This window comes from Bacillus sp. CCNWLW194 (genome assembly GCF_037120585.1).
GTDB classification, from domain to species: Bacteria; Bacillota; Bacilli; order Bacillales; family Bacillaceae_G; genus Bacillus_A; species Bacillus_A basilensis.
Genome location: NZ_JBBBBL010000003.1, coordinates 65,204 through 122,874 on the forward strand (window position 1 = coordinate 65,204; position 57,671 = coordinate 122,874).

Here is a 57,671-nt window from a genome sequence, read left to right on the forward strand (position 1 = left end):
ACTATGTTCCCTACATTTTCTTTCTTTACTTGCGGTGACACTATGTTCCCTACATTTTCTTTCTTTACTTGCGGTGATACTATGTTCCCTACATTTTCTTTCTTTACTTGCGGTGACACTATGTTCCCTACATTTTCTTTCTTTACTTGCGGTGACACGATATTATCTTTTTTCGTTTGAGGAGAAATGATGTTATTAGGTTTCATTTTAGTAATTTGAGGAGCAATTAACTCGCTTCCTTTTTTAATGACGTCTGAAATTTTATATTCTTTTTTCGCTTTTATTGGTGGCTGCGGTGGCTGTGGTAACACATTCACCGAAAACTTCGTATTGTCTTTCTCTGCTGGTTTTTGTTTTTCTATAACAGGTGGTTTTTGAATAACAGACGGTTTTTCAACTGGTTTTTCTATTTGAATTGGTTTTTCTATTTGAATTGGCTTTTCTTTTTGCACTTCTTTTTGAGGCTTTACCTGTACTTCTTTTTGCGGTGTCACTTGCATTTCCTTCTGTGGTTTTACCTGTACTTCTTTTTGTGGTTTCACTTGCATTTCCTTCTGCGGTTTTACTTGCACTTCTTTTTGTGTTTGTTGCATAGCAGGCTGCTGTGTAATTGGAGCTGATTGATACGTAACTTCTTCTTCATCTTCTATTCCAAGCGGCGTTGGCGTTGCTGCAAATTCTTTTTGTTGCACTTCTTTTACGTATTGTTTTGGCGGTGCTGAGCCTGCACCAGCATGTTGTTTCACGTGAACGCCGTTTGATGGCACTTTAATTTTCATACCTGGCATGATTAAATCTGGATTACTAAGTTGTGTATTTGTTTGTTTCAGCGTATCAAAATCCACTCCGTACTTTTTCGCAATTTTCCAAAGGGTATCCCCTTTTTGCACGATATGAATTTTCAAATTTTCCCCCTCCTGTATAACTTATCTATAAGTAACAAATCTCATGAAGTAACTCTTTCTACATAACGTTAACTTCTTTTCACTTTCATCACTTCTTCAATTTTCAATATCATTTGAAGTGGAATAAGCATAAAAAAATCGCAATGATTTCTTCACAACAATGTATGCCCATTTCGTTCTCGTTATGATTATGTGTATGAAAAAAAGCAACGGGAATCCCGCTGCTTCATACACGCTCTAACATACGATTTAATGCAAGAACCGCTTCTTCAGTCACTTGTTTATCTACGCTAATAACGTTAATTTCTTCTCCTCTTTCTATCGTTTCAAGCGCCCATAATAAGTGCGGCAGATCAATTCGGTTCATCGTTAAACATGGACACATAAAGGGGTTAAGTGAAACAATCTCTTTATCTGGATGTTGTTGAATAATTCGGTTCACTAAATTCATTTCTGTACCAATCGCCCATTTACTTCCAGATGGAGCCGATTCAATCATATCAATAATATATTTCGTTGACCCTGCGTAATCCGAAGCTGCTACAACTTCGTAGCAACATTCCGGATGTACAATAATATTCATATCCGGATGATTCTTCCGTACATTTTCAATATTTTTCACTGTAAAGTTTTGATGAACCGAACAATGACCTTTCCATAAAATCACTTGAATTTCTTCTATATCTCCATCGTACTCTAATGAATCTGTATACGGGTCCCATACTGCCATTTTATCTAACGGGATGCCTAAATCGTAAGCTGTATTTCTCCCTAAATGTTGATCCGGTAAAAAGACAAGCCGTTCTTTTTGTGTAAACGCCCAAGATACCATTTGTTTTGCATTAGAAGAAGTTACTGTCGCTCCTCCATTGCGACCACAAAATGCTTTAATGGCAGCTGTAGAGTTGACATATGTTAATGGAATCATCGTATCTCCAAATAATTTCGTGAGCTCTTTCCACGCTCTTTCTGTTTGTTCGATATCTGCCATATCTGCCATCGAACAACCTGCGCGCATATCTGGCAAAATAACGATTTGATCAGCTGTCGTTAACATATCAGCTGTTTCTGCCATAAAGTGTACACCACAAAACACAATATATTTTGCTTCTTTATTGCTCGCTGCAACTTGCGCAAGCTGAAGTGAATCTCCTGCCGCATCAGAAAATTGTACCACTTCATCCTTTTGGTAATGATGTCCTGGAATAAATAATGCTCTTCCCATTTTTTCTTTAATTTCACGAACCCGCTTTTCCATAACTTCTGTTGACATCGTGTGATAACGCTCCGGTAACATCGTTTCAATCGGTTGCACTTTTTCTAAAATACTCATATTTCTTTCTCCCCCTCTAAGCCACTTTCCTTACGCCTCAATATTGAAACTAATATCAAGTGCTTTCACTGAATGTGTTAACGCTCCAAGTGAAATATAATCTACCCCTGTTTTTCCGTATTTCGATAAATCTTTAATTGTAATGCCTCCCGATGCTTCCGTAACGACGGCACTCGGTACAATCTTTGAAAACTCCCGAATCTCATCTGGCGTACGGTTATCAAACATAATAATATCCGCACCAGCAGCTACAGCCTCTCTCACTTGCTCCTCTGTTTCTGTTTCCACTTCCACTTTCACCATATGCCCTAATTTTTCTTTCACCGATGTAACAGCTTTCGTAATAGAACCAGCAAAAGCAATATGATTGTCTTTGATCATGACACCATCATATAAACCGAAACGGTGATTAAATCCGCCTCCGCATACGACTGCATACTTATCAAACATACGTAGCCCTGGCATCGTTTTTCGCGTATCACAAATTCGTGTATGGCTGCTATCTAAAGCAAGAACAGCTTTATGTGTCATTGTCGCTATCCCACTCATGCGCTGGATAACGTTTAATATAACGCGCTCTGCCGTTAATAACGATGCGATTGGGCCTTGGACAGTTGCGATTATTTCGCCTTTTTCTACAAGATCTCCATCTTTTTTATGAAGCTCCACTTCAATTCTCTCATCAATTAATTTAAACCCTTCTTCAATTACTAACCGTCCCGCAAAGACCCCTGTATCCTTCGCAAGAAACGTTCCTTTTGAAAGTAAATTATCTGGAAAAATAAGCTGAGATGTTACATCTCTTTCTCCTATATCTTCTAGAAAAAATCGATTTAACGCTTCTTTAACCTTTATCGTATTCATAAAGCCCCTCTTCCCCTCATTACACAAGTTGTAGTTTTCTTTTCACTCGAACGATCTCTTTTTTTACGCTATTTCTATCTGGATAATCACTTCGATAATGGCCACCAATGCTTTCTTCTCTTTGCAAAGCTGATACGACTATAAGCTCACAAACTGTTAACATATTAATAAGCGTTATCTCTTCATTTGTAAGAGCATCATGTTGTAATATCATATTTCGAACACCGTACTTACTAAGCCATCTCTTTGCATAAGATAAACTTTGCTCTGTTCGTACAATCCCAACATATTTCATCATGCATTCTTGTATTTCTTCTTTCGTCGGCAAATGATTCAGAACGATAAATTTCTTTTCCTTCTCAGCGAAGTTGTTCAATCTGTCTTTTGTCGCTTTAGTTAAAATATGTTGTCCTATCCTTTTTCCAAACACAAGACCTTCTAACAATGAATTACTTGCTAACCTATTTGCTCCATGAACACCATTACAAGCTACTTCACCGACTGCATATAAATTTGGAATGGACGTCTCTCCATCACAGTTCGTTTTCACACCGCCCATATGAAAATGAGCACCTGGTACGACTGGAATGCGTTTTTCATTTATATCAACACCATTCTTTTTACACAATGATGATACAGTCGGAAAACGTTCTTCGAAATTTTGGATAGACTCAATATTCAAATACACTTTTTCACCCGCCAACAGCTGTTCATGAATCGCTCTTGCCACTACATCACGCGGTGCGAGATCATAATCAGGGTGTATATCCATCATAAAACGCTGTCCTTTTCCATTTATAAGGACAGCTCCTTCACCGCGAACAGCTTCAGAAACGAGGCCACTGCATCGCTCGCTCGCATATAACATCGTCGGATGAAATTGTACAAACTCTAAATCTACGAGCTCCCCACCTGCGCGGTATACCATCGCAAGTCCATCACCCGTAATTGTCTTGTCATTAGAAGTAAAGGCATATAGACCGCCAATCCCTCCTGTTGCTAACACCGTATAATCTGCAACGTAACGCTTCAGCTTCCCTTCACTATTTCTTGTTAAAACTCCAACACATTTATCATTTTCTATAATAAAATCGAGCACCATTTCCTGTTCCACTACCGTAACGTGCGGCGCTACTTCTTGAATGAAATGCTCTAATAAATTCTTTCCTGTTGCATCGCCACCTGCATGTAAAATGCGACGCTTTCGATGTGCACCTTCTTTTCCAAGATGGGGACCTGTTTCATCTCCATCGAATTTCATTCCATTTTCAATGAGATTATTTATTTCTTTCGGCCCTTCCTCAACTAAATAACGGACCACGTCTTCATTGTTATAATGACATCCTGCTACTAACGTATCTTCCAAATGTTCATTTGGATTGTCATATGTAGCAACCGCTGCGGCAATTCCACCTTGCGCTAAATGTGTATTATTATTACGATTCGTTTCCTTTGTGATAATAATCACATTCTTTTCGTGACAAATCTCTTTCGCAACACGAAGTGCCGCAACACCACTTCCAATAATTAAGACATCTGCACTTGGCATAATTGTTGCCTCCTACTTTACACTTTTCAACTGTCTTGACACCTATATTTACATAGTTTTAAAATAATGACAAGAGTTTTTTTATAATTCTTATTTTCACTACCATTAAAAAAATAAAAGAAATGTAACTCTTACTAGAGAGAGGACCTTACATGATGATATATCTTGACTATGCAGCTACTACACCTATGAGTGAAGAAGCGTTACAAACATATATGAAAGCAGCATCGCAATACTTCGGAAATGAACAAAGTTTACATGATATTGGAGGAACAGCCTCTTCTTTATTACAAGTTTGCAGAAAAACATTTGCTGAAATGATTGGTGGAAAAGAACAAGGGGTATTCTTCACAAGCGGCGGCTCGGAATCCAACTACCTTGCGATTCAATCCCTTCTAAATGCCCGAAATAAGAAGCATATTATTACAACACCTATGGAACATGCATCCATTCGAAGTTATTTTCAATCTCTAAAATCACAAGGCTATACGATTACTGAAATTCCTGTTGATAAAAGTGGACTCATTCGTTTAGTAGATTTAGAAGCAGCTATTACAGAAGATACTGTTCTAGCAAGCATACAGCACGGAAACTCTGAAATTGGAACCGTTCAAAATATCACAGAGATTGGGAAACTCTTAAAAAAATATAACGTTTTATTCCATTCAGATTGTGTGCAAACATTTGGTAAACTTCCTATCCATGTTTTTGAGATGGGGATTGATAGTCTTTCTGTTTCAGCACATAAACTATACGGACCAAAAGGTGTTGGCGCTTGCTATATAAACCCGCAAGTTCGCTGGATACAAATTTTCCCAGGAACCTCTCACGAAAAAGGTTTTCGTCCAGGCACAGTAAACGTTCCTGGCATCGCATCTTTTTTAACGGCTGCTGAGAATATATTAAAAAATCAACAGGAAGAAAACTTACGTTTTAAGGCGTTACGATCCTACTTTTTAGAGCAATTACACACAATTCCGCTAGAAATTGAAGTAGAAGGTCATTCTACTTCTTGTTTACCACATATTATTGGGGTTACAATAAAAGGAATAGAAGGTCAGTATACAATGCTAGAATGTAATCGCCGCGGTATTGCCATTTCTACGGGAAGTGCTTGCCAAGTCGGTAAACAAGAACCTTCGAAAACAATGCTTGCAATTGGAAAAACGTATGAAGAGGCAAAACAATATGTTCGCTTCTCTTTCGGACAACAAACAACGAAAGATCAAATTGATACTACTATTCATGCACTACACACAATCGGAAATCAATTTTATAGAGGTGTTAAATCATAATGAAACAAAATGACCAAAAAAAGATTTTAGGTGAAGAAAGACGACAACTTATCCTTCAGTGGCTTCTTGCTGCAAATGAACCGTTATCGGGGAATGAACTATCTAAAAAGACGAACGTAAGTAGACAAGTTATTGTGCAAGATATTTCCTTGCTTAAAGCAAGAAACGAACCGATTATCGCGACTGCTCAAGGCTATTTATATTTAAAGCCACAAGAAAAGCAACAAGCTTTCGAACGCGTAATTGTATGCCAACATAAACCAGCAGAAGTACGTCAAGAACTTACAATGCTTGTTGACCACGGTGTTACGATTAAAGATGTAAAAGTTGAGCATCCTGTATACGGTGACTTAACAGCATCTATTATGGTAAGTAATCGCTTTGATGTAGAGCAATATTTACAAAAAATCGAAAACACAAATGCTTCCTATTTATCGCAATTAACAGATGGTATTCACTTACATACAATTGAAGCAGATTCAAAAGAAAAGTTAGATGCTGCTTGTGAGGCACTAGATAAAGCAGGGTTTCTCGTTTATTAATTAATGTAAAGCACAGGTTTTTTTATCATTCTCTGTGCTTTTTTAATGCTATAATACTGTAATCAATCGTAAAGGAGATCAACTATGGGAATTGAACTCGTTCACTTTAGCATTGGCAAACCGAAACAAATGAAATATAACGAAGATAAAGAAATGATTACTGGTATATGTAAAGAGCTTACAGAAGAAGCTTTCCTCTCAAAAGATGGCTTCATTGGTGATGATGTAGCAGATTTAAAACACCATGGGGGACCTGATCGCGCCGTTTGTGTGTACTCACACGAGCATTACGCACTATGGGAAGAGGAATTTCAAACTACGCTTCCAGCTTCCACATTCGGTGAAAACATTACTGTAACAAATATGTTAGAGCGTGATGTTTGCATCGGAGATACATATCAACTAGGTGAAGCAATCATTCAAGTGACACAAGCAAGAGTACCTTGCAGCACTATTTCAAAACGTCTCGGTATTCCTGGCATACTGCCTCGCATTGTAGCAACTGGATTTACTGGCTACCTATGCCGCGTTCTTCAGGAAGGTACTGTACGTAAAGATTCTAAAATTACATTACTAGATCGTCCATCAAACAATGTATCTGTTTTATTCTCTAACGAAATTTATTTTCATAATAGAAAAGATAAAGATGGCATTGAAAAGATTCTTGCTGTAAAAGAGCTAGCCGATATTTGGCGTGATCAGTTAGAGGATCGTCTTGCGAAGCTAAAATAAAGAATCCCACCATTATAGGTGGGATTTTATTTATCTATCAGACGGTCTAATAGCGACTGAAATTATATCGAATTAACTACTAATACTCCCCTTTACAACCAATAAGAAGAATAACTCCCCAGCACAGTAACAGAAAAGCCGAGTGCTTCGAGTTCCATCGTTACACCTGGCAACAATACATCATCGTACGCTTTATCAACATCGATTAAGAAAAAGTAATTTCCAAGACCTGTTTTCATCGGACGCGATTCGATTTTTGATAAGTTTAATTTTCTCCATGCGAAAGCTGATAACACTTGATATAGTGCCCCTGCATAATCAGCAGGTAACGTTATCATAAGCGTCGTTTTCTCTCCACGGTTTTCTCCGTTATTTGGGAGTACAGCTTTCTTTTTTTTATGCAGAACGAGGAAACGTGTATGATTGTTTTTATGCGTATGAATGCTACGTCTTACGATCGTTAATCCGTATTTTTCTGCAGCTGCTTCATTTGCAATGGCGGCAATTTTTTCTTCAGGATGTTCTTTCACATATTGCGCAGCGGCACTTGTTGACGTCATATCTCGGACGGTTACCCCTTTTAATTCTTCATTTAAAAACTTATGACATTGTGCAATAGCATGTGGATGCGAGTGCACTGCATATACTTCTTCCCACACTTCTGCATACTGCGGATGTACAAGTAAATGTTGCTGAATTGGTACTGTAATTTCTCCTACAATAGAAAGTGGTTGCTCATGCACAAGATAATCAACTGTTATATTCACTGAACCTTCTATGGCGTTTTCTAATGGTACCACCGCATAATCTACATTTCCATTTGCAGCTGCATCCATACAATCTGGAATCGTTCGATACGGTACATGCTCTGCTTCCGGAAAAAAACGACTCACCGCCATATTTGTAAATGTTGCTTCTGGTCCTAAATATCCTACTCGAATCATCGTCTTTTCCCCTCTTTTTCGTTTTCTTACTGTTATACCATACTTTTTTATATTCTTCTATGTAAATTTCGAATATTTAAAAAAGACTAGCATTCGCTAGTCTAAATGTTTTCTATATTCTCTTTGAGCAAAAAAGAAATAAATGATGCATGCAGCAATATAAAATAGAATAAACAAGCCTACTTTTCTTAATGAACCATCCATAAAGATTGTATTATGAAACGTATATAACGCAACTGCACTATGCATACTCCCTACTATAATTGGCGCAAAAAATAGCATACATAATTGCCAGCGAGAAATCTTCCATACTTCTTCCTTCGTCATTCCCAGTTTAGAGAGTGCCCCGTACTGCTTTCTATCCGTTGAAATATTATGAAACCATTTAAAATATACGATACTACATGATGTAAGGAAAAATAATATACTAATGAATGAGCCTATAAATCGCGTAATATCACCGAACGCTTTCATATTCACATAGAGTTCCATATTACTTCGAAATGCATTATTATCTTGTTTCATATGTTTCCGTAAATCTTCATTTAACTCTTTCGTATTTTCGATATTTAGTAATGTATAGCCTCTATATATCATTTTTTCAGAATCAGGAATCTGATTTGCTATACTGTCAAAGTCTTCATCATTCATGACGAAGAACAGACCATTAATATGCGAAGGATGATAGTTAAATTGTATCCCTTCCTTTTGACCATTAAATACGAACGAGTATGTTCGATTCATTACTTGGAATTGAATCTCTTTTTGATCATATATATTCGGATGATTGTATTTATTATAATAAACAAGTGTAACTGTTCCTTTTTTAGGATGATACGTTTTCTGTTTTTGTTTTCTTGCCTCTTGATTGTATTCACTTTCCTTTATAAGCGGCGTTACTTCTGTTTCCCCCTTATTGGACTGAAAAGATGCATACACTCCAACAAAACTCATATATTGAAAATCATCATACCCGTATTGGTGCAATAATTGTTCAACCGTACCTTCCGCAAAGACTTCATGAGAAGAAGTACCTTTTTCTATGTAAGAAAGTGAGTGCACTCCTTCGCCCCGCCACATATCTTGCATACCGGAAAAATATAAGAACACTGTACCTGTTGCCGTAACTACAAAAGTCGTTGCCATTGACATGAGAAAGAAAAAACGACCATTTTCTTTCATTCGATGTGACAATTGATTCACTATAAATAAATACGGATATGTATACATAATCTTTTTATTTCGTTTTATCATTTCTAATACTTGGGCAACTCCGTGTGTAAAAGAAAAGTATGTTCCGAAAAAGACAAGTATAGACACTGGAAAAAAGTATAACGCTATCGTCGTCGGCATCGCCGCTTGTAACGCTAACGTATATCCTACTCCTAAACAAATAAAGCCGAATATACAAAGCCACATTGATGTTTTCTTCTCTTTTTTATCTGTTCGAAATTCTTTCAATAACCGAATGATTTTTATATTCCATATACGTAAAGCACTTATAAAAGATAAGACAACAAATACGACCATATATGTAACAAGCGTTAATCCAATTGCTCTCACGTCAAAAATGACAGGGAGTTCTTTCGGAAGTTGAAGTAACATACTAAACACCATGAAGAAGAGCTTTAAGAAGATCATACCAAGCCCAATACCGAAAATATTAGCAAATATCCCGATCAACATTTGCTCGGTCATAATTACGCCAATTACGTTAGATTTCGTTGCTCCCATTAACATATATAATCCTAATTCTTTCTTACGTGCCTCTATGAAAATAGAAGTAGAGTACAAAATAAATATGACGAAAAAAGAAATGATAATAACATTACATATGATCAGTCCCCAGCGTACGTTTTGATACCACATCGTCTCCTGCATATACGGATGTACAATAACAGACATGTATGCAAAAGACGCAAATATTGCAAAACAACTACTTAAGAAAAATACTTTATAATTACGCCAATTTCCTTTTATATTTTGCTGCGCTAGTTGCCGAATGTTCATCTATCGTCCCCCTATAACTTACTACATAGGCAAAAAGCTAGAGGTTTCTCTAGCTTTGCACGTGTTTCAAATATCCTCTTTGTGCAATCATAAAGTAAATCGCAGAAGCTACAAAGTACGTTCCAATTACAATCGCACCTGATTTCCATAAATCAATATAAAGCATTTTCCCTAACGTATGAAGAGCAAATCCACTATGAATGGCACCGATTAAAATTGGGATAAAGAAGATAACACCCATTTGTCGAAGTGCAATTTTACGAATTTCTTTATCCGTCATACCAATTCTCTTTAACGATTTAAATTGAATACGATCTTGTTCTTTATCGTTAAACCATTTAAAGTACGTCATACTACAAGCAAAGAAGAAGAACAGTACAGCTACAAAAAAACCAATAAACATTGTAATTGCTCCTGATTCCCTTATATTTTTATAAGCGAACACCGAGTTATTTAATTCCTCTTGCTTATCTGGTGCAACTTCCTTTTTTAAATCTAACACAAGGTCTTCTGTACTTTTCCAGTCTTCTATATAATAACCGTAATATTTCGTCTTTTCTTCATCTGGTACGAGCTTTGCGTATTTCTCAAAATCTTGCTCATTTACAATGAGATATTCACTATCATTAAAAACAGAAAATGAAGTGGGCTCATTTAATTGAACAGACTGCGTTTGTCCGTTAATTTTAATTTCATACGGTTTCGTACGATCTATCTTCATCATATCGTTCGCCATATCCATTATGACCATCGTTGCACTACCTGGTGCATTATGAACTTCTCTAACTTGCTCTCTCTTTTGTTTACGTACTTCAGCGTTATATTCTTTTTCTGAAACAATCGCCATCGGCATCTCATGTTCACTGTTAAACATCGTGATTTTTTGAGTTCCAGGAAGTTTTACGTACGTTACTTCTCGCGCTTCTTCAAATCCGTGTTTTTTTATTAATTCTTTTGTTTTTCCTTCTTTGATGACATTATGCGTATGTATTCCCTTTTCCTCATACGAAATAGCATGCGGGGTACTAGTTACTGTCTTATAACTCATATCCTCAAAAAATACGTACAGTGTACCAACTGCTGAAGATACAACGGCCGTAATGATAGAAATTACAAATAGAAAACGAGCATTATCTTTCATTTTATAAATAAGGTTGCTAAGGACGAACATATTTGGGTATGTATAAAAAGATTTTTTTCGTTTTTGTAACGCCTTTAATACGACTGTACTACCTTGTGTAAACAGCAAATAAGTTCCGCCTATCGTCAGCCCTACAATCGGTAAAAACAGAATGATAAAATTCATAAATGTTACTTGGAAGCTAAGTACATATGCAACAATAATACATCCCATACCAACTACACATAACCATGTAAATGCAAAAGGTTCTACTTTTTGTTTTCTTGCTCCTCTTAATAAATCAATAATTTGCAAGCGTCCTACTGTCCAAACGCTAAACAATGATAAGATTAAAAATAGAATAAAGTATACACCTGCTGTAATCAAAACTGCTTTACTATTCCATACGAGTGGTAGTGTTTTATCTATTTTCAATATTACGCTTAATGCTTGGAAGAATAATTTTGAACAAAGCATGCCAAGCCCAATACCCACTACAATTGCAATACTGCCTAACATAAGTTGCTCTAATATAATCATTCGGCCAAGTTGAGATTTTGTTCCGCCTATTAATGTTAATAGACCAAACTCTTTTTTCCTTGCTCGCAAAAATGTTGAATTTGCATATAAAATAAAGAGTGCTGAGAAGATGACTACAATATAATTCATCGATTCTAACCCTTTTGAAATCATCTTCCTCATACTAATATTACCGCCTACAACATCTGGATGATAAATGAAGGAAGCATACATGAAAAATACGACTATCGATAAACAACTACTTATCAGAAACGCTTTATAATTACGCCAATTTCCTTTTACATTATTAAGCGCGAGCTGGCGAAAGTTCATGATATTCTCCTCCTAGCATCGCAAGTACGTCCAGAATTTCTTGGAAAAAGGCTTGTTTCGTTCTTCCTTTATGTATTTCTGAGAAAATCTCTCCATCACGTATGAAAAGAATACGTTCGCAATAACTCGCCGCTACTGGATCATGCGTAACCATTGCAATTGTCACTTTCTTTTGTTCATGTAAGTCTTGCAACGCACTCATTAATGATTTTGCCGACTTAGAATCTAAATTTCCTGTTGGCTCATCCGCTAAAATTAACGTTGGCTCATGAATGATTGCTCTCGCTGCCGCTGCACGTTGTTGTTGCCCGCCTGATACTTCGTATACTTTTTTATTTAATATTTCTTCGATGTTTAAAAACTTCGCAATTTCCATTACTTTCGCATCGATTTCATTTACAGATTTTTTCGCCATTACAAGTGGTAAAATAATATTTTCTTTAATCGATAACGTATCAAGTAAGTTAAAATCTTGGAAAATGAATCCTAAATGTGTACGGCGAAATTCCGCTAATTTTGCAGCACGCATTTGATTAATTTCTTCTCCATTTACAAGCACATGACCTGAGGTTTGTTTATCGATTGTTGCTAATAAATTTAAAAGCGTTGTTTTCCCGCTTCCTGAAGGACCCATAATTCCTACAAATTCGCCTTCTTCTATTTTAAAATTTATATCGTTTAAAGCAGTCGTCGCTACTGAACCTTTCGATTGATACACCTTCGTTAATCCCTTTACTTCAAGAACACTCATTTCTAATCCCCCTATGTGTTTTCTTCTTACATTTACTATAAGAAAAATAAGAAAAAGAAACGAGTGATTTCCCTTACAAAACGTTTTGTTATCTTACAGTTTTGTCATTTTTCTCATTAATGTATGATATTCTTCATCTTTTGCAAATTGGAACGTGAACGTTGTCCCTTCCCCTTCAGCCGATTGTACATAAATACCGTGATGTAAATTATCGCAAATTTCCTTCGTAATATATAAACCCATTCCAGTCGCTTCTCTCGTTTTACGGCCATTTATCCCCGTAAAGAATGGATCAAATATACGCTTTACATCTTGCTCTGGAATACCGATTCCATTGTCCTTAATATGTAATAATACCTTTTGATCTTTCTCTTCAATTTGAAATTGAATTTCCTTTTTCTCTGCTTCCGAAATTTTTGTATACTTAATCGCATTTATAACAATTTGCCCTATAGCAATACTTAGCCATTTTCTATCAGATGCAACCATACAAGTATCTTCTTCAAACATTACTTTTGGAAATACAGACGATTGAATGAAGGATTTTCGATTTTCATTAATAATACCTCGAATGATATCTATCACATTTACTACTTCTACTTTATAATCTTTCGCAAATTGCTCTAACCTTGCCATATGTAACGCTAAATCTAAACCATTAAGTATGCGGTTATTTTCTTCGCGGATACTTTCAACGGTTGCTCTTGCTTCACGATACTCTTTACCAAACTTCTGTAATAGTAATTCAATAACAGATACCGGTGTTTTCATTTGATGAATCCATTGATTCATAAATATCATTTGCTGTTGTTCTTTTGCATGTTGTTTATGAACTTCATTCATATATTGCTGTCTTAATAACGTAAACGATTCAACGACCATCTCTTGCTCTGCCGTATAAGAAGTATCAATAAGTAAGGAATCATGTAATGTATTTCCGCCAATAACATACTTTTCGATCCTCTTTAAAAACACACTCCGTTTTCGGTAATCGTAAATGAGATATACAGTAAAAACAACTGTCCCTAATAAAAGTCCGTATAACCATGTACTCCAATCAATAGATCGCTTTTCTAAAAGACTTTGCAACTGCAAAACGAGCCCAAATAAACAAAGGCTAACAATATAAGAAAGAATTAAAGAAAAACGATCCATGAGGTAATTTTTAACCTTCATGCCCTTCGCCCCACTCTGTAAGAAGCGCATAACCATATCCACGTTTCGTTACAATTGCATTTTTAATGCCTAACTCCTCTAGTTTCTTCCTTACACGTTTTACATTTACGGTTAATGTATTATCATCAACAAAAGCTACCTCATCCCAGAGGGCTTCTAACAATTCTTCGCGCGTTACATATTGATTTGCTTGTTTCATTAAACACTCTAATAAGTAAAATTCATTTTTTGTCAGTTCTGTTTGTTGCCCTTGCCACTCAACAACGTGCTGCGATGGGAATAACAACAATCCATTTACACCTAAACAATCACTTTCTGCTGCAGAAGCATACTCACCATATCCACGTCGAAGTGCACTTTTCACCTTAGCCATTACAATATCTAAATGGAATGGCTTCGTAATGTAATCATCTCCGCCATTCTCAATCGCCATTACTTGATCCATTTCCCCTGTTCTTGCAGAAACAAAAATAATTGGTGCATTCGATACAGTACGAATTTGACGACACCAATAAAATCCATCAAAATATGGTAAATTAATATCAAGTAACACGAGATGTGGATTTACTTTTACAAACTCATCCTTTATATGTCGTAAATCACTTGCTCTAAATGATTGATAGCCATACCTTTCTAAATGCTCTTCTAATATTCCTGCGATTTTTTCATCGTCTTCTACAATTAATATTTTATACATGTTCGTTTTCTCCCCATAAAAAATTCTTATAAAACCACTCCTTTTCTATTATAAATTGAAAATTTAATTAGTGGGTATTTTTTCCTGTACGAATCAGACTTTTACGATATAAAAAAAGACTGCCATATTTCGGCAGTCTTAATCGATAAATTCAAATTCATATTCAAGAATTTTTACAATATCTCCGTCTTTTGCACCACGTGCACGAAGCGCTTCATCAATACCCATTCCGCGCATTTGACGAGCGAAACGACGTATAGATTCATCACGTGAGAAGTCTGTCATTTTGAATGTCTTCTCAATATCGTAACCAGAAATAACAAACGTGCCATCACTTTCACGTGTAATTTCAAATTTAAGAGCTTCAGCATCAAATTTGTACATTACACTTGCTTCAGACTCATCAACAACATCGTACATCGGGAATTCTGGTGTTGTTTCTAATAAGTTCGCTACTTCAAACAGTAAATCACGAACACCTTGTTTCGTTACAGCTGAGATTGGGAAGATTTTTACTTCGTCTCCCACTTTCTCTTTAAAGCCTTGTAAGTTTTCTTCTGCATCTGGCATATCCATTTTGTTTGCTACAACAACTTGTGGACGCTCTGTTAAACGCATATTGTATTCTTTTAATTCATTATTAATCGTTACGTAATCTTCATATGGATCACGGCCTTCTAAACCAGACATATCAATAACATGCACGATTACACGTGTACGCTCGATATGGCGTAAGAATTGGTGTCCAAGTCCAACGCCAGCATGTGCGCCTTCAATTAGTCCAGGAAGGTCAGCCATAACGAAGCTACGGTTATCACCAGTTTCAACAACACCAAGATTCGGAACGATTGTTGTAAAGTGATACTCTGCAATTTTCGGACGTGCTGATGATACAACAGATAATAATGTAGATTTACCTACACTTGGGAATCCAACAAGTCCAACGTCTGCTAGTACTTTAAGTTCTAGAATGACATCACGCTCTTGACCTGGTTCCCCGTTCTCAGCGATTTCTGGCGCTGGGTTCGTAGCTGTTGCGAAACGTGAGTTACCACGGCCACCTCGGCCACCTCTTGCGATTACAGCTGTTTGTTCATGCGTTACTAAATCGGCAAGAATTTGACCTGTTTTTTCATCTTTTACTACTGTTCCTGGTGGAACTTTTACGATTAAATCTTCAGATTTACGTCCGTGCTGACCTTTACTCATTCCATGCTGACCGCGATCAGCTTTGAAATGACGTTGGTAGCGGAAGTCCATTAATGTACGTAACCCTTCCTCAACAACAAAAACAACATCTGCACCTTTACCACCGTCGCCACCTGCTGGGCCACCTTTAGGAACATACTTCTCACGACGATACGCAACCATTCCGTTACCACCGTCGCCGCCTTTTACATATATCTTGACCTGATCTACAAACATTATTTCACCACACTTTTTTCAATTGGTTGTAATATAACTGAGACTTCTTCGTCTCTTACTGTATAAGAAATGGAATACCATTTATTGTTTTGGTTCGCAAGCCAATTCTGTAGTTCTTCTACACTCGTTAGCTTACCACGAAAATCAAAAAAGAAACGAGCATTCTCCGCGTCACATTCAATTGTGATACAAACATAATTTTCAACATATACGTCTAAACTATGCTGAAGCATTGAGAAAAATTGATTCGTCCATGTACATACAGTCTCATCTAAGTGAGATAAGTTATGTAATTTCCCTAATACTTCGTACTCCAATAAGCACGGCTGCTGTTTCCAATTATATGTTAAAATCCACTCTGAAAATAAAGGCATAGATAGCCCTATCAGATTGGATTCTTGTCTCGCTTCTTGGACAAAACGATCGATGAGACTATGAATTTCTTCCACTTTTCCAAGGGAAAGGTTTCCTTTCACCATCTGCATACGATTGAGCCAATCATGTCTTGAATGACGCAATGCATCTATAATTGTCCATTTTTCATTCATTTAGATACCCCTTAATATAGAAAAACTCTAACCTGCACTCAGGTTAGAGTTTTCCGTGAGTTCTTATGCTTCTTGAGCAACAGGATATACGCTCACTTGTTTGCGGTCACGGCCAAGACGCTCAAAGCGTACTACGCCGTCAACTTTCGCGTATAAAGTGTCATCGCCACCACGACCAACGTTAACACCTGGATAAATTTTTGTACCGCGTTGACGGTAAAGAATTGAACCACCTGAAACCGTTTGACCATCTGCGCGTTTAGCACCAAGACGTTTTGACTGAGAGTCACGACCGTTCTTTGTACTACCTACACCTTTCTTAGATGCGAAAAACTGAAGATCTAATCTTAACATACGTTACACCTCCTGCACTTTTTCTATTAAACGGATATACTTTCCGTAATCAAGTTCGATCGTCTTAAGCGAAACAACCAATCCTTCTAAAAGCGTTTGTGCTTTTTCTGCTGCATGAACGTCTAAATCATTAGGCAATTCATACGTTAAGAATCCACCATCACTTCCGAGTTCAATAGTTGCCTGCACATTACAAAGTTCTTCCACTGCATTTATAGAACCAAACACAACCGCTGTAGTTCCAGCACAGACAAGGTCTTGTCCATGTGGCGCATAATCGGCATGTCCAGTCATTTTAAATGATTGGATACTTCCTAATTTCGTGCGACTTATCGTAATTTTAATCATGTTAACCTGGATTAAGCGTTGATAGCTTCAACAACTAGCTTAGTGTAAGGTTGACGATGACCTTGTTTCTTACGATTGTTCTTTTTCGCTTTGTATTTGAAAACGATGATTTTCTTAGCGCGACCTTGTTTTTCAACTTTCGCAGTAACTGTTGCACCTTCTACAACTGGGCTACCAACTTTAACGTTTTCGCCACCAACGAAAAGAACTTTGTCAAAAGTAACAGTTTCACCAGCTTCAACATCTAATTTTTCAATGTAGATTGCTTGACCAGCTTCAACTTTAATTTGTTTTCCACCTGTTTCGATAATTGCGTACATACTTGCACCTCCTCTTAATTACTAAGACTCGCCAAAAACGAGGTAGACATAAATGCCTTTAGGGAACCTGTCTTGTGCGGTTGTAGCATATAGCCGTTTAGGTGCTATAAACTATAACATAAAGATGTTATCATGAATCATAGACGGTTGTCAATAAATGTTCTGCTAACTATTTTTTCCGTTCTATAATTTCTTTTTTACTTCCAAAACGGATAATTGCATACTTTTCGATCATATCATCTTTGAAATAAATTTCAAATGGAATATTTTTTTGTAATTCTTTTTGTAAAAATTGTTTTTGCAGTTCTTTAGGTGCAGCAATTAATACCGCCTCATCTTCTATACTTCCATATGTAATTAGCTCTCTCTCTAGCTCATACGCAATTGTTTCATATGACATCACATACCCCGTCGCTTTGCACGGTACACACTCTTCTAGTAATACGTCACGTAAAGAATGTTTTTTACGTTTGCGTGTCATCTCTAAAATCCCTAACTCTGTAAACCCAAGCACTCTTGTATATGTACGATCATGTTGCATAGCAGCGATAAGACATTCTCTTATTTTTTCTTTATCTTCTCTTCTTTTCATATTAATAAAATCAATTAATATCATACCACCGATATCACGCAGTCTTAATTGACGTGCAACCTCTTCAGCTGCCACTTCATTTGTACGAAGGACTGTATCTTGTAAATTCTGCTTTCCAGTAAACTTACCCGTATTCACATCAATTACAGTCATCGTCTCCATTTGCTCCACAATTAAATAAGCACCATTTGGAAGCCACACAATTTTTTGAAGTGCTTTCTCAATTTCACGCTCTATTCCAAAATGGTTAAACATTGAAGACTTTTCATTATAAAAAGACACTTTTTCTTTTCCGACTTTTTCTTCTAACTCTTTTACTATACTTCTTGTATCTACAATTACTTTTTCAATCGTTTCAATTGGATTCTCTTGAAATACCCGATCTAAAAAAGTGGCCGGGCGATGAAGTAGTAACGGTGCCTTTCCCTGGTCCTCTTTTCTTTTTAACTCTTCATATAACTGCTGTAACCTTTGCATTTCAGCTTGTATTTCTTCAATTTCTCCTTTTTCAGAAGCAGAGCGGAAAATGTAACCTCCCGTCCCTTCCACTTCAATTTGGAGTAGTTGTTGCCTTCTTTTATTGTTTTTTATTTTCCGAGAAACCGCGCGCATTTCATCATATGGCATATAAACGACATATTTCCCGGTAAATTCTATGTTCGCTGTCAATTTTGGCCCTTTCATATCAATTGCCTCTTTCACAACTTGTACGAGCACCGCTTGTCCTTCATGTATACGATAAGAAGATGGTACATCATCGTATGAAAGATACGCATGTTTTTCTAAACCGATGTTTACAAAAGCTGCGTTCATTCCAGCTATTGTTCTTACAATACGTCCAACATAAATATGCCCAACAATCTCTTGTTCTTCATTTCGTTTCCATAAAAACTCAACAATTTTTTTCTTCTCTTCAATTGCAACGCGTTTTTCCGATCCAGCATAGTTCATATATAACGTTTTCAAAATTATTTCCTCACTTTATAATCTTCTTTGCTTTTACAATAATAAAAGGTTAGTGCTAACGTCAACACTAACCGATTAATTCTTCAACAGATGATGTTGTTCGTTTTTCAGTAAAATACGCATAGAGCAATTCATTTTCATCCAATGTGTAATGTTCTTTATATTTTCCATGAACGATAATAGAGTGCTTATACCCTCTACGAAATTTTGTGAAGATCGTATATAAACGATCTTCCGTTTTCACCTCAATAGGTGCAATCTTTTCAATTCCCCTTTTGTTCCCATAATAACGTTCTAATAAAAAACGCATAAAGGCATATCGTCTTTGTTTCCATTCTTGATATAACGATACCGCTAAAAATATGAGTAGTACCCACATCATAATATTGTTACTATTCCAAAGTAACTGCCACCCTAGTATGACACTAAAAAAAACACATGATAATTTCATCATCTTTTCATGTGCTTGTAAATAAGGAAAACGATATGATAATACGTTAAACAATACTTTCCCACCATCAAGCGGCCAAATAGGGAGTAAATTAAACGCTAAAATAATTATATTATTCCACATAAAGAAATAATATAAATCCGCATCAAGCCAACCAACTTCAAACAACATATAGCCTACCGCCATCATCCAAATATGTTGAATAGGTCCTGCAATTACGACAACAAGCTCCTCTTTCAATGACTTATTCCCATGTTCCTCAAGCTCAGCTACACCACCAAACGGTAAAAGTTGAATCTTTTTAATACGCCAATTATAGTGTGCCGCTGCAAAAGCATGCCCGAGTTCATGGATGAGAACGATACAAAATAACAGTAGTAACTCTTTAAAACGTGCCGTGAAAATACCAATGACAATAACAACCCAAAACAACGGATGCACTGAAATCTTCGTTAAAATATCTCTATATTTAATCAAATGAAATCACCTGAATCGGATCGATAAATTTTTCATTCTTTTTTATCGCGAAATAAAACTTACCATTTTTATTATTTGCATCATTGTTCACTGTTCCAATTTTTTGTTTCTTTGAAACGTAATCATATAATTTCACTGACATATCATTTAAATTTGCATACCATGACTCCGTTCCATCCGCATGCTGAATTTGAACTGTATTACCAAGTTCCTCTTTCTTGCCTGCAAAAACAACTAATCCTTCATTCACTGACTCAACAGTTGCATTTGTAGCTGTTTGAACAAATACACCTTGGCCATTTTTTTGAAACCCTTGCATCACCTTTCCGGAAGCAGGAATTGCATAATCTTTTTGCTGAATGGTTCCTTCTTTTTTCTCATTAGGCGAATAGAATACGAGAGGTTTTCCAAACTGCTTTTCGTACCATTTCGCTACAGTAGCAAACTGAAATTCTTCCTTCATCACTTTTTCTGTAACAGCTTTAGCACCGCCGAAAGAAGGAGGGGCATTCTTATATAAAATAGCGACAGAAAGAACTAATATTGCTGATAATAAAACTTTAAAGAAAAATACTTCTTTTCGAAACAAAGGATGAATTTCCTTTTCTCCATCTTCAATAAATACTGTTTCACTATCAAAATTACCTCCAGCAAAATACTGCTCTTCCTCCATCCTTTCTTGCTCTGCCTTCCTCTTCGCAATCCGTTTTTTAATTTCTTCTACACGTCTATTCTTCATACTGTCTCCTTTCTTTCGTTAAGCTAATTTAAATAGAAACAGTTGTATACAGTTTGTACATATGTATGAGCTAGGAAAGGAAGATATTCGTGTGAAGAAAAAAGAAAGCACTCCGCAAATATGCGAAGTGCTTTTAACGGATTCCAAAGAAGTTTTTCATCTTTGTAAATACCGATACCTTTTCTTGTTCAAATGCTTGTAATGGGACATTCTCACCCAACAAACGTCTTGCAATATTACGATAAGCTAACGCTGCTTTTCCGCTCGGTTGCAACGCTACAGGTTCACCTGTATTTGTAGCACGAATAACTTCATCATCATCTTCTACAACACCAAGAAGCTCGATTGACAATGTACGTACGATTTCATCAACATCTAACATATCCTGTTCATGAAGCATATGACTACGCACACGGTTAATAACAAGTTTCGGTGGTTCAATATCCTCTTTTTCTAAAAGCCCGATAATACGATCTGCATCGCGCATTGAGGATACTTCTGGCGTCGTAACAACGATTGCTTTATCCGCACCAGCTACCGCGTTTTTAAATCCCTGCTCAATCCCCGCAGGACAATCAATTAATATGTAATCATAATCTTGACGTAATACTTGTATTAATTCATCCATTTGTTCAGGTGTTACCGCTGATTTATCACTCGTTTGTGCTGCAGGTAATAAATAAAGATCATCAAAACGTTTATCTTTAATAAGAGCCTGAGGTAAACGGCAACGCCCTTCAACGACATCAACAAGATCAAATACAATACGATTTTCCAGCCCCATTACTACGTCTAAGTTTCGAAGACCGATATCTGTGTCAATTAAGCACACTTTCTTTCCAGATAACGCTAGGGCTGTACCAATGTTCGCAGACGTTGTAGTTTTACCTACTCCGCCTTTTCCAGATGTAATTACTATTGCCTCTCCCACAGCTATACAATTCCCCTTTCTAACTTTGTTAAATTAGGTCTAAGATGAGTGAGAAGTTGCAGTCGATCGACAACAATGTGATTGTTCTCATTAATATACGCACATTCTGCCGCCTCCGCTCCGTCTTCTTTCTCTTCCGGAGCCCGCATTGCCACATCACTAATTCGAAGTTGCATCGGGTTCATAACAGATGCAGCGATTACAGCATCCGAATCCCCATAATACCCAGCATGCGCAATTCCTCTTAATGATCCTACGACAAAAATATTCCCCCCAGCGATAACCGTTCCGCCTGGATTAACATCTCCAATTAACAATAAATTTCCTTTTACATGTAAAACTTGTCCAGAGCGAACAATTTTGGAAATAGGGACAATTTCTGTTTCTTCTTTCCAAGCTATTGCTTCTGCTTTCGTGATAACATCACTTTCAATCGAATCCACAACAAGATTCTTTTTATTACGAATTAACGTACGAATCTCTTCTTGTTGGACTTCTGTTAAATAACGATTTCCCACTTTCACATGCACTTCAATTAAAGAGCGCCCATCACCATCATAGTAATGTGTAGAAAGCTTTTCATCCAATTCCTCCAGTAATTCAGAGAATGAACAACAATCATCTAAATGAAGCGTTATTCCGTCTTTTGTCCCTTTTATTGTTACATTTTGTTGCTTTTTTTCTTCCACTAAAGTTCACCCCACCGATTCAATTCGACATAAAATTAGAAAATCCTTTTTTCTTTTTCTTCCATCGCTTTTGAAAGACGCACTAAATATCGTCTCAGTGGGAAACAAACTATTAATAAGAAAATTGCATTTAGCAATAAAGTAGAAAGGAGACGATCTGTGAAAAAGACATACGCCGACATATGAGTACGTCCTAACAAAGTTAAAAATCCATACACATAATACTCTAATGCTACAATGCTAGCTAGTACGATAGAAGCAACAATAAATAAATTCAATTGTAGTACCTTCATCACACTATAAACTAAATAAGCTAAAATCGGATACGCAAAAATATATATACCGACAAGTTCTGTGTATACGGTATCAAATAAGAAACCAAATAATAGTCCGTAATAAATCCCTTGGACCGGACTATAGTACACAGTAACAAAACATAACACAATGATAAAGAAATGAGGTGCTGCTATACTGTCTTTCCAAAAAACCTCTGTTGGAACAATAGTAGCAAACATATTTTCAAATAAAAAAACAAAAAGGAGCAAAAGAGGAAGAGCTGCTCTTTTTAAAATCTTCATCATCTCTTCTCCCCCTCCTATTCTAATGGCGCTGAAGGCGTTTCACGTTTAGCAACCATAATATGCTCTACGTCATTTAAATCAGCGGCTGGCTTTACATAAGCCGTTTTTGTTAAACCGTATGGATCCGGCTGCACATCAACGATTGTTCCAATTACAAGACCTCTTGGGAAAATATCACCAAGTCCAGATGTTACAACTAGTTGATCCTTATCTACCGGTGCATCAGAACCAATCTTTGTGAAAAGAAGTAAGTGCTTTTCTTTGTCGTAACCTTCAATCAATCCAAAGATTTTCTCATTTCCTTGTACGATAGCAGAAACGCGATTTGTTCGGCTCATAGAACTTAGCAACTCTACTGATGATGTAAACTGAGATACACTTTTCACTCGTCCAACTAAACCTTGTGAAGTTACTACAGCCATATCTTTTTTAATTCCTTGCTGTGCTCCTTTATCAATTCCAATTAAATCGTACCATTTATCTGGATTACGAGAAACAACAGTAGCAGGGATTTCAGTGTAATCACTATTTAACTTTGTTTTACCAGTTAACTCTTGCAATTTCCTTTTATCATCTTCTAATTGTTTTACTTGACTTGATAACTTTCCGTAATTATCTAATTTTGCTTTTAATTCTTTATTCTCTTCATACGTGCGCTTTACATCCTCTACATTTTCGAAGAATCCAGCTACGTATTTCGCTGGCTTTTGGAATACACGTTCTACAACACCGACAGTGTCTTTAACAAACTGCTCTGGCCATGTTAAACTGTTCCGTTCTTTCAATGAGATTCCAATCAATGCCACGAGAAGAATAATACTAACTAACAAAACAATTAATCTTTTGTTTAAGAAAAACTGTGGCACGTTCACACCCTCTTAATTTCATTGATTTTTATTTTGCAATATTATCGAGCAGCAGTTTTGAAAAGATCGATATTGTCTAATGCTTTACCCGTTCCAATTGCTACGCAATCTAATGGGTCTTCTGCAACAAGAACTGGCATATTTGTTTCTTCGCTAATAACTTTATCTAAGTTACGTAGTAATGCTCCGCCACCTGTTAATACGATACCACGGTCCATAATGTCTGCCGCTAATTCAGGTGGAGTTTTCTCTAACGTATTTTTAACAGATTCTACAATTGCATCTACTGTATCTTTTAATGCGTCTGCAATTTCTTCTGGCTGAATTAGTACTGTTTTTGGTAAACCACTTACTAAATCACGACCGCGAATTTCCATAGGCTCAATACCTTCTGGCTCGCCTGCAGAACCGATTTCTAATTTTAATGCTTCAGCTGTTCTTTCACCAATCATTAAGTTGTAGCTTTTCTTAATGTACTGAATGATTGAATCGTCCATATCATCACCAGCAACACGAACTGATTGACTTGTTACAATACCACCTAAAGAAATGATTGCAACTTCTGTTGTACCGCCACCGATATCAACAACCATGCTACCAGTTGGTTCCCAAACAGGTAAGTTCGCACCAATTGCCGCTGCAAATGGTTCTTCGATTGGATAAGCATCACGAGCACCCGCTTGACGAGTCGCATCGATTACTGCACGTCTTTCTACAGCTGTAATACCAGACGGTACACATACCATTACGTAAGGCTTACGTGAGAAGAATCCATTTGATTTTTGAGCTTGTTGAATGTAGTATTTCATCATTGTTGCTGTTGTTTCGTAATCAGCAATTACACCGTCTTTCATCGGGCGAAGTGCCACAACGTTTCCTGGTGTACGACCAATCATTTGTTTTGCATCGCTACCTACAGCAACGATTTGTTTCGTATCAGTTTGTAACGCTACTACTGAAGGTTCACGTAAAACTACACCTTTTCCTTTTACATATACAAGCGTGTTCGCAGTTCCTAAATCTATTCCAAGATCGCGAGTAAAGCCACCAAATCCAAACATATTATTTATCTTCCTTTCTTGTTTTCACGGACTCATTTTTTCTTACTTTATATTATAAAAACAGTACGTTTTTTATATCTTTATCCTTTTTGTAGATAAATTTCTACAAAAAACTCATAAATCACATTATAAAACAAAATAAGTAAAAAGCATAGTCTTAAATATGACCTTTTTCCTTTAAACTCACGAATTTATGGTCGCCTATTATAATATGATCAAGCACTTCAATTCCGATAATTCGGCCGCATTCTACTAACCGTTTTGTTACTTCAATATCTTCACGGCTCGGCGTGGGGTCTCCTGAGGGATGGTTATGAAGACATATGATAGAGGCTGCTGCACGGCGAAACGCTTCTTTAAAAACTTCCCTTGGATGTACGATTGATGTGTTTAAGCTTCCAATGAAAATTGTTTGCCTATGTATAACTTGATTTTTTGTGTTCAAATATAAACATACAAAATGCTCCTGCTGAAGGAAACGCATTTCTTCCATCATATATCTTGCACAATCTTCCGGACTTCGTATGCTATATCTATTTTGATATTCTAAACGGACCATTCTTCTACCTAGTTCAAAAGCAGCCATGAGCTGTGATGCCTTCGCAATCCCAACACCATGTATACTAACTAACTCTTCTAACGTTGCGTCTTTCAACATACGTAAACCATCAAAGTGATGCAAAATTTTATCTGATAACTTTAAAACTGTTTCTTCTTTAGAACCTGTTCTGAGTAACACTGCAAGAAGCTCTCGGTTTGATAAACTCCCAGCCCCTTCCAATAATAAACGCTCCCGTGGCTGTTCTTCCCTTACAACATCACGAATACCGTTCATCTCTCCACCCCTTTATTTGTTCTCTCAAAGAAAATCCCATGCACTTTTACGCATGGGCTATATCAGTATCAAATTGTTTTAACTCCCGAACAAGACGTGCAATTGGTAGGCCGACTACACTATAGTAATCCCCTTGAATATGTTGAACGAAAATAGACCCTTTTCCTTGAATCCCATAGCTTCCTGCTTTATCAAGAGGTTCCTTCGATGCAACGTATGCATCAATCTCTGCTTCTGTTAATTCCCAAAACGTAACTTCTGTACGCTCATAAAAAGTGACTGTTTTGTCTTTTGCTATAATTGCAACACCCGTATATACTTCATGTGTTTTCCCTGATAATAATTGCAACATTTCTTTCGCCTCAGCCTCATTAGATGGCTTTCCAAGAATACGTGACTCATATGTAACAATTGTGTCTGCACCTAACACAATGTAATTACTATTATTTTCTGCTACCGCGGATGCTTTTTGCAGAGCAAGGGACATCACAATATCCGCAGGTGATGAATACGCACCTATCGTTTCTTCTACTTCACTTACTACAATTTCAAATGGCACACCTGCTAATTCAAGTAATTCCTTCCTGCGAGGTGATCCTGAAGCTAAAATAATTTTTCTCATATTTTCTCCTCCCTTTCTCACATGAAGCAGAATAATTTACAACAATCGTATCAAAGAAATAGTTTGTCCACAAATGAAAGAAATATTATTTTCTCTAAACAAAATAATACTTCTTTACTAAAATACGATTATATTCCTGCCATAGAGAAAGCACTTTGCTCTAGATTCAAAAGAAAAGAAAGAAGTACCTATACTTCTTCCTTCGTCATTTCATTATCCTATTATTTTACCTTTTGTGAAACAATTTTTTCGTACGAGAGTATACCATCAATAATAACTTGATTTAATTTCACCAAGGATTCCTTATCACTTTTTCCGCCCTTCACTGTTTGCACAGCAACTGACGTATACATATACAATTTCTTTGCTTCTTCCTGCTTCATACTTTTCCCTTCTTTTTCAATCGCTTTCCACTCTTTTTCAATCGCATCTATATCTTTTGCATTATTTTTTCCACTGGCTTGTACGCTAGAAGCATATTTTGCTAAATGAGTATATAATGGCTGTACTTGTGTTAAAAACGCCCCAACTTCTTTATCGTCTTTTAGTAACGCTTTATCTGTTATATCCCAGCTCTTTTTCAATACGGAGACATTCTCATTTTTATACTGCGTCATTAATTGATTTATGCCTTGTTCATCGCTAGCAATACCAACAACTAACGCATACTTATCACCGCTCGGTTTTAAAGCTGCTACGCCTCCATTACCTTTCCACTCTTCAAGAGCAGCCTGTCCCTTTTCCTCGGAAGAATAAATTCCTCCTTGAACAAAAAATAATTTCATTGGATCTAATGCCGTTCCTGTCTGCGCTTTTTGTTTCTCCTCTTTTGGTGCTGGTTTTTGTTCTGCCGTTCCCCCGACCTTTGATTCTTCATTTCGCATCTGCTTCGAAGCTGTTACTTCGCTTCCCCCTGTTGCACCTTGCCCTTTAAGTAACTGTAGCATCCCCATCCCAAACGCCGTCCCAATAATAATCGCAGTTGCAACGATTGCAATTAACGTATTGTTCCACTTCTTTCGTTTTTTTTCCGTAGATACTAATTTCGCTTTTTGAAACGGAACAACGTTTTTCGGTCTTTCACTTTCTACTACCATCCATTCAAATTCATCTTTCTTCTTCTCCTCATACTTCGCTTCTGTTCCATTCACTTTCACTGAGATCGTTCGTGATTGCTTGTCCATACACTCACACCTCACCTCTTATCGTTGTCCGCATCATATCATATTCATTTCACAAAAAAACGAGATATTTGTCAGAGGAATTCGCCAAATAACCCTATATATTTATCTTATATGTATGCATTTGACTTCATTTGTAGAACAAAAAAACCAGATAGCAAAGACTATCTAGTTTTTCTCGCGAATATATTTTCGAACTTCCGAAATGAAATAAAGAGAACCTGTTATGATAAAAACATCATTTTCTCCAATCATTTCAACCTTCTTATCAATTGCCTCTTTCCAATTTTCAAAAACTAATTTTGACTCTTTCTTTGAATATGATGCAAGCTTGTCAGCAGAAATAGCACGCTCAAAGGCGAATGTTGTAAAAATAATTTCATCAGCAATGGTTTCTAATTGCCCTACCATATTAGGCAATTGCTTATCACCAAGGGCAGTAAATAAAACTATTACATTTTTATCTTTGTAATGTGAGTCTACCGTTTTCACAAGGCTTTCAATACCTTCCGGATTATGAGCACCATCTATAATAATATCTGGATTACTTTGCAATTGTTCAAAGCGCCCAATCCAATACGCTTCCTGTAATCCAGTTCTTATTTCTTCTTCCTCAATTAAAAATGATAAGTATGTTTTTACATACATGACTGCCATCAGTGCAAGTGCTGCGTTTCCTACTTGGTGAGCACCTTTCATTGAGATTCGCACATCTTCAAAAGAGGCGAAAGGACAAGTGAAATTGAACTGTTCTCCATCTTCACTTGACTGTTTATGTAACGCTGTAAAATGGTTGCCCATCTCGTATAGGTTTGCATGATTTTCCTTTGCAACCTTTTGAATGACTTGCAACGCTTCCTCATCTTGCACACCAGTAATAACCGGGACACCAGACTTAATAATCCCCGCCTTTTCATATGCAATTTCTCCTAGTGTATTGCCTAAAATGTGCATATGATCGTGGCCAATATTTGTAATAATCGTGAGAACAGGATGAATCACATTCGTAGAATCAAAGCGTCCTCCAAGCCCTGTTTCAAATAAAACAACATCACAGAAATTGACTTTACCGAAATAACAAATTGCCATAACAGTAATAATTTCAAACTCAGTTGCTTCCCCTAAATCCGTCTCATCTAGTTTTTCAACGACTGGCTTTACCATCTTTACAAGTTCAGTAATCTCTTCATCTGCAATTGGTGTGCCGTTCACACTAATACGTTCGTTAAATGTTTCAATATAAGGAGAGGTAAATGTCCCTACCTTATATTTTGCGTCTTCTAACATGTAGCGCATATATGTTAACGTTGAACCTTTTCCATTTGTACCAGCAAGATGGACACATTTTATATGACGCTCTGGATTTCCGAGCTCTTCTAGCATCCATCTTATTCTTTCTAATCCTGGTTTAATACCAAACTTCAACCGACTATGAATCCAACCTATCGCTTCTTCGTATGTATGTATCACGTATGCTTTCCCCTTTCAAAAGACAACCTTCATCATTCTATTATACGCAAAGAAAAGAGACTCACCAATATAGTGAGTCTCTAAAAACATTTTTATTTCTCAAGATCTGCTAGACGTTGGCGAACTGCTTCGCGTTTTTCTAGGTAATCTTGCTCTTTCGCACGCTCTCCTTCAATAACTGCTGCAGGAGCTTTCGCTACGAAACCTTGGTTTGAAAGTTTCTTCTGTACACGTTCTACCTCTTTATCGAACTTCTCAAGTTCTTTCTCAAGACGCGCTCTCTCTTCATCAAGATTGATAAGATCAGCTAACGGTAAGAATAACTCTGCACCTGTTACGATTGCAGTCATCGCTTTTTCTGGCGCTTGTAAATCCGTTTGAATTGTTAATTCGCTTGGGTTACAGAAACGCTCAATGTAAGAGCTATTTTTCGTAAGTTGAGCAAGTACAGCCTCATCTTTTGCTTTAATTTGCATTTGAACTTTTTTGCTCATTGGCGTATTAACTTCTGCACGGATGTTACGAACAGAGCGAATGATATCAACTAGAAGGTGCATTTCTGCTGCAGCTTCTGTATCTTGTAAATCTTCGCGAACTGTCGGCCACGCTGCTACTGTAATAGATTCGCCTTCATGCGGTAAATGTTGCCAAATCTTCTCTGTTACGAATGGCATGAATGGGTGTAATAGACGCATTGTTTGGTCTAATACGTAAGCTAAAATAGAACGAGTTGTTTTCTTAGCTGCTTCATCTTCACCGTATAGAGGAAGTTTCGCCATTTCAATGTACCAGTCACAGAAATCGTCCCAAATGAAGTTGTATAATGAACGACCAGCTTCACCAAACTCATATTTATCCATGTTACGTGTTACGCTTTCGATTGTTTCATTTAAGCGAGTTAAAATCCACTTATCCGCAACTGATTTTTCACCAGTTAAATCGATTTCTTCATACTTCATATCATCCATGTTCATTAATACGAAACGTGATGCATTCCAAATTTTATTAATGAAGTTCCAAGTAGATTCTACTTTTTCCATGCTGAAACGTAAATCTTGACCTGGTGCACTTCCTGTTGATAAGAAGAAACGCATTGCATCTGCACCATACTTCTCGATAACGTCCATTGGATCAATACCGTTACCAAGAGATTTACTCATTTTACGTCCTTGCTCATCACGAACTAAACCGTGAATTAATACATCTTTAAATGGACGCTCGCCTGTAAACTCTAAACCTTGGAAAATCATACGAGATACCCAGAAGAAGATGATGTCATAACCAGTTACTAGTGCATCTGTTGAATAGTAACGTTTGAAGTCTGCTGAATCTTCGTTTGGCCAACCAAGTGTTGAGAATGGCCATAACGCTGAACTGAACCATGTATCAAGTACGTCGTTATCTTGGTTCCAGTTTTCAATATCTGCTGGCGCTTCTGTACCTACGTATACTTCACCAGTTTCTTTATGATACCAAGCTGGAATGCGGTGTCCCCACCATAACTGACGAGAAATACACCAGTCATGAATGTTTTCCATCCAGCGTAAGTATGTGTTTTCGAAACGCTCTGGTACGAACGTTACTTTCTCTTCTTCTTTTTGTTGAAGCGCTACTGCTTTTTCAGCAAGTGGAGCCATTTTTACGAACCATTGTGTTGATAAGTACGGCTCAACAACTGCACCACTACGCTCACTATGACCTACAGAATGCATATGAGGCTCAATTTCTACTAATACGCCTGCTTCTTGTAAATCTTTCACTAACGCTTTACGACACTCAAAACGATCCATGCCGTTATACTTACCAGCTTTTTCATTCATCGATCCATCTTCGTTCATTACTAAAATACGTGGTAAATCATGACGGTTACCTACTTCAAAGTCATTCGGGTCATGAGCTGGTGTAATTTTTACAACGCCTGTTCCGAAATCTTTTTCTACGTATTCATCAGCAATAATCGGAATCTCACGGCCTACGATTGGAAGTGTAACTGTTTTTCCGATTAAATGTTTGTAACGATCGTCTTCTGGATGAACCGCTACTGCTGTATCACCAAGCATCGTTTCTGGACGAGTTGTTGCAAGACGAATGTGTCCAGAGCCATCTGTTAACGGATAGTTCATATGGTAGAATGCACCTTGAACTTCTTTATGAATTACTTCGATATCAGAAAGAGCTGTGCGTGTTGCTGGATCCCAGTTAATAATATATTCACCACGGTAAATTAAGCCTTTTTTGTATAATTGAACGAATACTTTATTAACCGCATCAGATAAACCTTTGTCTAATGTGAAGCGTTCACGAGAGTAGTCTAGTCCTAAACCAACTTTCCCCCATTGTTGACGAATATGAGAAGCGTATTCTTCTTTCCATTCCCAAGCTTTTTCAAGGAATTTCTCACGGCCAAGATCGTAACGTGAAATACCTTCTTCACGAAGTTTCCCTTCTACTTTCGCTTGTGTTGCGATTCCCGCATGATCCATTCCTGGAAGCCATAATACATCGTAACCTTGCATACGCTTCGTACGAGTTAAAATATCTTGAAGAGTTGTATCCCAAGCATGACCTAAGTGTAACTTACCAGTTACGTTTGGAGGTGGAATTACAATTGTATACGGTTGTTTCTTCTCATCTCCTGTTGCTTCAAAATATTTGCCTTCTAGCCACCACTGATAAAGGCCTTCTTCAACGGACATATGATCATATTTAGTTGGTAAATTCTTTTCCGTGTTTGACATTATTTTCCCTCCTTAAAATAAAAAATGCCCCTCATCCAAAAAGGACGAGGGACATCGCGGTACCACCTTTATTTACAAACAAATCCAAGAATTTGCTTATACTCTTAATTTGATAACGGACAAATCCGTCTTTTCCTAATGAGAACTATTCCGTTCAGAAAAGATGCTCCAGGGCTACCTTCTAACATAACTATCTAGAGAATCTCCCAGCTAATGATTCTCCTCTCTGAAGACGTTTCTTGTTATACTCTTCCCCTTCAAGGCATTTATATGATTGTTAATTATTATATACAATAGTGTAAAAAACGAAACCTTATTCGTCAAGATAAATTTAATACTACAGCTTTTCGGACCAAAAAAAGAAGATAAGTAGCACCTCTACTTATCTTCTTTACCCCGCTATTTGCGGGCAGTAAGACCTCCACCTCAAAATTCAGCTGAAGCAAAGAAGTTAGGTGGGAGATCAACTGCCCGTAAATGCCCGATTGGTTCAACTAATAATCGGCGGGGGATGAACCCCCCACTGATTAAAGTTTCACTTTATCCGTTCCCTTGCTGGGCAGCTTGTAATTGCGAAAGGAAATATTCTATATTACTAACGAGCCAATGCGATTGTTGCAAGCTCTTCACTCCGAGAAGTTCATTTTCCTCATTACGACTCTCTCTTCTTTTCTTATAAGACTGGATTTGCCGAATAAATTGCGATGGATACGTCATATACGCAAACATGAGTAGTTGCTCTTCTTTCGTAAAAGGGAAATTTTTTTGGTACATTTGATACCATTCAAACCGATCACTTCGCGCAATTGGATATGTGTTTAACGACCGAGAATAAAACCCTACAATATCTTGCACAGGTGTTGCAAACTTTGATTTTTCTAAACTAATAAAATAGCCATTCCGCTCATAGTCGAATAAAAAATGATTAAGTGATACGTTACCATGTACAAACGTAATGCGTGTTGTCTCTTTTTCTTTCATCGCATCGTTCCACTCATTTAATTGCTTCGTTGCAAACTCACGCGCTCTCATTACATGATGATAGTACGTACAATATTGCAGTTCAAATGGTGACATATACCACTTCGCTTCAGATTCTACAAGAAACTCTTCTAGAATCTCGCCATCATTCTCCCAGCGATCGGATATATTTGTATAATGTTTTTCTAGATCCTCTTCTGTATACGTTTCTTCTTTTACTGTTTTTTGATGCAACGTTCCGAGAGTCTGAAACATTTTATGGTATTGATCATTATCCTCGCCGCTTCCTTCCGCACGTTCTAACCAAGGCATTAAATAATAATTATACGTCCCGTCACTTAAAATATAATTTCCATCCGTCGCATGGTAGATAGGTACATAATTTGAAAAACCTTTCTCCTTCAAATATTGAATATGATGCAGAAAGTTATTCCGCTCTAACTTTCTACCTTCTATTTTCTTGAGCGCATATGGACCTTGATTCGTATAAATTTTCGTTACGCTTCCGTGCTCTTCCATATGCTGCATATCCAATCTATATTGCCTTACAATGGGTTCATAGCGATTTCGTAATTCCATATCCATACGAATAACCCTTTCTATTCAAAACGTAGACTCCAGGAAAAGAAGTGAGTGAAAACACTCACTCCCTTATTTCGCCTTTGCCCTTGAAACGGGAATATAAATAATTTGCCCCGTAGTTAAATATATATCTTCCGATTGATTTACACGATATAAGTTTTGTACAGACGTATCATAACGTTCTGCAACAGATTCAATTGTATCCCCTTCTTGCACGAAATACATTCTTAACTTCGTAAATTCTTCTTCCGGTTCTTTCGTAAATAATTGTGTTAAATAAAGCGCATTTTCATCTCGCTGTGAGTACGCTTCTTCTTGCTCTTCCTGCTTTTTCGCTTTTTCTTTCTTGAAATCTTTTCGTCCGAACAATTCAAATTGTGGCGTCGTTTCTTTCTCCTCTTCACGCTCCACAAATTCATGTTCTTCTATTTCCTCTTCTTCTAATTCCTGTTCTTTTCTTTCCTCTAATTGGAACGGTTCAAATGCGTAATCTTCCCATTCATCCGATTCCTTATAGACTGGTTCTTCTATGTGCGGCGTTGGTCTATTTTCATCCTCTTGTGCTGAATCAGCTTCTAACTCAGCATACGCCGTTTCTTCCTCTTCATCCTCTTCTTCCTCGATTCTTTCTTCATCACATAAACCTGTAATAGATATATCCGCTAGTAATTGTAAGCAACCATTTTCCTTTAATTCGTAATCAAATTCTTCGATGGATACATATAGTTCTTCAATTACTTTCACTCGATTTCTTGGAATTGATATTTCAAGCGGAAAGGAATGAACAAGTTCATTAACCCCATCTTCCCTTGTTTCGACATAATCAATTGACTTCGCTGGTGATAGATCTCTTAATGAATGGGCTGAATCATCTTGCCGTGCAACGTACTCTCCCGTTAAATCTAATTGCCCTCTCACGATAACTTCATGATCAAGCTCTTCTATCTCAACGTCTGGATCTAACGAAATTGACAAAAGTTCTTCGACTTCCTGTCCTTTTTGGAACCAAACAGATTCTTTTAATGAAAAACGTAATGAATGATCTGTTGCCACTTCTTTTCCCCCTCCCAAACTATATGTCATTACAGATTTATGTATGGAAAGCTGACTTTATGAATAAAAAAAATCGCTCCCCTTATGGAGAGCGATTTTCTTTCATCAATTAAGCCTTTAATTTTGACATTGCAATTTCAGCCGCTGCAATCGTCGCCTCAATATCTGCATCACTATGTGCTGTCGATAAGAATAAACCTTCGAATTGAGATGGCGGTAAGAATACACCTTGTTCCACCATTTCACGATAATAAGCTGCAAAGAATTCTAAGTTTGAAGATTTTGCTGCATCGTAATTAATAACTGGTTCATCTGTAAAGAAGATACCTATCATAGAACCCGCACGGTTAATATAATGCGGAATACCATGTTTTTCAGCTGCTTTACGTAAGCCAGCTTCTAACATTTCAGCTTTACGCTCGAATTCTACATATGATTCTGGTGTTAACTGCACTAACGTTTCATAACCGGCTGCCATTGCAAGTGGGTTACCTGATAAAGTACCCGCTTGGTAAATCGGTCCGCTCGGTGCAACTTGGCGCATAATTTCTGCTTTACCACCGTATGCTCCTACTGGTAATCCACCACCGATTACTTTACCTAAACAAGTTAAGTCAGGTGTTACACCGTAATAACCTTGTCCACAATTGTAAGCAACTCGGAATCCTGTCATTACTTCATCAAAAATAAGCAATGCACCATTTTGCTCTGTTACTTCACGAAGACCTTCTAAAAATCCTGGTTGCGGAGGAACAACACCCATATTTCCTGCCACTGGTTCTACAATTACACAAGCGATATCATCACCGAATTGTTCGAAAGCGTATTTCACACTTTCTAAATCGTTATACGCTACTGTAATCGTATTTTTCGCTACACCTTCTGGTACACCAGGGCTATCTGGTAAACCTAGTGTTGCCACACCAGAACCCGCTTTAATTAACAACGAATCACCATGGCCGTGGTAACAACCGATGAATTTCAAAATTTTATTACGGCCTGTATAACCACGAGCTAAACGTAGCGCACTCATTGTCGCTTCTGTTCCAGAGTTAACCATACGTACAATCTCAATTGATGGTACGCGCTCAATAACAAGTTTCGCTAATTTATTTTCAATTTCCGTTGGTGCACCGAAGCTTGTACCTCTTTCAGCAACAGCTTTTAAAGCTTCAACAACACGATCATTTGCATGGCCATGAATTAAAGGACCCCATGATAATACGTAATCGATGTATTCATTTCCATCGATATCATATACTTTAGAGCCTTTTCCACGCTCCATAAACAATGGATTCATACCGACAGACTTAAAGGCACGAACTGGGCTATTTACGCCACCAGGCATTAAATCTTGTGCTTCTTCAAACGCTGCAATCGACTTATCAAACTTTTTCATTATTTAGCGCCTCCTTCTTGTAACCATCTTGCTGCATCTTTTGCATGATACGTAATAATTAAATCTGCTCCTGCACGTTTCATGCTAATTAATTTTTCAAGTACAACTTCTTTTTCATTAATCCAACCATTTTGCGCTGCCGCTTTAATCATTGAATATTCACCGCTTACGTTATAAGCAACGACTGGTAAATTAAAGTTATTTTTCACATCACGAATGATATCTAAGTAAGAAAGAGCTGGCTTTACAATTAGGAAATCTGCCCCTTCCATTACATCTGATTCTGCTTCACGGAATGCTTCCATACGGTTCGCTGGGTCCATTTGATATGTTTTACGATCACCAAATTGTGGTGCACCGTGTGCCGCATCACGGAATGGCCCGTAAAATGCTGATGAATATTTCACAGCGTACGACATAACTGGTACATGTCCAAAACCATTTTCATCTAATGCGTGGCGAATTGCTGTTACGAATCCATCCATCATGTTTGATGGCGCAATAATGTCCGCTCCTGCTTTCGCTTGGCTTACAGCTGTTTTCGCAAGAACTGCAAGAGACTCGTCATTTAAAATAATACCATCTTCAATTACACCGCAATGACCATGGCTTGTGAATTGACATAAACATGTATCCGCAACTACCACTAGCTCAGGGAAATCACCTTTAATTTGCTTAATTGCACGTTGCACAATTCCATGATCACAATATGCTGATGATCCAACTTCATCTTTTTCAGCAGGTAAACCAAATACAATAACAGAGCGAATACCTAAATCAACAACCTCTTGCATTTCAGCTTGCAATAAATCTAATGAAATTTGATATACGCCTGGCATAGAAGGCACTTCATTACGAACATTTTCGCCTTCTAATACAAAAATAGGGTAAATAAAATCTTCCGTATGTAAAAACGTTTCACGCACAAGCGCACGCATATTACCGCTTTGTCTTAAACGACGATGACGATTAAATTGTAAAGAGTTCATAGATTTCTATCCCCATTCTTTTATTTTATAGATTCACAAACGCATTGTAGTAATGCTTCTACAGTGTACTCTTTCGGCATAATAACATGCGGAAAATAAAGGCTCGCCTCTTTTTCCGTAATAGGACCTATACAAGCAATTGTACATTTTTTTGTCCATTCTCTCCAGTTTGTACCCTCAAGTAAACGAACAAAACTAGTAACAGTTGAAGGACTCGTAAATGTAATAATATCTACTTTCTCTGCTTCTAACGCTTCTATAAGCTCTCGCTTTTTCTCTACATTTTCTTTCGTACCATATACAATTAGCTCATCTAGAGAAACACCAATTTCGCGAAGTGCAACTGGAATGACATCTCTTGCTAAATTCCCTTTCGGAAATAAAACGCATTCGCTTCCACTTAGTTTTTTTACAAACTCTTCTGCAAATACTTCTGCAACAAATGAAGTTGGAACAAAGTCCACTACATAGCCTCGCTTTTCTAACTCTAACTTTGTTTTTACGCCTACTGCAGCAATTTTAGTCGTTACGGGTAGCCTCTTTCTCAAACTATCCAGAAAAAAAGCCACCCCATTTTTACTCGTAAAAATAACCCAGTCATATGAATGCAACTGCCCTGCTATATGTTGAATTTGCCTATAAGACATACCTTCCATACGCAAAAGCGGAATTTCCAATGGAATTCCGCTCTTTTCTTTCACCGCTACACTCATTTGTTTTGCTTGATGCTGGGCACGTGTAATCAATACCGTTTTGCCAGCGAGAGCGTTCATATTTATTGTTGCCCCTTATTCTCAGCAAGAATGAGTTCTTTTGCGCCTTGTTTAATTAAACGGTCCGCGGCCTCTAACCCTACTTCCTTTGGATCATTTCCTACCACTGTCTCTTTCAATAAAACAGAACCGTCCATAGACCCGACAAGAGCTGTTAATTCGATTGCATCGTTTTCTGTAAGAGTTGCATATCCAGCGATCGGAACTTGGCATCCACCTTCAAGTTTATGAAGAAATACTCGCTCCGCTGCCACTGTTCTTTCTGTTACAGCATCATTTATATGTGATAACAGCTGCAATAAATCTGTATCATCCTCACGGCACTCAATCGCTAATGCACCTTGTCCTACAGCAGGTACACATAACGTCTCATCTAAATGTTCTGTAATAACTTCATCATCCCAGCCCATTCTTTGTAATCCAGCTGTTGCTAAAATGATTGCATCGTAATCTTCTTCTTTTAATTTACGTAAACGTGTATCGATATTTCCACGAATCCACTTCACTTGTAAATCTGGTCTCGCAGCTAATAATTGTGCACTACGTCTTAAACTACTCGTACCTAAAATAGCGCCTTCTGCTAACTCTTTAAACGATGCTCCGCTTTTTGAGATAAAAGCATCACGAGGGTCCACACGCTTCGGTGTACAACCGATCATTAATCCTTCTGGAAGTACGGCCGGCATATCTTTCATACTATGTACAGCCATATCAATTTCTTTCGTAAGTAACGCATGTTCAATCTCTTTAACAAACAAGCCTTTTCCGCCTACTTTTGAAAGAGTAACATCTAAAATAACATCGCCTTTTGTGACGATTTCTTTCACTTCAAATTCATATGGTAAACCTAGCGCTTTTAACTGATCAATAAACCAGTTCGTTTGCGTTAGTGCTAATTTACTCTTTCGTGACCCTACAATAATTTTGCGCATAATTTTCTCTCCTCATTATAAATACCAAAAGTGGAAGTTGGATAAACTGCTTAATAGAAAAATATTAATTAGCATTACGAGAAATGCCCCGATGTTCCACTGCACTATTTTCTTCCCTTGCAACACATCTGCCGCTCGTAAATATAGGCCAGCACAATATACAAATAGAACGACAAAAGACCCGATCACTTTCGTATCATACCAATGGAAATTGTCCAATTTTGTATATCCCCATATGCATCCTAATAAAATAGCTAGTAAGAAAAATGGAACAGAAAATAAATTTAATCCGTAAGACATCGATTCTAGCTTCGGTAAATTCCCTAACCTTCTTAATCTCGCATTCCATTTCTTCTTCTTTAATAGGCGATATTGCAATAAATACATAATAGAAAAAATGAACGATACAGTGAATGTTGCATAAGAGATAATAGCCATACCGACATGTACATATACAAGTTCCGAAACCAATTGCTCTGCAAGTACTGGTGACATCTTTCCGAGCGGCGTAAAAATAGAAAAAGCGCTTACGCCAAATGCGACAACATTTGTAAAAAAGACTAAAAAATCGATTCTCATAAATCGATTAATGACTAACGACATCGTAATCAATAGCCAAACATAAAAATAAATCCCTGATAATAAAGTTAAAAGAGGGTTCGTTTCTGAATCTGTAGCCCTAAGCAACATAAAAATAGAATGCAGAACCCATACAATCGAAAGTAACCAAAAAGCAAATCGGTTCGCCTTTCGGTTACTTTGGAAATAATCTATAAAATATAAACTAATGCTACAAGCATATAAAATAATTGCAATATGATAAATAATACTGTTATTTAAAAAACTCATCCGATCATCCTTCCAAGTTATAAAGATGGAACGGATGGTGTCCACACTCTTTTATGTTCTACTTCTTCCGCACAACTTTCTACATCTTCCATTTCTAAATCAAAGATTTTTGCAAATAACGCTAATTTTTCGTCTGCCCCCTCTTCAGCAGCTATTTCTTTTGCTACTAAAATTGGGTCTTTTAATAATTGATTAATAATACTTTTTGTATGCTTACTAATTACTTTTCTCTCACGATCACTAAGATTTGGTATTTTTCGTTCTAAGCTTTCCATCGTTTCGCTTTGAATGGCAAGTGCCTTATCACGAAGAGCTGATATTAACGGAACGACACCAAGTGTACTTAACCACGTTTTAAATAAAACAATTTCCTCTTCAATCATAAATTGAATTTTCTCTGCTTCTTTCAAACGTTCAGCACGGTTCGCTTCCACTACTCCTTGCAAATCATCAATGTCATATAAGAAAGAACCTTCTAGCTCATCAATCGCCGGATCAATATCACGTGGCACTGCAATATCAACCATAAATAAAGGACGGCCAGAGCGCATTTTCTCTACCTTTGTCATCATCTCTTTCGTAATGACATACTCTGATGCCCCAGTTGAACTAATTAAAATATCTGCTTCTAATAATGCACATTGTAATTCACTTAAAGGTTTTGCATGTCCCATATATTTCTCAGCCATTATTTCTGCTTTTGAAAGCGTCCTATTCATGACTGTTACTTTACGAGCACCACTTCCATATAAGTTTTGCAGTGCAAGTTCACCCATTTTGCCAGCACCAAGAATAAGTATGTGACAATCTGTTAACTCGCCGAATATTTTCTTCCCAAGCTCAACAGCAGCATAACTAACAGACATCGCACTTTCACCAATTGTCGTTTCTGAGTGAGCACGTTTTGCTAATGTAATGACTTGCTTAAACAATTCATTAAAGATTGTGCCTGTCGCTTTTACTTGTTGCGCTTCTAAAAAGCTATCTTTTATTTGACCTAAAATTTGCGTCTCTCCAACTACCATAGAATCTAAACCGCACGTTACGCGGAATAAATGATCTATTGCACCATCTTGTTCAAAAATAGTTAAATATGGTGCGACTTCTTCTATTTCAAGCTGAAACCAATCAGCTAAAAACTTCTTAATATAATACCGTCCCGTGTGTAATTGATCGACAACAGCGTAAATCTCAGTGCGATTACAAGTTGATACAATGACATTCTCTAACACGCTCTTTTGATTTTGTAATGTCGTCATTGCTTGCTCTAGCTCTGCTGCCTGAAATGTGAGTTTCTCACGAAATTCTACAGGGGCTGTTCGATAATTTACACTAACAACAAGAATATGCACGCAGCATGTCCCCCTTCACCCGTTTTATCACTTTATCTACTATCATAATACAACTTTCCTCTTATGAATCTGACAATCGTGTGAACAACCGATTATTTTTTTATTTATTCTCCGTATGTAATAAAGGAGATTCAGTAAAACTAATAAAAACTTCCTACTTTATAATGATTATAAATTAATAACTCTATTTGTACGTTACCAAAAAAAGCACTCATAATCAAGTGATGGAAACTATTCCATATGAATTATAACATCATCTTTCCTATCTTCTTTCATCATGAAGGAAAATATGTATGATTGTTCCAAAATGTAGCAAACACTTTCTCAATACAATGTATTTGACATTGTATTTCTTTTTCGTTATATTGGTTTTACAAAATTAAATTGTGCACAACTTAATTAGAAGGGAGTTATGTATGACAGAGGACTCTTTACATCTAGATAACCAACTTTGTTTTTCTATTTACGCCTGTTCTAAAGAAGTTACCCGCTTTTATCGACCATATTTAGAAGAGATGGGTATTACGTATCCCCAGTACATTACTTTACTCGTACTATGGGAGCAAGATGGACTCACAGTCAAAGAAATTGGAGAACGTCTATTTTTAGATTCCGGTACGTTAACGCCTATGTTAAAACGAATGGAATCATTACAACTTGTAAAACGCGTTCGTTCCAAAGAAGACGAGCGAAAAGTTTGTATTGAATTAAAAGAACAAGGTAAAGATTTAAAAGAAAAGGCTTGTTCATTACCGACAACAATGGCAACAAATTTAGGAATTACAGAACAAGAATATCGTTCTTTATTAATTCAATTAAATAAACTAATTGAAACAATGAAAACAATTAATGATAGAAAAGGGGAATAAACATGGATAAATTATATACTGCTTCAGTAACTGCTACAGGTGGAAGAAACGGAAAAATAGTCTCAGATGACGGCATATTAAATCTTGATGTGAAAATGCCGAAAGCACTAGGTGGTGCAGGCGGAGAGGCAACAAACCCAGAACAACTATTTGCTGCTGGTTATGCCGCTTGTTTTGATAGTGCTTTACAACTTGTCATTCGTACAAAACGTGTGAAAGTAGAAAGTACAGAAGTAACTGCTCACGTTTCTATCGGAAAAGATACGGATGGTGGTTTCGGCCTATCTGCTGTACTTGATGTACATGTCGCTGGCGTTTCACATAGCGAAGCACAAGAACTTGTAGAAGCTGCTCATGGTGTATGTCCTTACTCTAAAGCAACACGAGGAAATATTGAAGTTACGTTAAATGTACGCTAAAAATGTATAAAGAAAAAAACGCGCGACATTCGTCACGCGTTTTTTGTTTTTGTCATTTTATGAATTGCTTTCCATGCTTCTTCTTTTCCAAGTCCTGTTTCAGAAGAGAATAGAACAATTTCATCGCCAATTTCAACAGCAAGCGTTTCTTTTACAACTTTTAAATGCTTTTGCCATTTTCCTTTCGGAATTTTATCGGCTTTCGTTGCAATAATAATTGTTGGGATTTCATAGTGCTTTAAGAAATCATACATCATTACGTCATCGTTTGTTGGTTGGTGACGTAAATCAACTACTAATACAGCTGCGTCTAATTGCTCACGCGTTGTAAAGTACGTTTCAATCATTTTGCCCCATGCTGCGCGCTCTGATTTAGATACTTTCGCATATCCATAACCTGGAACGTCAACAAAATGCATCATCTCATTGATTAAGAAAAAGTTCAACGTTTGCGTTTTTCCTGGTTTAGAAGAAATACGTACTAACTTTTTACGATTTAAAATTTTATTAATAAAGGAAGACTTCCCGACATTTGAACGACCTGCTAATGCAATTTCTGGTAAATCACTGTCTGGATATTGTTCTGGTTTAACAGCACTAATTACAATATCTGCTTTTGTTACTTTCATTGTTTCACTCCTACTAATGCGTGCTCCAATACTTCATCTAAATGAGATGCAAGCACAAACGTAAGGTTTTCTTTTACGCTCTCTGGAATATCATCTAAATCTTTCTCATTTTCCGCTGGTAAAATAATCTTAGTTAAACCTGCGCGGTGAGCACTTAATGTTTTTTCTTTTAAACCACCAATTGGTAATACACGGCCACGAAGTGTAATTTCACCTGTCATCCCCACTTCTTTACTTACAGGAATACCTGTTAGTGCAGAAATAAGTGCCGTTGCCATCGTAATACCTGCTGACGGTCCATCTTTTGGAACTGCTCCTTCTGGAACATGAATATGAATATCATTTTTCTCATGAAAATTCGGATCAATCTGAAGCTCTTCTGCACGAGAACGAATATAACTAAACGCAGCTTGTGCTGATTCTTTCATAACATCCCCAAGTTTCCCTGTTAAAATTAATTTCCCCTTACCTGGCGCTACAGAGACTTCAATCGCAAGTGTATCCCCGCCTGCTGCTGTATACGCCAAACCTGTCGCCATACCAACTTGGTCTGTTTTTTCAGCTTGCCCATAACGGAATATGTGCTTACCAAGTAAATCAACAACATTTTTTTCCGTTACAACAATGCGCTTGCGTTCTGCTGTAACGATAATTTTTGCTGCTTTACGGCAAACTTTTGCAATTTGGCGCTCTAGCGTACGAACACCAGCCTCACGTGTATAATAACGAATAATTTCAAGAAGTGCTTCATCACGTACTTGTAAATTACCTTTTCGTAAGCCATGCTCTTTTAATTGTTTCGGCAATAAATGTTCACGAGCAATATGAACTTTTTCAAGTTCTGTATAGCCAGCAATCGAAATAATTTCCATACGGTCAAGTAATGGACCTGGAATACTTGAAAGTGTATTTGCAGTTGCTACAAACATAACTTTCGATAGATCATATGGTTCTTCAATATAATGATCACTGAAGTTATGGTTTTGTTCTGGATCTAACACTTCAAGTAATGCTGCAGATGGATCTCCACGGAAATCGTTAGACATTTTATCAATCTCATCTAATAAAAAGACTGGATTAACTGATTTCGCCTTTTTCATACCTTGAATAATACGTCCTGGCATCGCTCCAACATACGTACGACGGTGACCACGAATTTCAGATTCATCACGTACACCACCAAGGGAAACACGGACAAAATTACGATTTAATGATGTTGCAATTGAACGCGCTAACGAAGTTTTTCCGACCCCAGGAGGTCCTACTAAGCAAAGGATAGGTCCTTTTAATGAATTCGTTAACTTCTGTACCGCTAAATATTCAAGCACGCGCTCTTTCACTTTCTCAAGACCGTAATGATCTTTGTTTAAAATCTCTTCAGAATGAACAAGATCAATCATATCTTCTGTTGTTTCTGTCCACGGAAGTGCTAATAACCAATCCATATAATTGCGAATAACACCGCTCTCCGCAGAACTTGCTGGTAACTTTTCATAACGGTCTAATTCTTTCAGTGCAGCCTTCATTGTTTCTTCAGGCATTCCCGACTGTTCAATTTTCTCACGAAGTTCTTCAACTTCCCCGCCCTTACCTTCTTTATCGCCAAGTTCAGTTTGAATCGCCTTCATTTGCTCACGTAAGAAATATTCTTTTTGCGTGCGCTCCATTGAACGTTTCACTTTTTGTCCAATTTTCTTTTCTAAACTAAGTAACTCTTGTTCATCTTGAATAATTGAAATAAGTGTATGTAATCGTTCCTTCACAGATATAATCTCTAAAATTTCTTGTTTCTGCTTCGTCTTAATTGGCAAGTGAGAAGCGATTAAATCAGCTAATCTTCCTGGCTCTTCTACATCAGCTACCGTTGCAAATGTTTCATTTGAAACTTTTTTCGAAACTTTAATATATTGTTCGAAATGCTCCAGTAACGTACGCATAAGAGCTTTCTCTTCTAGATCATCTTCCACTTCTTCCGTTACCGTTTTGATAGAAACTTGCACTACATTTTCTTCTTCGATAAACTCTACTACTTCTGCTCTATGTAAACCTTCTACAAGGACACGAAGCGTACCGTTCGGCAATTTTAACATTTGCTTCACTTTCGCCACTGTACCTACACTATATATGTCATCTTCTTTCGGATCATCGATATTCATTTCTTTTTGCATTGCTAAAAAGATGATATTTTCATCCATTGCCGCCTGCTCTAGTGCTTGTATCGATTTATCACGTCCTACATCAAGATGCAGAACCATCGTTGGATATACGAGAACGCCTCTTAATGGTAGGAGGGGTACGATTCTTTCATTCGTATTCATACTAGACATAGCACCTCCATAATAAATTAAACTCCTGTTCAACTATTTTATATTACAATACATCTAGATGCAATTGCAGAGATTTTCCGCAATTGTAAATCCCTCGTTTTTTTCCCTTATAAAAAGAAAAAAAGACTCCGCTTAAGCATACAAACTTAAACGAAGTCTGGCAAATGTTATTATCTTCATTCTCACATTGATTGTGCATCTGTTTCGTCCACAGCAGTATGTATATCAAGCTCTCGATGCATATTTTCCTGCATAAATGTTAGCTCAAATACTTCATTTAACTTACGAACAGGAATGATTTCAATTCCTTTTATTGTGTATAAAAACGGTTGCATGTTTTCAGCAGGAATGATAACTTTCTTAGCACCTGCTTTTTTCGCGGCTTTTATTTTTGCATACACACCACCAATAGGTTTCACCTCTCCGTGTATACTTATCTCACCGGTCATCGCTACTTCATTATTCACATACGTACGATGCACTGCTGAATATACACCTGTTGCCATAGCAATTCCTGCCGAAGGCCCATCAATCGGGATCCCGCCTGGAAAATTAATATGTATATCGTACCCTTCTGGCAACACATCTAGAGAACGAAGTACTGTTAATACATTATCTACAGAACCTTTCGCCATACTTTTACGGCGAATTGATTTCGTTTGACTACCAATACTTTCCTCTTCAACAATTCCGGTAACATTTACCGATCCTTTATCTTTCGCCTTGATTGCTGTTACTTCAATTTCTAATAACGCACCTGTATTTGGTCCGTACACAGCAAGTCCATTTACAAGACCGATTCTCGGAATAGGATAAATACGCTTTTCATACTTCGGTGTAAGCTGACTAGAGTGAACAACCCACTCTATATCTTCATCTTTAATGAAAGAACGCTCTTCATTTATTGCCATTCCAGCTGAAATTTGTACAAGATTAATCGCTTCTCGTCCATTTCTTGCATACATCCCGATCATTTCAATACCATTCTCACCAATTTGCATTTCCACTTTGTCAGCTGCATTCTTCGCTACTTTTTGAATTTCTTCTGTATCTAACTCACGGAAAAACACTTCTAAACAGCGCGATCGAATAGCAGGAGGAATCTCCTCTGGCGAACGTGTCGTCGCCCCAACTAAGCGAAAATCGGCTGGTAAACCTTTTTGAAAAATGTCATGTATATACGTTGGAATCATCGTATTCTCTTCACTATAGTATGCACTTTCCAAAAACACTTTCCGATCTTCTAGCACCTTTAACATCTTGTTCATTTGAATCGGATGTAGTTCACCAATCTCATCAATAAATAAAATACCACCGTGTGCATCTGTTACCGCACCTTTTTTCGGTTGCGGAATACCCGCTTGCCCCATTGCACCAGCACCTTGATAAATTGGATCATGCACCGAACCGATTAAAGGATCTGCAATACCACGTTCATCAAACCGAGCTGTCGTCGCATCCAATTCAATAAATGTTGCATTTGTGCGAAATGGAGATTTCGGATTTCGTTTCGCTTCTTCTAATACGAGACGTGCTGCCGCTGTCTTCCCGACACCTGGCGGGCCATATATAATCACATGCTGTGGATTCGGACCACAAAGAGCCGCTTTTAACGACTTAATCCCGTCCTCTTGCCCTACAATATCTAAAAAGGATGTAGGACGTACCTTTTCCGCAAGCGGCTCTGTTAAAGAAATCTCGCGCATTTTACGAAGCTGTTCTAATTCTTTTTTCGATTCTCGATCAATTGAAACTTTTTGTGTTCGCTGATTTCGAAGTAAATGCCAAAAATACAATCCGACAATTACACCAAAAACAAGTTGAACAAGTAAAAATATATTTGTCCAGCTCATCATTTATTTCCTCCCGCAATGTTTTATCTCTTAGTATTTCCGCGGAGGAACATAGCTAAACATAAAGAAAAACAGCAATTATAAAAATTGCTGTTTCTCCCTCGCATTATGCAGATGTTTTTGTATCAAGTACAGTACCGTCTTGTAACACCAATTTTGGCGGTGCATTATCAGCTACTGTTTCTTTTGTAAGAACACACTTCTCGATATCTTTACGAGATGGAAGTTCGAACATTACATCTAGCATTAAGCCTTCAATAATAGAACGAAGTCCACGAGCACCCGTTTTACGTTCAATTGCTTTTTTCGCAATTTCAATTAGTGCGCCTTCTTCAAACTCTAACTCAACATCGTCAAGCTCCAATAGTTTTTGGAATTGCTTAACAAGTGCATTTTTCGGTTTCGTTAAAATATCAACAAGAGCATCTTCATCAAGCGGTTCTAGGTTCGCAATAACTGGAAGACGACCGATAAACTCTGGAATTAAACCAAATCTTAAAAGATCCTCTGGTAATACGTGAGATAAAACATGCTTCTCATTTACATCAGCATTTTTCTTCTCAGAACCAAATCCAATTACTTTTTCACCAAGACGACGTTTAATAATTGGCTCGATGCCATCAAACGCTCCACCACAGATGAATAAGATGTTCGTTGTATCAATTTGAATAAACTCTTGGTGCGGATGCTTACGACCACCCTGAGGTGGAACGCTTGCTACAGTACCTTCTAAAATTTTCAGAAGTGCCTGCTGCACACCTTCACCAGATACATCACGTGTAATTGATGGATTTTCGGACTTACGTGCCACTTTATCAATCTCATCAATATAAATGATTCCTTTTTCCGCTTTTTCTACATCATAATCCGCTGCTTGGATTAATTTAAGTAAGATGTTTTCTACATCTTCCCCAACGTATCCAGCTTCAGTTAAAGATGTTGCGTCCGCGATTGCAAATGGAACATTTAAAATACGCGCTAACGTTTGTGCCAGTAATGTTTTACCACTACCTGTTGGCCCGATAAGTGCGATATTACTCTTCGCTAATTCTACATCATCAATTTTGCTGTTAGAATTAATGCGTTTGTAATGGTTATATACCGCTACCGCTAGTGCTTTTTTCGCGTTATCTTGTCCGATGACATACTCATCTAAGATTTCACGAATTTCTACCGGTTTCGGTACATCTTTGAATTCTACTTCTTCGTCTTTCGCAAGCTCCTCTTGTACAATTTCAGTACAAAGTTCGATACACTCGTCACAAATGTAAACACCTGGACCTGCAACTAACTTTCGAACTTGCGTTTGTGTTTTACCACAGAAAGAACATTTTAATTGCCCTTTTTCATCATTAAATTTAAACATATTTTCACACCCCTTACAAAGTGCTAACCTCTTGCCTTCGTATGTACACGATAAATGTATCGTATGTAAATACATATTATGTCACTACGTGGCGAGAAATACAAATAATATGACTAGTTATGTACAAATAAAAAGTTTTTAAAACTTTTGAAATATGTATATTCGACTTATTAAGGAAGTTTTCCTTCTTCATCGAAAAGTTTTATAAATATATTTCTATATTTATAAAACAAGGCACGATTAAAATCGTGCCTTGTTATTTTATTATGCAGCGTTTTCTACTAAGAAGTCTACAGCTTTACGAACTTTAAGATCTTCAGCTAAAGCGTCTACGCTTCCAAGAGCTTGCTTGATAGCGTCTACTGGCATACCGTACATTTCAGCCATTTTTTCAACTTCTTCAGTTACTTCTTCTTCAGTAACTTCGATGTTTTCAGCTTCAATGATAGCTTCAAGAACAAGGTTGATTCTTACGCGTTTTTGAGCGTCTTCTTTCATTTGCTCTTTTAACTTGTCAGCATCAGTACCTGTGAATTGGTAGTAAAGCTCAAGGTTCATACCTTGTTGGCTTAAACGTTGCTCGAATTCACGAACCATACGATCTAACTCAGTGTCGATCATAGCTTCTGGAATTTCGATTTCAGCGTTAGCAGCAGCTAATTCTACTACTTCGTCACGTACTTTGTGCTCAGCTTCGTGCTTTTTGCCTTCTTCTAAGTTTGTACGAAGTTTTGCTTTTAATTCATCAAGAGTTGCAACCGCTTCGTCTGCTTCTTTAGCGAACTCGTCGTTTAACTCAGGAAGTTCTTTTGTTTTGATTTCGTGAATTGTTACTTTGAATGTTGCTGGTTTGCCAGCTAATTCAGCAGCATGGTACTCTTCTGGGAATGATACTTCAACGTCTTTAGAATCACCAGATTTAAGACCAATTACTTGCTCTTCGAAACCTGGGATGAATGTACCAGAACCGATTGCTAGAGAGTAGTTTTCGCCTTTTCCGCCTTCAAATGCTTCGCCATCAACGAAACCTTCGAAGTCGATTACAGCTGTATCACCGTTTTCAACAGTTCCTTCTTCTTTAACAACTAGTTCAGCTTGACGCTCTTGTAAAGATTTTAATTCGTTCTCTACATCTTCGTCAGTTACAGTTGTTTCAACTTTTTCTACCGCTAAACCTTTGTACTCACCTAATTTAACTTCAGGTTTCACTGTTACTTTTGCAGTGAAGATAAGGTTAGCATTTTTTTCGAACTTCTCGATGTCGATTTCAGGATGAGCAACTGGGAAGATACCAGCTTCATCGATCGCTTCACCGTATGCTTTTGGTAAGATGATGTCTAAAGCATCTTGGTATAAAGATTCGATACCAAAGCGTTGTTCGAATAACGGACGAGGCATTTTCCCTTTACGGAAACCTGGTACGTTAATTGTTTTTACTACTTTTTTGAACGCAGCGTCGATAGAGTTGTTTACTTCTTTAGCATCAACTTCGATTGTTAAAACGCCTACGTTACCTTCTAATTTTTCCCATTTTGCAGCCATTTATTCTTTCCCTCCAACTATAATAATGTATGCACATACCTCTATAGATTAAGATCTTCATTATCTCTTTTTTGAAATAACAAAAGTACAAATAATCCTCTAGCAAAAGCTTTCAGATATAATGTTCCAATCTACTAATTGCCTAAAAGACAATTACGGTATATTTTGTTCGAGAATAATATGAAACATATTAAGTAAGAGAATTACACTTCTCTTCTCTTACAAACAGGCAGTTTTCTGCCTTTTGCAACCCTTACATTATAACATAGAATATGCTCGTTTCAAGAACCGAACGATTCTTTTTCATAATTATACGGGCAAATATCCTTCTCTTTCAACACGCAATAACCATTGATAGGCAATATGAAACTCTTCTAATTCAATATTATACGCTGTCATAAGCTCTTCTTCATCAATAGTCAATCCGAAACGCTTTCTACCAATTCTCTCTAAAACAGCAGCCCAAATCTCCACTTTATCCATTAATAGAGCGAATGGGAAAACGCTAATTTGCAATTCTTTCCAATATGTAACCATCGCATCAAATATATCAGGATAATTTTGCTCTAATCGGTTTGATAATGTATGTATAATGTTATCGGATTGCTCCTCATTATGACCTGTAAATGCTGGAATTACCTTAATCGTATTCCCAAACTTTTCTACCTCTATCTCTTCTTCTATTTGATTTTCTACCATTTTATACAAAATAGAAGTTTTCAAATAAGGGTGCTGTTTTTCGTCTATTAAAAATTTCTTTAAAATAGGTAATGCAAGATCCAAGTCTTTTAACGAAAGTTGCTGAATCGCTCTTAGCTTTTGCCCAAAGTTTTCTCCAAACATTTCATTAGTAAACTCATCCAACTCAAAATTCGAATCGACTAGTGACGTATCCACTTCATTTAACATACCTTCTGCAAATAAAGCGAGCTGTGCTAATTTTTCCTTTTGCTCAGGCATTATATCCTTCGTTTGCAATACTTTTTCAACGGTTTCAATAACGCCTTCATAATCATTTGTTTGAACTAAAATCGTCACATACGTTTCAAGAATATCACCAAATAATACAGCTCCCGCTTCAAGCAACTGTTCACATTTGTCTTTCGCTTCTTCCATATGTTTTAACTCTAACAAACAAATAACTGAAGCTAGTTCCGTTTGTTCCGTTTCTGCATTATACTGACGTAATATTTCAAAGCAGCGCAATGCATCTTCGAATTTCCGCTCTTTCAGCGCTAAAAAACCTTCATCAATATATCGCTCTGATAGCTGCGGAAACAATACGACCGTATTTTCTTTTTTATCCATACGTCCGCCTCTTTTTCTAGATTTTAATTATCTTTAAAGTAAATATATCAAATGAGTAATGAGAACACAACATCCCAAAACCCTTTGTTTGAAATATGAAAATATTTAATTTTTATATTTCAATATAAACAAATCCTTACCGAAAATTAAAAATGTACAAATAAAAACCCTCAGCAATGAAAGCAGAGGATTCATCATTATTGGAAAGCCTTTATAATAGTGGGGTATATAACAAGGGTAATAATTTGGAGAACAATAATTGCCATAACAATCATGCTAAAATAGAAGATTGGTTTACTCCGCTTCATTAAAAACATAATGATAAGCATCGTACAAGCAAACAAACTTAAGAAGAACAAACTCGTCGTCGAACTAAGTATACCACTTGGGACAAAGAACAATAACACTACACTACAAGTACCTATAATTCCAAATAACCATTCCATTCATTCACTCATTCCCTTTCCCTCTCATGGTAGTTTCCTCTAAGCGATTAAATGTTTTACAACATCAACTACATACGTTAATTTCTCATATGCTACAAACCCGAAAGCAACTGTTAAACCCGTTACGATTAATCCTTTCATCATTTCTTCCTCCTCGTTTTATCGTTGTTACCTTTATTATAGAGGATTAGTAATTCGTTACCATCGAACTACCTTACAGTTACCTTACAGAATTGTAAGATTTCAAAAAGGGATAGAAAAACACCTCATATCGTTTGAGGTACTTTCACGGAATTTCTCTATAATCACATGCAAAATTAACTTTTTTCTCTTGGTTATTTTTCGGAAAATCCACTCTTAAACTAATAGATTTACTAAATAATTTTGGATTGAAATAATTATTCGTTCCTTTTCTCAACTTCCCTTCAAATATTTTTAATTATAAGAAAACACTTTATCGAAATCATGTTAATATATTTTTATACAATTAAGAATTTAATTTAAAAGGGGGATTATGTATGTTTAAAAAAATGGCTGCAGATGTTTTAGGATTAAGCGATGTAGGTTCTGTCATTACACCGAAAGATTACGATAAAGTTGATGCCGATGATTACGTGATGCATGAAGATGGGGAGAAAATTTATTTTCTAATCAAATCAAAATCAGATGAATATTGTTTCACAAACAAAGGATTAATTCACCTAGATGGCACAAGTGCGACAAGTAAAAAACGTACATTACGCCGCTTTAGTTATAGCAAATATCAAATTAAAAACGTAGCACTTGAAACTGCCGGAACGATTGATTTAGATGTAGAAATTAAGTTTCAAATGGGCGATGAGCATTACTCAATTGATGTTCATAAAAAACATATTGAAGAATTAAAAGATTTATATAAGGCTTTACTTAAAATCGAAGAAATTTCATACGACAACGACATCACATTGCAGTATGCACATAAAAGTCTAGATATGGCATCTAATGCTTTTAGCCGTATTTCAAACGCACAAGTAAATTTGGCAGAACAATTTAAAGAAATAAACGAAATCGCCTTTAACTGGCTCGTTGATACGAAGAAACAATATAACGTGAAAGATTATGGTTTTGTCTTTGAGAAGTTTATTAATAATTAATTTAAAACAAACAAAAACCTTGTTATCAAAAGATAACAAGGTTTTCTTAGCGCCCCAGAAGAGATTCGAACTCCTGACCCGCCCATTTCCGTACTATTTTATATATTTTGATCGCAGTCTTAATATATCTTCCTCTTCGCGAATGCCTGCCGATCCCTTCCTCACATTTTTTACGACAGTCCAATTCGGGTTAGTTTCATCACCGATGTTCTGTATTGTAAAGTTGCCGTCACCATATTTACGTTGACCTTCTGCCAATTTCTCCGTTAAATCATTCTCTTTTGCTCTCGCCATCTTTGCGCCATCTCCCTTTTTTATACAACCTTCTTAAACTGTCCAACCAATCACACGTCCAGTCACAATTGGAGATTCTCGTTTTCCGCTTCTATTAATTGTAACACACTGCCGGGGATAAGTTCCGACAACGGATGCTCAATCGTACTAGAATGGTAAAAAGTTTTATAACATTGTAAGTGATTAATTAGGGGCATCTGGATATGAATTCGATTTCCATCATAAACCTATTGATTCTTTAAATTAAATACTATGAGGAACAGGGCGCATAAACGATGCTCCTTTTATTTAAGAAAAAGAATTACATATACAACTGCTTAATATCGAAGGAAAGGTTACAGATATTAAGAATGAGCTACAATTATAACCCAAACTAGACGCGAAACTTATAAGTAATCACTTCTTGTGATAATCTTTCACTCGTATTAATTATGCTATTTCATTCCTACCCCCATCTCTTACACCAAAACATCAATTTTTAGCGTCCCAGGAGAGATCCGAACTTCCGGCCCACCTATTATCTACAATATATAAGCGATTCTTTCATCGCTTGTTTAACATACACTAGCTAATGTATAGATATGGTATCATTTTCTTGTGAAAATATTATAGGAGAAGCAGTAAAAGCCCAAAGCCAGGTACAAATAGGAATAAATCAAGAAGCTGGGAAAGCCTTTGAAAAAGAAGTACATAAGGACTTCTCAAAAGAGGTAGATACAGTAGTAGAACAAATAACTTTAAAGACTGATAAAACAGGAATAAAGACAAGACTTGATTTTCTAGGAGCCAATAAAGATCTAGAAGATATAAGAATAGTTGAGGCAAAGGGAAACCACCTTTTGTAGGCGGTACGGAAATACCTCCAACTAAAGTTGAAATTAGAAGAAAACAATAGATAAGAGGTGTACTTATGTCTTTATACGAATTAGAAAAAGTTGATTTTATGGGCTACAATAAAGAAGAAAAAATAGCCTATTTAGTCATCGCTGATGAATTAGACTGGTCTGATGAGGAAAAACATATTGAATTACTGCAAGAAAAAATCAATTTGTATTTGGGCTTTATAGAAAGTGACGAGGTTTACGAAAGGTATCCTGAAGTAAAAGGGTATGGTTTTGTTATTAAGATATTCGGGAAATATCTTTTTACTGAATGGGGCAAAGAATTTTTAGAAAAGGTTGATGAGGTTCTCGTTGAAGCTGGATACGGTTTTCAATACGTGCATAAACCATTTGATGAGTCTGAACAAACAAATAATATAACTGACTAGCAAAGAGCGTTTTTAAGCGCTCTTTTTAATGCACTTTAATCTGTTGCATATACTCATTATCATATATCTCGTTATAATATTTTTAAACCTCTTGCACATACATCAATTTGTAGACAAACAAAAAACCTTGTTATCAAAAGATAACAAGGTTTTCTTAGCGTCCCAGGAGAGATTCGAACTCCCGACCGTACGCTTAGAAGGCGTATGCTCTATCCGGCTGAGCTACTGGGACATGGAGCGGGTGAAGAGAATCGAACTCTCGACCAGAGCTTGGAAGGCTCTTGTTTTACCACTAAACTACACCCGCATATGTTATTTTATTTTTCTTCGTTAGCGCTTTTGCCCTATCGACAATATTTATTATATGTATAACCATACATAAAGTCAACACCTTTTTTAAAAGAGGATAATTTTTATTATCCTCTTTTAAAAACTGCTTGTTCAACTAGCTGTCCGTCTAGTGTTTCAAAACGAACTTCCATTTGATTTTCATCCATTTCTAATAAGGCAAATGTCTTTTCTACACGCTGACGCGGTAATAAAATACTGCCTGGATTAATAAATAAAACGCCGTCGATTAATTCCGCACCTAATACGTGAGAGTGTCCGAAGCATGCAACTTGCGCCCCTACTTCTTCTGCACGGTACGCTAATGTTTGTAACGTCATTTTCACGTTATGACGATGTCCGTGCACAACTACGAAACGAATGCCGTCTACATCAGTTACAATTTCATCTTGAAAGTTAGCATAATCACAATTCCCTTTTACCACATGGAAACCTTGCAGCTCTTCATGAGCAGGCGTTAGCTCTGAATCACCGCAATGAATCATGATATCTACTTTCCCTTCATACTTCTCTTTTAACTGCTGTAATTCCTTCACAGAGCTATGACTATCGCTTACGATTAAAGCTTTCATCAATCTCTCTCCCTTATTCTCCTAAAAACCATTCAGGGATTTTTTCTTCTAGCTTACGTAGAGCACGTCCGCGGTGACTAATAGCATTTTTCTCATCTGAACTTAGTTCCGCCATCGCTTTTTTATATTCTTCCACATAAAAAATCGGATCATATCCAAAGCCGTTTTCCCCGCGGCGTTGTTCTAAAATAAATCCTTCACATGTCCCGTTTACAATGACAGGCTTTTTATCCCCTTCAGGGAAAGCAACTGCTAATGCACAGTAGAAACGAGCTTTACGCTTTTCAAACGTTACTTCATTTAATTCTTGTAAAACTTTATCAATATTCGCTTGATCATCTTTCGGTTCTCCAGCAAAACGAGCTGAATATACGCCTGGTTTCCCGTTTAAAGCATCTACAATAAGACCTGAATCATCCGCAATTACGATTGCATTCAACTGTCTACTCAAACTATCCGCTTTTAAGATCGCATTTTCTTCAAATGTTTCACCAGTTTCTTCTACTTCTTCAATATGAGGAAAATCGTGTAATGATTTCACTTCTAAATCAAATCGCTCAAATAACTCAGCAAATTCACGTACTTTCCCCATATTTTTTGTCGCTACAACAACTTGTTTCATATTTTCCACCTCTACTCTATATGAGATACGATGTCACCTAACGCTTCTTTTTGCATGTCAATCAGTTGGAAAATGCCTTGTTCTGCAGCATCAAGTAATTCATTTAACTGCGCTCTGCTGAACGTCGCTTCTTCTCCAGTTCCTTGTACTTCAACAAACTGGCCTTTTCCAGTCATAATTACGTTCATATCAACGTCTGCTTTAGAATCTTCTGCATAGTTTAAATCTAAAACAACACCTTGCTCTTCCACAATCCCTACTGAAGTTGCTGCTAAATAATCTTTCACTGGAATTTTAGATACTTTTTCTGCTTGTAATAACTTCTCGAAAGCTAATACCATTGCTACATATGCACCTGTAATAGAAGCTGTTCTCGTTCCACCATCAGCTTGAATAACATCACAATCAATCCAAACCGTTCTCTCACCAAGTGCTTCTAAGTCAACTACCGCACGTAATGCTCGTCCAATTAAGCGCTGGATTTCCATTGTACGCCCTGTTACTTTCCCTTTGCTTGATTCCCTTATTGTACGTTGCTCTGTTGCACGTGGAATCATCGCGTATTCAGCTGTTACCCAGCCCTTTCCTTCTCCACGCATAAACGGCGGGACACGCTCTTCAATTGTCGCTGAGCAAATTACCTTTGTATCCCCAACCTCAATTAACACTGATCCTTCTGGATGTTTTAAATAATTCGTATGAATATGTATATGGCGTAATTCTGTTTTCTCTCTACCATCTACTCGCATAAAAATAACCTCCTCATAACTATTTGTTAGTATAGCCAAATTTAAATGTATGATATGTATACAATAAAAGAAGAGGAACCCAAAAAGCAATTCCTCTTTCTTACTTAAGTATATCAAATTATCGACGATTAAAAACTACCTGTATTCACGTTTTCTGGACGATCTACAGGTTTTATTAATTTTCCGCCCTTTTCATCTATAAGATTCGCTTTACCATTCACTTCAATAGAAACACTTTTTACGCCTTTCTTTTCTGTTAAAGATAAAACTAATGACTTCAATACGTAATTTGAAACCATATTTTTATCTGGGTTTATAAATATATTTTCATTAAAGTTTAATGTAAGATTTCCGTCTTGTAATTTCGGATTCGTAATCAGCTTAACTCCTGGATTGAAATCATTCAGGAGCGATTGATGAATCGGTCCTTTTACAAGTTCATCTATAATGGTTGCATAATCATTTTCTTTTCCTTCTACAACGCGGCGTGTTACTGGTACGTAGTATTGCTGTTTATTATTATTTTGCGCCATAAAATAAAGGGTAACTGGTTTTGTATTTGTTACATCCGCTACTTGTTCATCATCGAAGTTGATACCGTTCGCACGGCTCACGCCTTCACCAAGCGGTGTACCACCAACAGGCATCTTCGCCAATTTCTCACCATTTATTTGGAACTGCACTTGTTTTATTTCTTTAAATTGCGTCAACGTCCATGCAATAGATTCAATGATTTGACGTTCTTCCTCTTTCGCATAGTTTTTCATTTCTTTAGAGAAATCAATGACTGCCGTCCCATCTTTTTTCAAATTTAGGGTCATCGATGTATTCGCTGGAATGACTGCACGGAACCCATTCGGTAATAAATTCGTTACCGGTCCATCTTTCACAAGGTACTCTAACGTTTGCTGAATGACCTCATTTGCTTTCGGAGTAGGTATAGCTAACGTTTGCGGCACAACATAGCCATTTTTATCAACAAGGTATAGTTCTCTATTCACCGTTTGTCCTTGCTTATCTTTCTTAGCTACTTCTTTCTTTCCACCCTCT

The 57,671-nt window shown here is 37.0% G+C and carries 55 protein-coding genes, 2 tRNA genes, 1 pseudogene and 2 other annotated features (1 of these 60 cut by a window edge); of the genes and pseudogenes, 8 read left to right on the top strand and 50 right to left on the bottom strand.

The window, feature by feature from the left end:
* The 4 genes and pseudogenes from exsA to nadB all read right to left on the bottom strand — a co-directional run.
* A pseudogene (exsA, locus tag V7S50_RS06810) lies at positions 1-905 on the bottom strand (spore coat assembly protein ExsA); the annotation flags it as partial.
* Positions 906-1,131: 226 nt separating this feature from the next.
* Positions 1,132-2,238 (bottom strand): quinolinate synthase NadA, encoded by a 1,107-nt coding sequence (gene nadA, locus V7S50_RS06815; RefSeq protein ID WP_242252629.1) that lies wholly within the window; start codon positions 2,236-2,238, stop codon positions 1,132-1,134.
* A 30-nt stretch (positions 2,239-2,268) separates the two neighbouring features.
* The gene (gene nadC, locus V7S50_RS06820) at positions 2,269-3,102 is read right to left on the bottom strand and encodes a carboxylating nicotinate-nucleotide diphosphorylase (RefSeq protein ID WP_242252628.1); all 834 of its coding nucleotides are present in this window, start codon (positions 3,100-3,102) and stop codon (positions 2,269-2,271) included.
* A gap of 19 nt (positions 3,103-3,121) precedes the next feature.
* The gene (gene nadB, locus V7S50_RS06825; RefSeq protein ID WP_242252627.1) at positions 3,122-4,651 is read right to left on the bottom strand and encodes an L-aspartate oxidase; all 1,530 of its coding nucleotides are present in this window, start codon (positions 4,649-4,651) and stop codon (positions 3,122-3,124) included.
* 152 nt (positions 4,652-4,803) lie between these two features.
* Here nadB and V7S50_RS06830 point away from each other — a divergent pair, with 152 nt between their 5' ends.
* The 3 genes from V7S50_RS06830 to V7S50_RS06840 all read left to right on the top strand — a co-directional run bounded on the left by V7S50_RS06830 (position 4,804) and on the right by V7S50_RS06840 (position 7,220).
* Entirely contained in the window at positions 4,804-5,946 is a 1,143-nt protein-coding gene (locus tag V7S50_RS06830) for an IscS subfamily cysteine desulfurase (protein WP_242252626.1), read from the top strand.
* Positions 5,946-6,488: a transcription repressor NadR gene (locus V7S50_RS06835; protein ID WP_000812240.1), complete on the top strand. Its 543-nt coding sequence runs from the start codon at positions 5,946-5,948 to the stop codon at positions 6,486-6,488. Before V7S50_RS06830 ends, V7S50_RS06835 begins: the two co-directional genes overlap by 1 nt.
* 84 nt (positions 6,489-6,572) lie before the next feature.
* Positions 6,573-7,220, top strand: coding sequence for an MOSC domain-containing protein (locus V7S50_RS06840; protein WP_063224849.1), 648 nt, complete (start codon positions 6,573-6,575; stop codon positions 7,218-7,220).
* Positions 7,221-7,312: 92 nt separating this feature from the next.
* Here the strand turns inward: V7S50_RS06840 and pheA are convergent, their stop codons facing one another.
* The 32 genes from pheA to hemA form a co-directional block, all read right to left on the bottom strand.
* On the bottom strand, positions 7,313-8,164 hold the full coding sequence (gene pheA, locus V7S50_RS06845) for a prephenate dehydratase (protein WP_242252624.1): 852 nt from the start codon (positions 8,162-8,164) through the stop codon (positions 7,313-7,315).
* A 96-nt stretch (positions 8,165-8,260) separates the two neighbouring features.
* Positions 8,261-10,174 carry an ABC transporter permease gene (locus V7S50_RS06850; RefSeq protein ID WP_242252622.1) on the bottom strand — a complete coding sequence of 638 codons (1,914 nt, stop codon included), beginning with the start codon at positions 10,172-10,174 and terminating at the stop codon, positions 8,261-8,263.
* A gap of 49 nt (positions 10,175-10,223) precedes the next feature.
* Positions 10,224-12,146: an ABC transporter permease gene (locus V7S50_RS06855; RefSeq protein ID WP_242252621.1), complete on the bottom strand. Its 1,923-nt coding sequence runs from the start codon at positions 12,144-12,146 to the stop codon at positions 10,224-10,226.
* Entirely contained in the window at positions 12,121-12,897 is a 777-nt protein-coding gene (locus V7S50_RS06860) for an ABC transporter ATP-binding protein (RefSeq protein ID WP_242252620.1), read from the bottom strand. The genes V7S50_RS06855 and V7S50_RS06860 overlap by 26 nt, the downstream gene beginning before the upstream one ends.
* Before the next feature lie 93 nt (positions 12,898-12,990).
* Positions 12,991-14,073: a HAMP domain-containing histidine kinase gene (locus V7S50_RS06865; protein WP_252209175.1), complete on the bottom strand. Its 1,083-nt coding sequence runs from the start codon at positions 14,071-14,073 to the stop codon at positions 12,991-12,993.
* Complete coding sequence (locus V7S50_RS06870; protein ID WP_000276717.1) at positions 14,063-14,770, bottom strand: response regulator transcription factor; 708 nt, start codon at positions 14,768-14,770, stop codon at positions 14,063-14,065. Before V7S50_RS06870 ends, V7S50_RS06865 begins: the two co-directional genes overlap by 11 nt.
* Positions 14,771-14,908: 138 nt before the next feature.
* A complete protein-coding gene (gene obgE, locus V7S50_RS06875; protein WP_063224843.1) occupies positions 14,909-16,195 on the bottom strand; it encodes a GTPase ObgE in 1,287 nt (428 codons plus the stop codon).
* Positions 16,195-16,743, bottom strand: a complete 549-nt coding sequence (locus tag V7S50_RS06880; RefSeq protein WP_001003579.1) for a sporulation initiation phosphotransferase B — start codon at positions 16,741-16,743, stop codon at positions 16,195-16,197. Before V7S50_RS06880 ends, obgE begins: the two co-directional genes overlap by 1 nt.
* A gap of 63 nt (positions 16,744-16,806) precedes the next feature.
* The gene (rpmA, locus tag V7S50_RS06885) at positions 16,807-17,097 is read right to left on the bottom strand and encodes a 50S ribosomal protein L27 (RefSeq protein WP_000944957.1); all 291 of its coding nucleotides are present in this window, start codon (positions 17,095-17,097) and stop codon (positions 16,807-16,809) included.
* A 3-nt stretch (positions 17,098-17,100) separates the two neighbouring features.
* The gene (locus V7S50_RS06890) at positions 17,101-17,445 is read right to left on the bottom strand and encodes a ribosomal-processing cysteine protease Prp (RefSeq protein ID WP_001973720.1); all 345 of its coding nucleotides are present in this window, start codon (positions 17,443-17,445) and stop codon (positions 17,101-17,103) included.
* A gap of 11 nt (positions 17,446-17,456) precedes the next feature.
* Positions 17,457-17,765 (bottom strand): 50S ribosomal protein L21, encoded by a 309-nt coding sequence (gene rplU, locus V7S50_RS06895; protein ID WP_000270907.1) that lies wholly within the window; start codon positions 17,763-17,765, stop codon positions 17,457-17,459.
* A 14-nt stretch (positions 17,766-17,779) separates the two neighbouring features.
* Positions 17,780-17,857, bottom strand: a sequence feature (ribosomal protein L21 leader region).
* Positions 17,858-17,934: 77 nt separating this feature from the next.
* A complete protein-coding gene (locus V7S50_RS06900) occupies positions 17,935-19,323 on the bottom strand; it encodes an Rne/Rng family ribonuclease (protein ID WP_242252618.1) in 1,389 nt (462 codons plus the stop codon).
* A 67-nt stretch (positions 19,324-19,390) separates the two neighbouring features.
* Positions 19,391-20,251 (bottom strand): stage IV sporulation intramembrane metalloprotease SpoIVFB, encoded by an 861-nt coding sequence (gene spoIVFB / locus V7S50_RS06905; RefSeq protein WP_063224840.1) that lies wholly within the window; start codon positions 20,249-20,251, stop codon positions 19,391-19,393.
* Positions 20,244-20,990, bottom strand: a complete 747-nt coding sequence (gene spoIVFA, locus V7S50_RS06910; protein WP_060632402.1) for a stage IV sporulation protein SpoIVFA — start codon at positions 20,988-20,990, stop codon at positions 20,244-20,246. The genes spoIVFB and spoIVFA overlap by 8 nt, the downstream gene beginning before the upstream one ends.
* A gap of 133 nt (positions 20,991-21,123) precedes the next feature.
* The gene (gene minD, locus V7S50_RS06915) at positions 21,124-21,921 is read right to left on the bottom strand and encodes a septum site-determining protein MinD (protein ID WP_000503310.1); all 798 of its coding nucleotides are present in this window, start codon (positions 21,919-21,921) and stop codon (positions 21,124-21,126) included.
* A 2-nt stretch (positions 21,922-21,923) separates the two neighbouring features.
* Positions 21,924-22,610: a septum site-determining protein MinC gene (gene minC / locus V7S50_RS06920; RefSeq protein ID WP_063224839.1), complete on the bottom strand. Its 687-nt coding sequence runs from the start codon at positions 22,608-22,610 to the stop codon at positions 21,924-21,926.
* A 35-nt stretch (positions 22,611-22,645) separates the two neighbouring features.
* Positions 22,646-23,191, bottom strand: a complete 546-nt coding sequence (gene mreD / locus V7S50_RS06925) for a rod shape-determining protein MreD (protein ID WP_060632404.1) — start codon at positions 23,189-23,191, stop codon at positions 22,646-22,648.
* Between the two features lie 14 nt (positions 23,192-23,205).
* Positions 23,206-24,057 (bottom strand): rod shape-determining protein MreC, encoded by an 852-nt coding sequence (gene mreC / locus V7S50_RS06930; RefSeq protein ID WP_242252617.1) that lies wholly within the window; start codon positions 24,055-24,057, stop codon positions 23,206-23,208.
* A 41-nt stretch (positions 24,058-24,098) separates the two neighbouring features.
* Positions 24,099-25,118 carry a cell shape-determining protein MreB gene (gene mreB, locus V7S50_RS06935; protein WP_000466737.1) on the bottom strand — a complete coding sequence of 340 codons (1,020 nt, stop codon included), beginning with the start codon at positions 25,116-25,118 and terminating at the stop codon, positions 24,099-24,101.
* Between the two features lie 157 nt (positions 25,119-25,275).
* Complete coding sequence (gene radC / locus V7S50_RS06940; RefSeq protein ID WP_060632406.1) at positions 25,276-25,953, bottom strand: DNA repair protein RadC; 678 nt, start codon at positions 25,951-25,953, stop codon at positions 25,276-25,278.
* 46 nt (positions 25,954-25,999) lie between these two features.
* On the bottom strand, positions 26,000-26,575 hold the full coding sequence (locus V7S50_RS06945; protein ID WP_242252613.1) for a Maf family protein: 576 nt from the start codon (positions 26,573-26,575) through the stop codon (positions 26,000-26,002).
* A gap of 221 nt (positions 26,576-26,796) precedes the next feature.
* Positions 26,797-27,759 (bottom strand): stage II sporulation protein B, encoded by a 963-nt coding sequence (locus tag V7S50_RS06950; RefSeq protein ID WP_242252611.1) that lies wholly within the window; start codon positions 27,757-27,759, stop codon positions 26,797-26,799.
* Positions 27,760-27,924: 165 nt separating this feature from the next.
* Positions 27,925-29,226, bottom strand: coding sequence for a bifunctional folylpolyglutamate synthase/dihydrofolate synthase (locus V7S50_RS06955; protein WP_242252609.1), 1,302 nt, complete (start codon positions 29,224-29,226; stop codon positions 27,925-27,927).
* A 92-nt stretch (positions 29,227-29,318) separates the two neighbouring features.
* A complete protein-coding gene (locus V7S50_RS06960) occupies positions 29,319-31,964 on the bottom strand; it encodes a valine--tRNA ligase (protein WP_242252606.1) in 2,646 nt (881 codons plus the stop codon).
* 37 nt (positions 31,965-32,001) lie between these two features.
* Positions 32,002-32,234 (bottom strand) — a binding site (T-box leader).
* A gap of 270 nt (positions 32,235-32,504) precedes the next feature.
* Positions 32,505-33,530: a spore coat protein YsxE gene (gene ysxE, locus V7S50_RS06965; RefSeq protein ID WP_242252604.1), complete on the bottom strand. Its 1,026-nt coding sequence runs from the start codon at positions 33,528-33,530 to the stop codon at positions 32,505-32,507.
* Positions 33,531-33,596: 66 nt separating this feature from the next.
* Positions 33,597-34,610, bottom strand: a complete 1,014-nt coding sequence (gene spoVID, locus V7S50_RS06970) for a stage VI sporulation protein D (RefSeq protein WP_242252603.1) — start codon at positions 34,608-34,610, stop codon at positions 33,597-33,599.
* A gap of 79 nt (positions 34,611-34,689) precedes the next feature.
* On the bottom strand, positions 34,690-35,979 hold the full coding sequence (gene hemL / locus V7S50_RS06975; RefSeq protein WP_242252602.1) for a glutamate-1-semialdehyde 2,1-aminomutase: 1,290 nt from the start codon (positions 35,977-35,979) through the stop codon (positions 34,690-34,692).
* Positions 35,979-36,968: a porphobilinogen synthase gene (gene hemB, locus V7S50_RS06980; RefSeq protein WP_242252601.1), complete on the bottom strand. Its 990-nt coding sequence runs from the start codon at positions 36,966-36,968 to the stop codon at positions 35,979-35,981. Before hemB ends, hemL begins: the two co-directional genes overlap by 1 nt.
* Positions 36,969-36,988: 20 nt before the next feature.
* The gene (hemD, locus tag V7S50_RS06985) at positions 36,989-37,741 is read right to left on the bottom strand and encodes a uroporphyrinogen-III synthase (RefSeq protein WP_242252600.1); all 753 of its coding nucleotides are present in this window, start codon (positions 37,739-37,741) and stop codon (positions 36,989-36,991) included.
* A gap of 2 nt (positions 37,742-37,743) precedes the next feature.
* Positions 37,744-38,673: a hydroxymethylbilane synthase gene (gene hemC / locus V7S50_RS06990; RefSeq protein ID WP_242252599.1), complete on the bottom strand. Its 930-nt coding sequence runs from the start codon at positions 38,671-38,673 to the stop codon at positions 37,744-37,746.
* 15 nt (positions 38,674-38,688) lie between these two features.
* Positions 38,689-39,522, bottom strand: a complete 834-nt coding sequence (locus V7S50_RS06995) for a cytochrome C assembly family protein (protein ID WP_000008996.1) — start codon at positions 39,520-39,522, stop codon at positions 38,689-38,691.
* A gap of 17 nt (positions 39,523-39,539) precedes the next feature.
* A complete protein-coding gene (hemA, locus tag V7S50_RS07000; RefSeq protein ID WP_242252598.1) occupies positions 39,540-40,874 on the bottom strand; it encodes a glutamyl-tRNA reductase in 1,335 nt (444 codons plus the stop codon).
* Between the two features lie 416 nt (positions 40,875-41,290).
* Between hemA and V7S50_RS07005 the strand changes: the two genes are divergently transcribed.
* Entirely contained in the window at positions 41,291-41,743 is a 453-nt protein-coding gene (locus V7S50_RS07005) for a MarR family winged helix-turn-helix transcriptional regulator (protein WP_242252597.1), read from the top strand.
* A gap of 2 nt (positions 41,744-41,745) precedes the next feature.
* A complete protein-coding gene (locus tag V7S50_RS07010; RefSeq protein WP_242252595.1) occupies positions 41,746-42,162 on the top strand; it encodes an organic hydroperoxide resistance protein in 417 nt (138 codons plus the stop codon).
* A gap of 32 nt (positions 42,163-42,194) precedes the next feature.
* Here the strand turns inward: V7S50_RS07010 and ysxC are convergent, their stop codons facing one another.
* The 7 genes from ysxC to V7S50_RS07045 form a co-directional block, all read right to left on the bottom strand.
* The gene (gene ysxC, locus V7S50_RS07015) at positions 42,195-42,791 is read right to left on the bottom strand and encodes a ribosome biogenesis GTP-binding protein YsxC (protein WP_000869114.1); all 597 of its coding nucleotides are present in this window, start codon (positions 42,789-42,791) and stop codon (positions 42,195-42,197) included.
* Positions 42,788-45,118, bottom strand: a complete 2,331-nt coding sequence (lon, locus tag V7S50_RS07020; RefSeq protein WP_242252593.1) for an endopeptidase La — start codon at positions 45,116-45,118, stop codon at positions 42,788-42,790. Before lon ends, ysxC begins: the two co-directional genes overlap by 4 nt.
* A gap of 182 nt (positions 45,119-45,300) precedes the next feature.
* Positions 45,301-46,971 carry an ATP-dependent protease LonB gene (gene lonB / locus V7S50_RS07025; RefSeq protein ID WP_063224858.1) on the bottom strand — a complete coding sequence of 557 codons (1,671 nt, stop codon included), beginning with the start codon at positions 46,969-46,971 and terminating at the stop codon, positions 45,301-45,303.
* Between the two features lie 106 nt (positions 46,972-47,077).
* Entirely contained in the window at positions 47,078-48,337 is a 1,260-nt protein-coding gene (gene clpX, locus V7S50_RS07030; RefSeq protein ID WP_000472281.1) for an ATP-dependent protease ATP-binding subunit ClpX, read from the bottom strand.
* A gap of 264 nt (positions 48,338-48,601) precedes the next feature.
* Positions 48,602-49,879: a trigger factor gene (gene tig / locus V7S50_RS07035; protein WP_242252591.1), complete on the bottom strand. Its 1,278-nt coding sequence runs from the start codon at positions 49,877-49,879 to the stop codon at positions 48,602-48,604.
* 309 nt (positions 49,880-50,188) lie between these two features.
* Positions 50,189-51,187, bottom strand: a complete 999-nt coding sequence (locus V7S50_RS07040) for a hypothetical protein (RefSeq protein ID WP_242252590.1) — start codon at positions 51,185-51,187, stop codon at positions 50,189-50,191.
* A 197-nt stretch (positions 51,188-51,384) separates the two neighbouring features.
* Complete coding sequence (locus V7S50_RS07045) at positions 51,385-51,633, bottom strand: hypothetical protein (protein WP_060632422.1); 249 nt, start codon at positions 51,631-51,633, stop codon at positions 51,385-51,387.
* A 518-nt stretch (positions 51,634-52,151) separates the two neighbouring features.
* Between V7S50_RS07045 and V7S50_RS07050 the strand changes: the two genes are divergently transcribed.
* A complete protein-coding gene (locus V7S50_RS07050) occupies positions 52,152-52,766 on the top strand; it encodes a PH domain-containing protein (protein WP_000473867.1) in 615 nt (204 codons plus the stop codon).
* Positions 52,767-52,859: 93 nt separating this feature from the next.
* On the opposite strand, the gene V7S50_RS07055 is transcribed toward V7S50_RS07050, so the two are convergent.
* Positions 52,860-53,060, bottom strand: coding sequence for a hypothetical protein (locus tag V7S50_RS07055; RefSeq protein ID WP_000090056.1), 201 nt, complete (start codon positions 53,058-53,060; stop codon positions 52,860-52,862).
* A 581-nt stretch (positions 53,061-53,641) separates the two neighbouring features.
* On the opposite strand from V7S50_RS07055, the gene V7S50_RS07060 reads away from it, so the two are divergent.
* Both V7S50_RS07060 and V7S50_RS07065 read left to right on the top strand, forming a co-directional pair.
* A complete protein-coding gene (locus tag V7S50_RS07060) occupies positions 53,642-53,905 on the top strand; it encodes a hypothetical protein (protein WP_242252589.1) in 264 nt (87 codons plus the stop codon).
* A gap of 65 nt (positions 53,906-53,970) precedes the next feature.
* Positions 53,971-54,330: a DUF6572 domain-containing protein gene (locus V7S50_RS07065; protein ID WP_242252588.1), complete on the top strand. Its 360-nt coding sequence runs from the start codon at positions 53,971-53,973 to the stop codon at positions 54,328-54,330.
* A gap of 158 nt (positions 54,331-54,488) precedes the next feature.
* Here V7S50_RS07065 and V7S50_RS07070 read toward each other — a convergent pair.
* The 6 genes from V7S50_RS07070 to gerM form a co-directional block, all read right to left on the bottom strand.
* Positions 54,489-54,562: transfer RNA gene (locus tag V7S50_RS07070), tRNA-Arg, on the bottom strand.
* Position 54,563: 1 nt separating this feature from the next.
* Positions 54,564-54,637: transfer RNA gene (locus V7S50_RS07075), tRNA-Gly, on the bottom strand.
* A 109-nt stretch (positions 54,638-54,746) separates the two neighbouring features.
* On the bottom strand, positions 54,747-55,250 hold the full coding sequence (locus tag V7S50_RS07080) for a metallophosphoesterase (protein WP_000645495.1): 504 nt from the start codon (positions 55,248-55,250) through the stop codon (positions 54,747-54,749).
* 13 nt (positions 55,251-55,263) lie between these two features.
* Positions 55,264-55,872, bottom strand: coding sequence for an XTP/dITP diphosphatase (locus V7S50_RS07085; RefSeq protein WP_242252587.1), 609 nt, complete (start codon positions 55,870-55,872; stop codon positions 55,264-55,266).
* An 11-nt stretch (positions 55,873-55,883) separates the two neighbouring features.
* Complete coding sequence (gene rph / locus V7S50_RS07090; RefSeq protein WP_001261765.1) at positions 55,884-56,621, bottom strand: ribonuclease PH; 738 nt, start codon at positions 56,619-56,621, stop codon at positions 55,884-55,886.
* A 128-nt stretch (positions 56,622-56,749) separates the two neighbouring features.
* Positions 56,750-57,671 carry the 3' portion of a spore germination protein GerM gene (gene gerM / locus V7S50_RS07095; protein ID WP_063224815.1) on the bottom strand. The gene runs 128 nt beyond the window's last position, so 922 of the gene's 1,050 nt are visible here — the last part of the coding sequence; its start codon lies off the right edge, out of view; the stop codon is at positions 56,750-56,752.

Excerpts from the sequence above, each read along its gene's own strand:
- ysxE (WP_242252604.1), bottom strand. The coding sequence starts at position 33,530 with ATGGATATGGAATTACGAAATCGCTATGAACCCATTGTAAGGCAATAT.
- hemC (WP_242252599.1), bottom strand. The coding sequence starts at position 38,673 with ATGCGCAAAATTATTGTAGGGTCACGAAAGAGTAAATTAGCACTAACG.
- V7S50_RS07010 (WP_242252595.1), top strand. The coding sequence starts at position 41,746 with ATGGATAAATTATATACTGCTTCAGTAACTGCTACAGGTGGAAGAAAC.
- lon (WP_242252593.1), bottom strand. The coding sequence starts at position 45,118 with ATGTCTAGTATGAATACGAATGAAAGAATCGTACCCCTCCTACCATTA.
- tig (WP_242252591.1), bottom strand. The coding sequence starts at position 49,879 with ATGGCTGCAAAATGGGAAAAATTAGAAGGTAACGTAGGCGTTTTAACA.
- V7S50_RS06945 (WP_242252613.1), bottom strand. The coding sequence starts at position 26,575 with ATGAGAAAAATTATTTTAGCTTCAGGATCACCTCGCAGGAAGGAATTA.
- V7S50_RS06890 (WP_001973720.1), bottom strand. The coding sequence starts at position 17,445 with ATGATTAAAATTACGATAAGTCGCACGAAATTAGGAAGTATCCAATCA.
- V7S50_RS07065 (WP_242252588.1), top strand. The coding sequence starts at position 53,971 with ATGTCTTTATACGAATTAGAAAAAGTTGATTTTATGGGCTACAATAAA.
- obgE (WP_063224843.1), bottom strand. The coding sequence starts at position 16,195 with ATGTTTGTAGATCAGGTCAAGATATATGTAAAAGGCGGCGACGGTGGT.
- V7S50_RS07050 (WP_000473867.1), top strand. The coding sequence starts at position 52,152 with ATGTTTAAAAAAATGGCTGCAGATGTTTTAGGATTAAGCGATGTAGGT.
- V7S50_RS06855 (WP_242252621.1), bottom strand. The coding sequence starts at position 12,146 with ATGAACTTTCGCCAGCTCGCGCTTAATAATGTAAAAGGAAATTGGCGT.
- mreB (WP_000466737.1), bottom strand. The coding sequence starts at position 25,118 with ATGTTTGGATTTGGTGGCTTTACTCGCGATCTTGGAATAGATTTAGGA.
- radC (WP_060632406.1), bottom strand. The coding sequence starts at position 25,953 with ATGAACGGTATTCGTGATGTTGTAAGGGAAGAACAGCCACGGGAGCGT.
- V7S50_RS06865 (WP_252209175.1), bottom strand. The coding sequence starts at position 14,073 with ATGAAGGTTAAAAATTACCTCATGGATCGTTTTTCTTTAATTCTTTCT.
- rplU (WP_000270907.1), bottom strand. The coding sequence starts at position 17,765 with ATGTACGCAATTATCGAAACAGGTGGAAAACAAATTAAAGTTGAAGCT.
- V7S50_RS07045 (WP_060632422.1), bottom strand. The coding sequence starts at position 51,633 with ATGGAATGGTTATTTGGAATTATAGGTACTTGTAGTGTAGTGTTATTG.
- hemB (WP_242252601.1), bottom strand. The coding sequence starts at position 36,968 with ATGAACTCTTTACAATTTAATCGTCATCGTCGTTTAAGACAAAGCGGT.
- spoVID (WP_242252603.1), bottom strand. The coding sequence starts at position 34,610 with ATGACATATAGTTTGGGAGGGGGAAAAGAAGTGGCAACAGATCATTCA.
- V7S50_RS07005 (WP_242252597.1), top strand. The coding sequence starts at position 41,291 with ATGACAGAGGACTCTTTACATCTAGATAACCAACTTTGTTTTTCTATT.
- pheA (WP_242252624.1), bottom strand. The coding sequence starts at position 8,164 with ATGATTCGAGTAGGATATTTAGGACCAGAAGCAACATTTACAAATATG.
- nadA (WP_242252629.1), bottom strand. The coding sequence starts at position 2,238 with ATGAGTATTTTAGAAAAAGTGCAACCGATTGAAACGATGTTACCGGAG.
- nadB (WP_242252627.1), bottom strand. The coding sequence starts at position 4,651 with ATGCCAAGTGCAGATGTCTTAATTATTGGAAGTGGTGTTGCGGCACTT.
- V7S50_RS06995 (WP_000008996.1), bottom strand. The coding sequence starts at position 39,522 with ATGAGTTTTTTAAATAACAGTATTATTTATCATATTGCAATTATTTTA.
- ysxC (WP_000869114.1), bottom strand. The coding sequence starts at position 42,791 with ATGAAAGTAACAAAAGCAGATATTGTAATTAGTGCTGTTAAACCAGAA.
- V7S50_RS07080 (WP_000645495.1), bottom strand. The coding sequence starts at position 55,250 with ATGAAAGCTTTAATCGTAAGCGATAGTCATAGCTCTGTGAAGGAATTA.
- hemD (WP_242252600.1), bottom strand. The coding sequence starts at position 37,741 with ATGAACGCTCTCGCTGGCAAAACGGTATTGATTACACGTGCCCAGCAT.
- rpmA (WP_000944957.1), bottom strand. The coding sequence starts at position 17,097 with ATGTTAAGATTAGATCTTCAGTTTTTCGCATCTAAGAAAGGTGTAGGT.
- V7S50_RS06870 (WP_000276717.1), bottom strand. The coding sequence starts at position 14,770 with ATGTATAAAATATTAATTGTAGAAGACGATGAAAAAATCGCAGGAATA.
- spoIVFA (WP_060632402.1), bottom strand. The coding sequence starts at position 20,990 with ATGAAGAATAGACGTGTAGAAGAAATTAAAAAACGGATTGCGAAGAGG.
- V7S50_RS06835 (WP_000812240.1), top strand. The coding sequence starts at position 5,946 with ATGAAACAAAATGACCAAAAAAAGATTTTAGGTGAAGAAAGACGACAA.
- V7S50_RS06960 (WP_242252606.1), bottom strand. The coding sequence starts at position 31,964 with ATGTCAAACACGGAAAAGAATTTACCAACTAAATATGATCATATGTCC.
- V7S50_RS07085 (WP_242252587.1), bottom strand. The coding sequence starts at position 55,872 with ATGAAACAAGTTGTTGTAGCGACAAAAAATATGGGGAAAGTACGTGAA.
- V7S50_RS06850 (WP_242252622.1), bottom strand. The coding sequence starts at position 10,174 with ATGAACATTCGGCAACTAGCGCAGCAAAATATAAAAGGAAATTGGCGT.
- V7S50_RS06880 (WP_001003579.1), bottom strand. The coding sequence starts at position 16,743 with ATGAATGAAAAATGGACAATTATAGATGCATTGCGTCATTCAAGACAT.
- V7S50_RS07040 (WP_242252590.1), bottom strand. The coding sequence starts at position 51,187 with ATGGATAAAAAAGAAAATACGGTCGTATTGTTTCCGCAGCTATCAGAG.
- V7S50_RS06840 (WP_063224849.1), top strand. The coding sequence starts at position 6,573 with ATGGGAATTGAACTCGTTCACTTTAGCATTGGCAAACCGAAACAAATG.
- V7S50_RS06860 (WP_242252620.1), bottom strand. The coding sequence starts at position 12,897 with ATGAGTGTTCTTGAAGTAAAGGGATTAACGAAGGTGTATCAATCGAAA.
- hemL (WP_242252602.1), bottom strand. The coding sequence starts at position 35,979 with ATGAAAAAGTTTGATAAGTCGATTGCAGCGTTTGAAGAAGCACAAGAT.
- clpX (WP_000472281.1), bottom strand. The coding sequence starts at position 48,337 with ATGTTTAAATTTAATGATGAAAAAGGGCAATTAAAATGTTCTTTCTGT.
- V7S50_RS06830 (WP_242252626.1), top strand. The coding sequence starts at position 4,804 with ATGATGATATATCTTGACTATGCAGCTACTACACCTATGAGTGAAGAA.
- mreD (WP_060632404.1), bottom strand. The coding sequence starts at position 23,191 with ATGATGAAGATTTTAAAAAGAGCAGCTCTTCCTCTTTTGCTCCTTTTT.
- rph (WP_001261765.1), bottom strand. The coding sequence starts at position 56,621 with ATGCGAGTAGATGGTAGAGAGAAAACAGAATTACGCCATATACATATT.
- V7S50_RS07055 (WP_000090056.1), bottom strand. The coding sequence starts at position 53,060 with ATGGCGAGAGCAAAAGAGAATGATTTAACGGAGAAATTGGCAGAAGGT.
- lonB (WP_063224858.1), bottom strand. The coding sequence starts at position 46,971 with ATGAGCTGGACAAATATATTTTTACTTGTTCAACTTGTTTTTGGTGTA.
- V7S50_RS07060 (WP_242252589.1), top strand. The coding sequence starts at position 53,642 with ATGGTATCATTTTCTTGTGAAAATATTATAGGAGAAGCAGTAAAAGCC.
- nadC (WP_242252628.1), bottom strand. The coding sequence starts at position 3,102 with ATGAATACGATAAAGGTTAAAGAAGCGTTAAATCGATTTTTTCTAGAA.
- V7S50_RS06950 (WP_242252611.1), bottom strand. The coding sequence starts at position 27,759 with ATGGACAAGCAATCACGAACGATCTCAGTGAAAGTGAATGGAACAGAA.